General features: G+C 68.4%; 61 protein-coding genes and 1 tRNA gene (2 of these 62 only partly in view). 39 read left to right on the forward strand and 23 right to left on the reverse strand.

The genetic code is table 11. The features are described from left to right. Positions 1–142: the 5' portion of a MarR family winged helix-turn-helix transcriptional regulator gene (locus IG04_RS47055; RefSeq protein WP_030474493.1), read on the reverse strand. 287 nt of this gene lie to the left of the window's left edge; the window shows 142 of its 429 coding nt (coding positions 1–142); its start codon is at positions 140–142; its stop codon lies beyond the left edge, outside the window. Between the two features lie 136 nt (positions 143–278). On the opposite strand from IG04_RS47055, the gene IG04_RS0100630 reads away from it, so the two are divergent. The 3 genes from IG04_RS0100630 (at position 279) to IG04_RS0100640 (ending at position 1,822) form a co-directional block, all read left to right on the forward strand. After that, the gene (locus IG04_RS0100630; RefSeq protein WP_063758189.1) at positions 279–881 is read left to right on the forward strand and encodes a hypothetical protein; all 603 of its coding nucleotides are present in this window, start codon (positions 279–281) and stop codon (positions 879–881) included. A 1-nt stretch (position 882) separates the two neighbouring features. Next, positions 883–1,101 carry a DUF6343 family protein gene (locus tag IG04_RS0100635; protein ID WP_144065487.1) on the forward strand — a complete coding sequence of 73 codons (219 nt, stop codon included), beginning with the start codon at positions 883–885 and terminating at the stop codon, positions 1,099–1,101. Between the two features lie 94 nt (positions 1,102–1,195). Further along, a complete protein-coding gene (locus IG04_RS0100640) occupies positions 1,196–1,822 on the forward strand; it encodes a TetR/AcrR family transcriptional regulator (protein ID WP_036013164.1) in 627 nt (208 codons plus the stop codon). Here the strand turns inward: IG04_RS0100640 and IG04_RS0100645 are convergent. From IG04_RS0100645 to IG04_RS0100655, 3 genes are read right to left on the reverse strand one after another with little or no spacing between them, the layout of a single operon-like run. Then, complete coding sequence (locus IG04_RS0100645) at positions 1,810–3,150, reverse strand: dihydrolipoyl dehydrogenase family protein (protein WP_030474497.1); 1,341 nt, start codon at positions 3,148–3,150, stop codon at positions 1,810–1,812. The genes IG04_RS0100640 and IG04_RS0100645 overlap by 13 nt on opposite strands. 21 nt (positions 3,151–3,171) lie before the next feature. Then, positions 3,172–3,531 (reverse strand): VOC family protein, encoded by a 360-nt coding sequence (locus tag IG04_RS0100650; protein ID WP_030474498.1) that lies wholly within the window; start codon positions 3,529–3,531, stop codon positions 3,172–3,174. Positions 3,532–3,544: 13 nt separating this feature from the next. After that, positions 3,545–4,780, reverse strand: coding sequence for a hypothetical protein (locus IG04_RS0100655; protein WP_030474499.1), 1,236 nt, complete (start codon positions 4,778–4,780; stop codon positions 3,545–3,547). 144 nt (positions 4,781–4,924) lie between these two features. Between IG04_RS0100655 and IG04_RS0100660 the strand changes: the two genes are divergently transcribed. Then, entirely contained in the window at positions 4,925–6,265 is a 1,341-nt protein-coding gene (locus IG04_RS0100660; protein ID WP_030474500.1) for a S8 family serine peptidase, read from the forward strand. Positions 6,266–6,465: 200 nt separating this feature from the next. Next, positions 6,466–6,969 carry a DUF3145 domain-containing protein gene (locus IG04_RS0100665; protein WP_030474501.1) on the forward strand — a complete coding sequence of 168 codons (504 nt, stop codon included), beginning with the start codon at positions 6,466–6,468 and terminating at the stop codon, positions 6,967–6,969. A gap of 18 nt (positions 6,970–6,987) precedes the next feature. Here the strand turns inward: IG04_RS0100665 and IG04_RS0100670 are convergent, their stop codons facing one another. The 4 genes from IG04_RS0100670 to lanKC form a co-directional block, all read right to left on the reverse strand. Beyond that, positions 6,988–8,706 carry an ABC transporter ATP-binding protein gene (locus IG04_RS0100670; RefSeq protein ID WP_051768582.1) on the reverse strand — a complete coding sequence of 573 codons (1,719 nt, stop codon included), beginning with the start codon at positions 8,704–8,706 and terminating at the stop codon, positions 6,988–6,990. Beyond that, positions 8,706–10,322 carry an ABC transporter ATP-binding protein gene (locus tag IG04_RS0100675; RefSeq protein WP_030474503.1) on the reverse strand — a complete coding sequence of 539 codons (1,617 nt, stop codon included), beginning with the start codon at positions 10,320–10,322 and terminating at the stop codon, positions 8,706–8,708. The genes IG04_RS0100670 and IG04_RS0100675 overlap by 1 nt, the downstream gene beginning before the upstream one ends. Before the next feature lie 144 nt (positions 10,323–10,466). Further along, positions 10,467–10,631: a SapB/AmfS family lanthipeptide gene (locus IG04_RS46175; RefSeq protein WP_090058697.1), complete on the reverse strand. Its 165-nt coding sequence runs from the start codon at positions 10,629–10,631 to the stop codon at positions 10,467–10,469. Positions 10,632–10,660: 29 nt separating this feature from the next. Then, positions 10,661–13,225, reverse strand: coding sequence for a class III lanthionine synthetase LanKC (gene lanKC, locus IG04_RS0100685; RefSeq protein WP_030474504.1), 2,565 nt, complete (start codon positions 13,223–13,225; stop codon positions 10,661–10,663). Between the two features lie 604 nt (positions 13,226–13,829). Here lanKC and IG04_RS0100690 point away from each other — a divergent pair. Next, positions 13,830–14,402 (forward strand): hypothetical protein, encoded by a 573-nt coding sequence (locus IG04_RS0100690; RefSeq protein ID WP_063758190.1) that lies wholly within the window; start codon positions 13,830–13,832, stop codon positions 14,400–14,402. A gap of 516 nt (positions 14,403–14,918) precedes the next feature. Here the strand turns inward: IG04_RS0100690 and fabF are convergent. The 5 genes from fabF to IG04_RS0100715 form a co-directional block, all read right to left on the reverse strand. Further along, a complete protein-coding gene (fabF, locus tag IG04_RS0100695; RefSeq protein ID WP_030474506.1) occupies positions 14,919–16,154 on the reverse strand; it encodes a beta-ketoacyl-ACP synthase II in 1,236 nt (411 codons plus the stop codon). Further along, positions 16,151–16,387, reverse strand: a complete 237-nt coding sequence (locus IG04_RS0100700) for an acyl carrier protein (RefSeq protein WP_030474507.1) — start codon at positions 16,385–16,387, stop codon at positions 16,151–16,153. Before IG04_RS0100700 ends, fabF begins: the two co-directional genes overlap by 4 nt. A gap of 46 nt (positions 16,388–16,433) precedes the next feature. Then, complete coding sequence (locus tag IG04_RS0100705; RefSeq protein WP_030474508.1) at positions 16,434–17,411, reverse strand: beta-ketoacyl-ACP synthase III; 978 nt, start codon at positions 17,409–17,411, stop codon at positions 16,434–16,436. Then, positions 17,408–18,337, reverse strand: coding sequence for an ACP S-malonyltransferase (locus IG04_RS0100710; protein ID WP_084401753.1), 930 nt, complete (start codon positions 18,335–18,337; stop codon positions 17,408–17,410). The genes IG04_RS0100705 and IG04_RS0100710 overlap by 4 nt, the downstream gene beginning before the upstream one ends. Positions 18,338–18,531: 194 nt before the next feature. Continuing rightward, positions 18,532–19,731, reverse strand: coding sequence for a PucR family transcriptional regulator (locus IG04_RS0100715; protein ID WP_030474510.1), 1,200 nt, complete (start codon positions 19,729–19,731; stop codon positions 18,532–18,534). A 121-nt stretch (positions 19,732–19,852) separates the two neighbouring features. Here IG04_RS0100715 and IG04_RS0100720 point away from each other — a divergent pair, with 121 nt between their 5' ends. The 3 genes from IG04_RS0100720 to IG04_RS0100730 all read left to right on the forward strand — a co-directional run bounded on the left by IG04_RS0100720 (position 19,853) and on the right by IG04_RS0100730 (position 23,584). Beyond that, positions 19,853–21,409, forward strand: a complete 1,557-nt coding sequence (locus IG04_RS0100720) for an alpha/beta hydrolase (RefSeq protein ID WP_245816394.1) — start codon at positions 19,853–19,855, stop codon at positions 21,407–21,409. 205 nt (positions 21,410–21,614) lie between these two features. After that, complete coding sequence (locus IG04_RS0100725) at positions 21,615–22,385, forward strand: mechanosensitive ion channel family protein (RefSeq protein WP_036013169.1); 771 nt, start codon at positions 21,615–21,617, stop codon at positions 22,383–22,385. Between the two features lie 155 nt (positions 22,386–22,540). Beyond that, positions 22,541–23,584, forward strand: a complete 1,044-nt coding sequence (locus tag IG04_RS0100730; RefSeq protein WP_030474513.1) for a glucose-1-phosphate thymidylyltransferase — start codon at positions 22,541–22,543, stop codon at positions 23,582–23,584. On the opposite strand, the gene IG04_RS0100735 is transcribed toward IG04_RS0100730, so the two are convergent. Both IG04_RS0100735 and IG04_RS0100740 read right to left on the reverse strand, forming a co-directional pair. Continuing rightward, positions 23,581–24,624, reverse strand: a complete 1,044-nt coding sequence (locus IG04_RS0100735; RefSeq protein ID WP_030474514.1) for a winged helix DNA-binding domain-containing protein — start codon at positions 24,622–24,624, stop codon at positions 23,581–23,583. The two genes, IG04_RS0100730 and IG04_RS0100735, sit on opposite strands and share 4 nt — an antisense overlap. Positions 24,625–24,633: 9 nt before the next feature. Continuing rightward, positions 24,634–25,722, reverse strand: a complete 1,089-nt coding sequence (locus IG04_RS0100740) for a phytase (RefSeq protein WP_030474515.1) — start codon at positions 25,720–25,722, stop codon at positions 24,634–24,636. A 55-nt stretch (positions 25,723–25,777) separates the two neighbouring features. Between IG04_RS0100740 and pnuC the strand changes: the two genes are divergently transcribed. The 3 genes from pnuC to IG04_RS0100755 all read left to right on the forward strand — a co-directional run bounded on the left by pnuC (position 25,778) and on the right by IG04_RS0100755 (position 28,504). After that, on the forward strand, positions 25,778–26,401 hold the full coding sequence (pnuC, locus tag IG04_RS0100745; protein WP_030474516.1) for a nicotinamide riboside transporter PnuC: 624 nt from the start codon (positions 25,778–25,780) through the stop codon (positions 26,399–26,401). Further along, positions 26,398–27,570: a M14 family zinc carboxypeptidase gene (locus IG04_RS0100750; protein WP_030474517.1), complete on the forward strand. Its 1,173-nt coding sequence runs from the start codon at positions 26,398–26,400 to the stop codon at positions 27,568–27,570. The genes pnuC and IG04_RS0100750 overlap by 4 nt, the downstream gene beginning before the upstream one ends. A 163-nt stretch (positions 27,571–27,733) precedes the next feature. Beyond that, entirely contained in the window at positions 27,734–28,504 is a 771-nt protein-coding gene (locus tag IG04_RS0100755) for a GNAT family N-acetyltransferase (RefSeq protein WP_211257637.1), read from the forward strand. A gap of 133 nt (positions 28,505–28,637) precedes the next feature. On the opposite strand, the gene aceE is transcribed toward IG04_RS0100755, so the two are convergent. Next, positions 28,638–31,397: a pyruvate dehydrogenase (acetyl-transferring), homodimeric type gene (gene aceE / locus IG04_RS0100760; protein WP_030474519.1), complete on the reverse strand. Its 2,760-nt coding sequence runs from the start codon at positions 31,395–31,397 to the stop codon at positions 28,638–28,640. Positions 31,398–31,716: 319 nt separating this feature from the next. Between aceE and IG04_RS0100765 the strand changes: the two genes are divergently transcribed. The 8 genes from IG04_RS0100765 to IG04_RS0100800 all read left to right on the forward strand — a co-directional run bounded on the left by IG04_RS0100765 (position 31,717) and on the right by IG04_RS0100800 (position 36,442). Then, positions 31,717–32,148, forward strand: a complete 432-nt coding sequence (locus IG04_RS0100765; RefSeq protein WP_030474520.1) for a DUF3052 domain-containing protein — start codon at positions 31,717–31,719, stop codon at positions 32,146–32,148. Positions 32,149–32,224: 76 nt separating this feature from the next. Further along, a complete protein-coding gene (locus IG04_RS0100770) occupies positions 32,225–32,689 on the forward strand; it encodes a peroxiredoxin (RefSeq protein ID WP_030474521.1) in 465 nt (154 codons plus the stop codon). A gap of 37 nt (positions 32,690–32,726) precedes the next feature. Further along, a tRNA-Val gene (locus tag IG04_RS0100775) sits at positions 32,727–32,798 on the forward strand. A gap of 113 nt (positions 32,799–32,911) precedes the next feature. Next, positions 32,912–33,274, forward strand: a complete 363-nt coding sequence (locus tag IG04_RS0100780) for a hypothetical protein (RefSeq protein ID WP_030474522.1) — start codon at positions 32,912–32,914, stop codon at positions 33,272–33,274. A gap of 48 nt (positions 33,275–33,322) precedes the next feature. After that, positions 33,323–34,525, forward strand: a complete 1,203-nt coding sequence (locus tag IG04_RS43625) for a cytochrome P450 (RefSeq protein ID WP_051768587.1) — start codon at positions 33,323–33,325, stop codon at positions 34,523–34,525. A 13-nt stretch (positions 34,526–34,538) separates the two neighbouring features. Continuing rightward, positions 34,539–35,024 (forward strand): GNAT family N-acetyltransferase, encoded by a 486-nt coding sequence (locus tag IG04_RS43630; RefSeq protein ID WP_051768589.1) that lies wholly within the window; start codon positions 34,539–34,541, stop codon positions 35,022–35,024. Between the two features lie 86 nt (positions 35,025–35,110). Then, positions 35,111–35,404, forward strand: coding sequence for a hypothetical protein (locus tag IG04_RS0100795; RefSeq protein ID WP_030474525.1), 294 nt, complete (start codon positions 35,111–35,113; stop codon positions 35,402–35,404). Between the two features lie 9 nt (positions 35,405–35,413). After that, positions 35,414–36,442: a saccharopine dehydrogenase family protein gene (locus IG04_RS0100800; protein ID WP_030474526.1), complete on the forward strand. Its 1,029-nt coding sequence runs from the start codon at positions 35,414–35,416 to the stop codon at positions 36,440–36,442. On the opposite strand, the gene IG04_RS0100805 is transcribed toward IG04_RS0100800, so the two are convergent. Continuing rightward, complete coding sequence (locus IG04_RS0100805; RefSeq protein WP_030474527.1) at positions 36,432–36,638, reverse strand: CsbD family protein; 207 nt, start codon at positions 36,636–36,638, stop codon at positions 36,432–36,434. The two genes, IG04_RS0100800 and IG04_RS0100805, sit on opposite strands and share 11 nt — an antisense overlap. Positions 36,639–36,824: 186 nt before the next feature. Between IG04_RS0100805 and IG04_RS0100810 the strand changes: the two genes are divergently transcribed. From IG04_RS0100810 to IG04_RS0100850, 9 genes are read left to right on the forward strand one after another with little or no spacing between them, the layout of a single operon-like run. After that, positions 36,825–37,382 carry an RNA polymerase sigma factor gene (locus tag IG04_RS0100810; protein ID WP_030474528.1) on the forward strand — a complete coding sequence of 186 codons (558 nt, stop codon included), beginning with the start codon at positions 36,825–36,827 and terminating at the stop codon, positions 37,380–37,382. Further along, complete coding sequence (locus IG04_RS0100815; RefSeq protein ID WP_030474529.1) at positions 37,373–37,915, forward strand: anti-sigma factor; 543 nt, start codon at positions 37,373–37,375, stop codon at positions 37,913–37,915. The genes IG04_RS0100810 and IG04_RS0100815 overlap by 10 nt, the downstream gene beginning before the upstream one ends. Before the next feature lie 4 nt (positions 37,916–37,919). After that, the gene (locus tag IG04_RS0100820) at positions 37,920–38,267 is read left to right on the forward strand and encodes an Asp23/Gls24 family envelope stress response protein (RefSeq protein ID WP_030474530.1); all 348 of its coding nucleotides are present in this window, start codon (positions 37,920–37,922) and stop codon (positions 38,265–38,267) included. 2 nt (positions 38,268–38,269) lie between these two features. Then, positions 38,270–38,554, forward strand: a complete 285-nt coding sequence (locus IG04_RS0100825; RefSeq protein WP_245816392.1) for a hypothetical protein — start codon at positions 38,270–38,272, stop codon at positions 38,552–38,554. 57 nt (positions 38,555–38,611) lie between these two features. Continuing rightward, positions 38,612–39,052, forward strand: coding sequence for an Asp23/Gls24 family envelope stress response protein (locus tag IG04_RS0100830; RefSeq protein ID WP_051768590.1), 441 nt, complete (start codon positions 38,612–38,614; stop codon positions 39,050–39,052). Between the two features lie 11 nt (positions 39,053–39,063). Next, positions 39,064–39,240 carry a hypothetical protein gene (locus IG04_RS47060; RefSeq protein ID WP_030474533.1) on the forward strand — a complete coding sequence of 59 codons (177 nt, stop codon included), beginning with the start codon at positions 39,064–39,066 and terminating at the stop codon, positions 39,238–39,240. 2 nt (positions 39,241–39,242) lie between these two features. Then, positions 39,243–39,554, forward strand: coding sequence for an Asp23/Gls24 family envelope stress response protein (locus IG04_RS0100840; protein WP_030474534.1), 312 nt, complete (start codon positions 39,243–39,245; stop codon positions 39,552–39,554). Then, a complete protein-coding gene (locus IG04_RS0100845) occupies positions 39,551–40,069 on the forward strand; it encodes a DUF6286 domain-containing protein (protein ID WP_030474535.1) in 519 nt (172 codons plus the stop codon). The genes IG04_RS0100840 and IG04_RS0100845 overlap by 4 nt, the downstream gene beginning before the upstream one ends. Beyond that, complete coding sequence (locus tag IG04_RS0100850) at positions 40,066–40,605, forward strand: hypothetical protein (RefSeq protein ID WP_030474536.1); 540 nt, start codon at positions 40,066–40,068, stop codon at positions 40,603–40,605. Before IG04_RS0100845 ends, IG04_RS0100850 begins: the two co-directional genes overlap by 4 nt. 79 nt (positions 40,606–40,684) lie before the next feature. On the opposite strand, the gene lipA is transcribed toward IG04_RS0100850, so the two are convergent. From lipA to IG04_RS42155, 3 genes are all read right to left on the reverse strand, one after another. After that, on the reverse strand, positions 40,685–41,686 hold the full coding sequence (gene lipA / locus IG04_RS0100855) for a lipoyl synthase (protein ID WP_030474537.1): 1,002 nt from the start codon (positions 41,684–41,686) through the stop codon (positions 40,685–40,687). A 221-nt stretch (positions 41,687–41,907) separates the two neighbouring features. Then, entirely contained in the window at positions 41,908–42,798 is an 891-nt protein-coding gene (locus IG04_RS0100860) for an oxidoreductase (protein WP_030474792.1), read from the reverse strand. Continuing rightward, positions 42,795–43,103, reverse strand: coding sequence for a hypothetical protein (locus IG04_RS42155; protein WP_051768591.1), 309 nt, complete (start codon positions 43,101–43,103; stop codon positions 42,795–42,797). Before IG04_RS42155 ends, IG04_RS0100860 begins: the two co-directional genes overlap by 4 nt. 89 nt (positions 43,104–43,192) lie before the next feature. Between IG04_RS42155 and IG04_RS0100870 the strand changes: the two genes are divergently transcribed. The 3 genes from IG04_RS0100870 to IG04_RS0100880 all read left to right on the forward strand — a co-directional run bounded on the left by IG04_RS0100870 (position 43,193) and on the right by IG04_RS0100880 (position 45,413). Beyond that, a complete protein-coding gene (locus IG04_RS0100870; RefSeq protein WP_030474538.1) occupies positions 43,193–43,783 on the forward strand; it encodes a TetR/AcrR family transcriptional regulator in 591 nt (196 codons plus the stop codon). Between the two features lie 67 nt (positions 43,784–43,850). After that, positions 43,851–44,534, forward strand: a complete 684-nt coding sequence (locus IG04_RS0100875; RefSeq protein ID WP_063758196.1) for an SDR family NAD(P)-dependent oxidoreductase — start codon at positions 43,851–43,853, stop codon at positions 44,532–44,534. A 273-nt stretch (positions 44,535–44,807) separates the two neighbouring features. Beyond that, positions 44,808–45,413 carry a response regulator transcription factor gene (locus IG04_RS0100880; protein ID WP_030474540.1) on the forward strand — a complete coding sequence of 202 codons (606 nt, stop codon included), beginning with the start codon at positions 44,808–44,810 and terminating at the stop codon, positions 45,411–45,413. Between the two features lie 215 nt (positions 45,414–45,628). On the opposite strand, the gene IG04_RS0100885 is transcribed toward IG04_RS0100880, so the two are convergent. Continuing rightward, on the reverse strand, positions 45,629–46,615 hold the full coding sequence (locus tag IG04_RS0100885; protein WP_051768595.1) for a sensor histidine kinase: 987 nt from the start codon (positions 46,613–46,615) through the stop codon (positions 45,629–45,631). A 544-nt stretch (positions 46,616–47,159) separates the two neighbouring features. Here IG04_RS0100885 and IG04_RS0100890 point away from each other — a divergent pair. The 3 genes from IG04_RS0100890 to ilvN are packed head-to-tail and all read left to right on the forward strand — an operon-like array spanning position 47,160 to position 49,967. Then, on the forward strand, positions 47,160–47,975 hold the full coding sequence (locus tag IG04_RS0100890) for an AfsR/SARP family transcriptional regulator (RefSeq protein ID WP_030474542.1): 816 nt from the start codon (positions 47,160–47,162) through the stop codon (positions 47,973–47,975). A gap of 19 nt (positions 47,976–47,994) precedes the next feature. Then, positions 47,995–49,701 carry an acetolactate synthase large subunit gene (locus IG04_RS0100895; RefSeq protein WP_036013174.1) on the forward strand — a complete coding sequence of 569 codons (1,707 nt, stop codon included), beginning with the start codon at positions 47,995–47,997 and terminating at the stop codon, positions 49,699–49,701. After that, a complete protein-coding gene (gene ilvN / locus IG04_RS0100900) occupies positions 49,701–49,967 on the forward strand; it encodes an acetolactate synthase small subunit (RefSeq protein ID WP_051768597.1) in 267 nt (88 codons plus the stop codon). Before IG04_RS0100895 ends, ilvN begins: the two co-directional genes overlap by 1 nt. A gap of 76 nt (positions 49,968–50,043) precedes the next feature. On the opposite strand, the gene IG04_RS0100905 is transcribed toward ilvN, so the two are convergent. Next, a complete protein-coding gene (locus IG04_RS0100905) occupies positions 50,044–50,526 on the reverse strand; it encodes an SRPBCC domain-containing protein (protein ID WP_051768599.1) in 483 nt (160 codons plus the stop codon). Positions 50,527–50,687: 161 nt separating this feature from the next. Between IG04_RS0100905 and IG04_RS0100910 the strand changes: the two genes are divergently transcribed. From IG04_RS0100910 to IG04_RS0100920, 3 genes are all read left to right on the forward strand, one after another. Then, complete coding sequence (locus IG04_RS0100910; protein ID WP_036013177.1) at positions 50,688–51,113, forward strand: nuclear transport factor 2 family protein; 426 nt, start codon at positions 50,688–50,690, stop codon at positions 51,111–51,113. 21 nt (positions 51,114–51,134) lie between these two features. Continuing rightward, the gene (locus IG04_RS0100915) at positions 51,135–52,214 is read left to right on the forward strand and encodes an acyl-CoA dehydrogenase family protein (RefSeq protein ID WP_036013180.1); all 1,080 of its coding nucleotides are present in this window, start codon (positions 51,135–51,137) and stop codon (positions 52,212–52,214) included. Between the two features lie 246 nt (positions 52,215–52,460). Next, the gene (locus IG04_RS0100920; protein WP_051768602.1) at positions 52,461–54,209 is read left to right on the forward strand and encodes an MFS transporter; all 1,749 of its coding nucleotides are present in this window, start codon (positions 52,461–52,463) and stop codon (positions 54,207–54,209) included. Positions 54,210–54,326: 117 nt separating this feature from the next. Here IG04_RS0100920 and IG04_RS0100925 read toward each other — a convergent pair whose 3' ends face one another. Further along, on the reverse strand, positions 54,327–54,800 hold the full coding sequence (locus IG04_RS0100925) for a hypothetical protein (RefSeq protein ID WP_084401747.1): 474 nt from the start codon (positions 54,798–54,800) through the stop codon (positions 54,327–54,329). Positions 54,801–54,943: 143 nt separating this feature from the next. Here IG04_RS0100925 and IG04_RS0100930 point away from each other — a divergent pair, with 143 nt between their 5' ends. Further along, positions 54,944–55,275: the beginning of an amino acid adenylation domain-containing protein gene (locus IG04_RS0100930; RefSeq protein WP_084401745.1), read on the forward strand. It continues 1,147 nt past the right edge of the window; the window shows 332 of its 1,479 coding nt (coding positions 1–332); the start codon lies at positions 54,944–54,946; the stop codon falls past the right edge of the window.

The following is a 55,275-nucleotide window of genomic DNA, read 5'->3' on the forward strand; positions in this document are numbered from 1 at the left end:
GCGCCACCGCCTCCTGCTCGGACAGGTAGGCGAGCACGGTCAGGTGAGGCCCACGCAGGTCCGAGCGTCCGATCCGGCGAGCTTCGCGCACCAGCCCGAGCATCAGGTAGCTGGGAAGACGCAGAAGCTGATCAATGCTCATGTCCCTCAGTCTAGGAAAGATCTGTCCCCCGATCGTGGATTGCGCTGCGTGATGAACGTGCCCGGACGAGGTCCGACAGGGTGAGCGTTGGGGTGACGTTTCTCCGCAAACCACCTGGGGGCGGCAAGGTGGGGGTATGACGCGTGCGGAGATCGTCCGGCTCGCCCAGTGCGTGGTGCGCCGGCCCCGGTGGCAACTCGTCCTGGCCGTGCCTCTGTCCGCGTGGACCCTGGCCTGGGTGCTCGGCCAGCTCGCCGACGATCCCCCCAGTCCGCTCGGCCTGCTGGCCTGGACCGGCATCCCCCTCGATTCGGCATCCCTATGGGCTCAGCAACGTGCCGGCGTCCTCGTCTGGCTCGCCACGCTGGGCGGCCTGAGCTGGGCGGCCACCACCGAACGAGGTCAGCTGGCCGCTCTTGCCGGATGGTTCGCGGTGCTGGTCGCGGGAGAAGCCGCAGGGTACGAGCAGGCGGTGCAGCGGGCGATCCTCAGCATGGTCGTGTTTTTGCTCGTCCTGGCGGCCGTGTCGATCACCGGGCGGCGCGCGTTCGTCGTCGACCGCGTGGCCGTCATGCCCGCGGACGTCGTGCGGGCCGGCATCACCGCCGCCGTGCTGACCGCCGTGGTCCCGCTGATCGCTCCTGGCCTGGCCCTGACGCGTCTCGTTCGCCCCTACGTGACGAAACCGCCGCGGCGGCTCAGGCCGGTTGAGACGCGGCTGCTGCGGGAAACCGGATGAGGTGAGCGACTACCTGCCTCCCCCCGCGCCTCCGCGCAGTGCGCTGACCCTGCGGTTGTGGCTGGCCGGATTCGGCCTCGTCTTCAACTCGGTGGCCGGGTGGCTGGCGCTGCGAGCCGACATCGTCTGGCTCGGCGTCCTGCTTTTACTACTCGCCGTCGTCTGCCTTGTGGACTTCGGCTGGGTGGTTCACCGCAAACGCCGTGGAGACCCAGGCTGAAACCTGTCGGAACCTGTGCTTGGGCTCAAGCGCTCTTATGGATAAAGATGTCGGCGTGCATGAAGATCCGGCAAAAGGCAGGTTAGCCAGGGTGATGCGTCGGCAGCCTGTGCAACAGCGTGGCGCGGCAACCGTTTCCGCGATCCTGGACGCTTGCGCGGGCCTGCTGAACGAATACGACTACGACGACATCACCACGGCTCGCATCGTCGATGTGGCCGGAGTGCCCATTGGTTCCTTCTATCAGTACTTTCCCGACAAAAGATCCGTTGTGCACACGCTGGCACTTCGCGGTATGGAGACCTATCTCCGCGAGGTGGAGGAGTTGTTCACCGCGGATCTGATCGCGGACACGTGGCGCGAGGCCATGACGCAGGTCGTCGCGGTGTACCTGCGGATGCTGCACGAGGTGCCCGGCTTCGGGCGGGTGCGGTTCAGCGACATGCTGGACAGCCACCGCCTCGACTCCAGCGTCGACCAGTACGAACTGATGGCCGAACGGCTGGCCGAGATGTTCGTCAACCGGTTCGGCGCCCACGGCGACGCCCCGGTGATGCTGACGTTCCGGATCGCCGTGCAGACCGCGGACGCGCTGTTCAAGCTCGCCGAACGAGTCGGCGAGGACGACCGCGCGTTCGTGGTCGGCACGGCGAACGAGCTGCTCGCCGGCATGCTCGGATCCGTGCTGGAACGACCTCAGGATCCGGTTCAAAGCCCGTAGGACTCGAGCAGCCGCAGCCAGACCTCGCTGATCGTCGGGTACGAGGGCACCGCGTGCCACAACCGGTCCACGGTGACCTCTCCGACGATCGCGACGGTTGCCGAGTGCAGCAGTTCGGCGACGTCCTGACCGACGAACGTGACGCCGACCAGCGTCCGCGTGCGCTCGTCCACGACCATCCGCGTCTTGCCCTTGTATCCGTCCGCGTGCAGCGACGACCCGGCGACGGCGATGTCCAGGTCGACGACCCTGACGTCACGCCCTGCCGCCCGTGCCTGCGCCGCGGTGTGCCCGACGAACGCCACCTCGGGGTCGGTGAACACGACCTGCGGCACCGCCACGTGGTCCGCCCAGGCCTGCCCGGCCGACCACTGCTTCGGCTCGAACCCGCGGGAACGCTCCAGGATCGCCGTGCCGGCCGCCCTCGCCTGGTACTTGCCCTGGTGCGTCAGCAACGCCCGGCCGGTGACGTCACCGGCCGCGTACAGCCAGCGTCCGTCCACGCCGGACACCAGGCCGGAGTCGTCGGTGCTCAGCGGCTTGCCGTCCTTGGTCGCGGGCACCCGCCCGGTGGCGACGAGGATCTCCGAGCCCCGCACGACCCGGCCGTCCTGCAACGTCAGCTCACCCGGTTTGATCGACGAGGCACGCCCGTTGAGCAGCACCTCGACGCCGTCCTCCCGCAGGCCCTCCACGACCAGCGGGCCGACGAACTCCTCGAACTTCGGCAGCGGCCGGTCGCCGGACACCACCAGCTTCACCTGCGAACCCAGTCGTGCCCACGCCTGCGCCATCTCGACACCGACGACGCCGCCGCCGAGCACGACGAGCGACTCCGGCACCTCCCGCGCCGACGTGGCTTCGCGCGAAGTCCACACCGGAGTGCCGGCGAGGCCTTCCAGCGGCGGCATCTTCGGCACGCTGCCGGCGCACACCACGACGGCCTGACGGGCGCGGTGGACCTCTCCGCCCACGGTGACCTCGCGCTCGCCGGTGACCTCACCGTCGCCGCGGATGACGTGGATGTTCTCCGACTCGGCCCACTTGACCTGGCCCGCGTCGTCCCAGTCGGAGGTGAAGCTCGTGCGCCGCGCGAGCACTTCCTTGGCGTCCAGCGAACCCGCGTTCACGCCCTGCACACGCCGGGCGGCCGCAAGCGCGTGACCGGGTCGCAGCAACGCCTTGGAAGGCATGCACGCCCAGTACGAGCACTCGCCGCCGACCAGTTCCTTCTCGATCATGGCGGTGGACAGGCCTCCGGCGGCCGTCCGCCAGGCCACGTTCTCACCTACGGGGCCACCACCGATGACGATGACGTCGAAGTCCATGGCGCCCACATTAGGCCTCGATCAAGAAAGCCACACGAGGCAGAAGGTGTGCCCCACCGGGTCCGAGTAGACCCTGAACGTGTCGTCGTTGTCCTTTTGCACCAGCTTCGCGCCGAGGGCCAGCGCCTTCGGCTCGGCCTCCTCGACGTCCTCGACCAGCACGTCGAGGTGGAACTGCTGCGAGCCGTGCGGATCGGGGAACGTCGGCGGCTGGTACTCGGGCGCGAGCTGGAACGCGAGCCGCGTGCCGTTCGCGACGATCACGACCCAGGTCTCGTCGTCGCCGGGAAGGCGTTCGGCGCCGAGCAGCTTCTCGTAGAACGACGCGAGCTCGGAGGGATTCGGGCAGTCAAGTACGACAGAACGAAGTTGTCCGACCATGCCCTCCACCTTGCTACCGGGTGGTGGGCAGCCGCAACGCCTGCTTGGCGATCGGGTCGAGCGACGGGTCGCCCGCACCGCCGGACCACACCGCGAACGCCAGCGTCACGTGGCTGCCCTTGGTGCCGTTCGCGAACGCCGCGCTCTCCAGCGGCTTGCCGTCCAGCCCGTGTACGCCGCCGGACCCCGGCAGCGCGACGACCGCGTGCAACGACTTGGCGCTGGGAGCGTCGTACAGGTCCATGTCCGCGACCATCACCGTCACCGGCTTGCCCTGCAGCGTCGTCTCGTACGTGGCGCGCAGCAGCACTCCGCAGTCGTTCGCGATCAGCCACGCCTTCACGTCGCCGAACGCGTGCGCCTGGCACTCCTGGTCCTTCTTCATCTCCTTCGGCACGAACGTCGTGCCGTCCACGACGATCGTCGTCGGCTGCGCCGAGGTCGGCGCGGGCGTCGCGTCGGCCGGCTTGTCGTCGCCGGGCAACGCCACCACGAGCCACACCACGAGGAGCAGCGCGAGCAGCGCGGCTCCCGTGAGGTAGGGCCAGGTCAGCTTGCCTGGCAAGCGTTTGCGGCCGATCGCCTGCCGCAGCTGGGCCTTGGGGATCAGCATCGTGCTGGCGGCCGCGAGGTCGGGGGAGACCGCGTCGCTGAAGCCCTCCGCGATGAACGCCCTCGCGTCCGGCGGCGAGCCGGTGTTCTGCAGGATCGCGAAGAGCTTCGCCGCGTGGTCCGCCGTGCAGGGCACCGTCGACGTCGCGAGTTCGCGGGCCGCACTGAGCACAGTGGACGGTTTGGGGTGCAGCACCCGCACACCGCGGTTGAGGTCGACCGTCGGCTGCACGACCTGGCCCACGAACGGGCCGACCGCCACGACCGTGCTGACCGGGAGCGGTTCCGCGCGCATCGCCTGGATCCGCTGCGCCACCGCGGTCGCCGCCGCCACAGCCTCCGTCGCCGGGTTCGCCGTGCCGTCCTTGGCGACGAGCGGCCAGCCGTCGATCTTCCACTGGCCGCCGAGCGGTGCCTCGAGTTTCACCCCGGGATCGGGCAGGTCGACGCCGACGATCACGAGAACGCCCTTGGGCAACACGACGATCGCGTCCAGTGGCATGGGGCAGTCCGGCGGTTGGACGCCGATCAGCGCGATACCACCCAGAACTCCGGTACCCGCGCCCCACGCCGTGAGGGCGGCACGGACGTCCGCCCCAATGGCCGAGGGTTCAGCGCCCAGACGGATCAGCCGCACGAGTCCCTACCTTTCCGCACGGGGGGACACCGTAGCGGTCCGGGGTCGCCCAAACGCAGTCGATCGAGTCATTCGGTGATGCCCGTCACCGATAAGTGGATCACTCGTTAGAGGGATTGCCTGCCAAATTTTCACGGAGGGTCCATGTACAAACGCGCTGCATCGCTCGCCGTACTGCTGGTGGCTGTCGCTTCCCCTGTCGCGACGGCCGCACCGGCCTCCACGGTCTACGTCCACGGAGCCGACATCGCCGCCGCGGAACAGGCGGTCGAGGCAGCCGGTCTGCAGAAGCTCACGAGCTTCCGCAAGATCGGCGTTGTAGCCGCGCGGGGCGACTCCGCGCAGATCTCCTCCGCCAGGGCCAAGGCGGGCGTGACGCGCGTCGAGGTCCAGAAACCGATCAGGTTCCTCGGCTCGACCTCGCACACCGCCACCCGCGGCCTGGACGCCCGCAACAGCCTCGGGCTCACCGGCGCGGGCGTGTCGGTCGCCGTGATCGACTCGGGTGTCGACCCGACGCACCCGTCGTTCGGCGGCCGGATCGTGCGCAACCTGAAGAGCCTGTGCCTGGACGGCTCGACGCAGACGAACTGCATCGTGCCGGTGCCGAACTTCCTCGACACCGACACCACGTCGCTGGGCGGCCACGGCACACACGTCACCGGCATCGCGATCGGCGGTGACGTGCAGACCACCGGCGGACCGGTGATCCGCGGCGCGGCGCCGGGCGCGAAGGGCGTCGTGATCTCGACCGGCGCGGCGATCCTCATCCTCGGCGCCGACGCGGCGCTGAACTGGGTGCTGGAGAACCACCGGGCTCCCTGCGGCGCCGGTGTGCCCGCCGCGACGTGCCCGCCGATCAAGGTGATCAACAACTCGTATGGTCCGTCTGGCGGCGGTGCGTTCGACCCTGGGTCGGTCACTGTCAAGCTGCAACGTCAGCTCGTGGCCGAAGGCGTCGTCGTGGTGTGGGCGAACGGCAACGACGGCGGCGATGGTTCAGCCAACCTGTCCAACCCGCCCGGTGTCGACCCGACCCCCGGCGTGATCTCGGTGGCCTCCTACAACGACCAGGAGACCGGTACCCGTGACGGAGCACTGTCCGACTTCTCGTCGCGCGGTCTCGCCGCGAACTCCGCGACGTGGCCGGACATCTCGGCGCCGGGCGAGAACATCGCCTCGTCCTGCCGGCTCTACCTGCCGATCTGCGCGACCGGCCTGAAGCCGCAGAACGGGCCGGGACTGCTCGACCTCGGCACGTTCAACACGATCAGCGGCACGTCGATGGCGGCACCGCACATCGCCGGGATCGTCGCACAGCTGTTCCAGGCCAAGCCCTCCGCGACCCCCGCCGACATCGAGCGGGCGCTGAAGTCGACGGCGTACAAGTACGGCACCGGCTACCAGCCGGCAGGCCCCTACACCTCGTCGTTCGACAAGGGCACGGGTCTAGTCGACGTGGTTGCCGCGGTAAACGCTCTGTAGATCACGATCAGGCATCACTCGGCCGGGAGATCGGGACTTAAGACCTGTATCTGACCCGGTCGGGTGATGATCGAGCTGGTTCTTATGGCGGACATGCCTCCAGTCGAGGCAGAATGCAGCGAACGGGTTTCACGGTGATCACCTCACACTCGGCAAAGGCGTAGGGGAAGACGTCCCTCGTCGAGTAGCGGAGGTCAGCAGTGAGCACCCGTGGCAGCACCAGTGGCGTGGTTTACGTCCACTCGTCGCCGTCTGCGGTCTGTCCGCACGTCGAGTGGGCGATCTCGGGCACCCTCGGTGTCCGGGTAGACCTCAGGTGGGCAGCGCAACCAGCGGCACCAGGCCAGTTGCGCGCCGAATGCGCATGGACCGGAGACGCCGGCACCGGCGCCAAACTCGTGGCTGCGCTGCGCGCGTGGCCCATGCTCCGGTTCGAGGTGACCGAAGAACCGTCCTCAGGTCAGGACGGCGAGCGTTTCTGCTTCGCGCCCGTTCTGGGGCTCTGGCACGCCAGAACCTCGGCCAACGGCGACATCGTCGTCAACGAGGACCAGCTGCGTTCACTCGCGGTGCGTGCTCGTGGCGGTGAATCCTTCGCGCACGGCGTCGACGAACTGCTCGGTGCCGCGTGGGACGACGCGCTGGAACCGTTCCGTCGCGCGGGCGACGGCGCTCCGGTGACGTGGCTGCACCGCGTCGGATGAGTCCTGAGTGGACCCCGCTCACCGTTTGGGCAGCGGGGTTTCTTCTCGGTGCGTGGGGTCCCAGGCCAGCATGAGCTGCCCGTAGAGCGCGGACGTCTTGAGCAGGTGCTCGTGGGTGCCGAGCAACGGCCTGCCGCCGTCCATGACCAGCACCCGGTTCGCTCGCAGCGCCGAGCTCAGCCGGTGCGCGATCACCACGAGAATTCCGTTCCGGCGCGCGAAAGCCCGTTCGACGCGGGCCTCGGCGGCGGGGTCCAGATGTGAGGTCGCCTCGTCGAGGATGACGACGCTCGCGGGCGTGACGTAGACCCGCGCGAGCGCCAGGAGTTGCGCCTCACCGGCGGAAAGTCCTTCCCCGCCGTGGCCGAGAGCCGCGTCCAGCCCGCCGATCCTGTCCAGAAGTGGTTTGGCGCCAACCTTTTTCACCGCCTCGACGAGGTCCTCGTCGGTCGCCCACGGCGCGAGAAGCGTGAGGTTCTCCCGCACAGTGCCGGTGAACAGGTAAGTCTCTTGCGGAATCAGCGCGATCGCGTGGTGCCGGACCGCCGGCGTCACCCGGTCGACGGGCGCGCCACCGAAGAGGACGGAGCCGTTGTCCGGTGCCATCAGGCCGGTGAGCAGACTGGCCATTGTGGACTTGCCGATGCCGGACGGGCCGACCACGGCCAGGTGGTCGCCGGGACGCAGGTCGAGCGACAGGCCGCGCACCACCGGTTCCGCGTCCGGGCTCCAGCCGAACGTGACGTCCCTCAGCACGAACTCGCCGTTGGACGGGATCTCGGTGCCCACGTCCCGGTCGGTGCGCGGTGCCGCTTCCTGAAGTCGTTTGAGCGCGACCATCAGTCGCATCACGACCGTGCTGGTGGTGCGGGCCAGGCCGTGCAGCGCGGGATTCACGCTGTTGGTCAGGTAGACGACGGCCGCCAGGACCGCACCCGTCGTGAGCTGACCGGACGCGACGAGCGGGGGAGCGAACGCGACCAGCAGGGCGATGGGCGCGAAGCCGCCCAGCGCGATCACCGTGGCGCGCAACGAGTTCGCCCACGCGACGGTGATCGTGGCCCTGGCCTGCAGGTCGATCTGCTTCGCGACGTCCCCGTAAGCCTCGGCGGACGCGTCGCAGGCGGCGACGTCACGCAGGCCGGTCAGCACCGCACCGGACGCTTCCGCCGTGTGTTCGTCCGCCATCACGGCGTCGCGTTGCCGTTTGGCCAGCGAGGGGAGCATCAGGCCGAAGAGGACCAACGCGGCCACGATCGGAAGTACGACCAGCCAGATCAGCGCGGCGGCCGTGGTCGCGACGCCGATGAGCGCGGCGAGCGTCGTGACCAGAAGGGCACGGGCCTGCACCAGAACGCCCGCGGTGGCGTCGCGGACCACCTCGACGTGCCGGGTGATCATGGCGACGGCGCTGGCGTCCGGTGTGCGGCGGTGCGTCGGGTCGTTCAGCACGCCGTTCACGACCCGTGTGACCAGGGCGTCGCGCATCGGTTCGACGACGGAGCCGAGCCGGGCGAACACCTGCCGTTGCCCCAGTGCGCCCACCACGGCGAGAGCGGCGAACGCGAGCAGCCACAGCACGCCGGCCAGCGGGTCCCCCGCCGCGAAGCCCTGGTCGACGGCGGTGCCGACGAACCTGCCGCCGAAGAACGCGGGAATGCCTTCGAGCAGGGACCAGCCGAGCAGGATCAGCACGCCTCTGCGATGTCCCGCCAGCGTCGAGAGGTAGAAACGCATCACTCGCCTCCGGTGAACACGGCTCGGTAGTCCTCGTCGTTCCACAGCTCATGGTGGGTACCGGTGCCCCTGATGCGGCCGCCTTCCAGCCACACCACGAGGTCTGCTCTCGCGGCCGTCGCCGGGCGGTGCGTCACGACGACCCGGGTCCGGCCGGGCAGCGCCGTGGTGAGCGCTTTGTCCACTTTGGCCTCGGTCACGGTGTCCAGACTCGCGGTGGCGTCGTCGAGCACGAGCACGTCGGGATCCCTGATGATCGCGCGGGCGAGGCCGATCCGTTGCGCCTCACCGCCGGACAGCGGGGCGTCGGCGACCGGCGTCTCGTAGCCCTGCGGGAGACGGATCAGCACGTCGTGCACCTGGGCGGCGACGGCCGCGTCCCTGACCTGGATCTCGTCCGCGTCCGTTCCATAGCCGATCGAACGGCCGATCGTGGCGCCCAGCAACGCGGGGCGTTCGAACGCGTACCCGACCGAGTCGTGGCCGGCCACCACCCCCGCGTCCACAGCGGACAGTCCGCCGAGCACCGCCGCCAGCGTCGACTTGCCCGCGCCGGAGCTGCCGACGATCGCGGCGAACGTGCCGGCCGGGATCATCAGGTCCACGTCGCGCAGGGCTTCACCGACGCTGACGCCCCGCAGTTCGATGACGCCGTTGGAGCGCTGGGGAACAGGGCGTCTCGGTGCTTTGGTGTCGAGGACCTCGGCGATCCTGGAGGCGGACGCGCGGGTCCGTTCGAGGACGGTCAGCTGGGTCATCTGGCCGACGATGCCCATGCCGAGCGCCGAGTAGCCGAGGGCGGCGAGCACGTCACCGGTGCTCAGCCTGCCTTCCATGACACCGAAACCGGCGGCGGTGAGCACCGCGACCTCGACGGCGGGCAGCAACAGCCCGGCCCGCCACATCATCTTCGCCTGGGTGCGCCACATGCCGGCGCCGGCCGCGGCGAGCCGGGGGAGTGGCTCCAGCACGCGGTCCGTCTCGCGGTCGGCGATGCCGGCGGACGCGATCGTGCGCAGACCGGACACCGAGTCGAGCAGCCGCGCGGACACCTCACCGGACACTTCCTGGTAGGTCATCACGTCGTCGGCGGTCATGCGCATGTGGGTACGGATCAGCAGGCCCGCCAGCGGGACGCTCACCACGAACACCGCCGCGAGCCGCCAGTCCAGCAACGCCAGCGCGACGACGGCGCCCGCCGAGGACACGGCGGTGACGACCAGCATGATCAGCGTGACCGCGACGCCGCCCGCGTTGCCGCAGTCACCCGTCACCCGGCTCACCGCGTCACCGGCGGCGAACGGGGAGGGGTGACCGAGGTCGAGGAGCTTTCCGGAGAGCTTGCGGCGCAGCCACGCCGTGGCACGGCTCGTGGTGCTCGCGGCGAGCACGATGCCGATCGCGTCACCGATGATCTCGGTCGCCGCCAGCAAAAGCAGCCACCCCACGGTGAACAGTACGAACGTGCCGCTCAGCGCCATGTCGACGGCGTCGGCGAGTGCGGCAGGGAGCAGCAGGCCACCGGTCGTGGCGACCGCGGCGTTGAGCATCAGCAACCACGGGCGGTGGTCGCGGCGGACGACGGAGAACAGCAGGGCGTCACCGGGTTTGGCCATCGGCTGTTCCTCCGGAGGGTCACGAGGGCGCATCATGAGGCAGGGCCCGACAGCTGGCCGGCTGCCGGGCCCTGCAGTCGGCGGGTGAGCGGCATACTTCGCCTATGCCGCTCACTCACCGCGGTGTTTCAGTTGAGGCGCAGATCAGCAGGCGAGCAGGCTGACGGTGCTGTGCGAGCACGGGAGCAGCAGCGACGCGTTGGACGCGGTCGTGGAGCCGCCGCCGCCACCGCCGCCGTGGCCCGACGCCATCGCGTTGCTCGGTGCCTCGGGGGTCTCGAGGTCCTGCATGTCGAGGATGAAGCCCATGACTGTCTCCTAGTTTCGAGGATCTCTTGCTACCGGTCCACGAGGACCGGGGCCTGGGCCCTTCCGAGGAAGGGGAGTGGTGGACGTTCGTCCACTGTGGAGGCGATGGCGAGCAGAACGCCCGCGCCGCCGGTGTTGAGGTCCATGGAGAGCCGGCGCAGCTGCACACCGGGGAAGGCGAGCCCTCCGCCGTAGCGCACCGCGTGCCAGCCGAGTGCCTTGAGGTGCTGCTGCACGGACCGTTCGAGGCGCTCGTCCGGCCGGTGCCGGGTCGCGTGCGCCAGCGTGGCCATCAGTCCCGCCCTGCCCAGCGTGAACGCGGGCTGGATGACGAACTCGCCGGTGCAGCCGCCGAGCAGCTCGGGAAGCTTGGCCACGCAGGGACGTTCCGGTGCGACCTTCGCGAACTCCGTGAGCACCAACGCGATTCCCGCACCGCCGATGCCGACGTACGGCAGGCTGCGGAACGTGCCGTCGCGCACCTGCAGCGATCCGTCCAGCGCGACCATCGTCTCGGCCAGGTCGCGTTCGAGCGCCTGTTCGGACAGGTCGAGCCAGCGCGGCTGCGCGGTGTGCTCGAACAGGCGCAGGAAGAACAACGCGGGACCCGACCAGCCGTGCAGCAGACCGGCCTTCGCCTTGTCACCGGGCGGTGGCGCCTGCTTCAGCTGCTTCGCGAGCCGTCCGGCCAGTTCCTCGGCCTGTGCGGCGAAGTTCTGGTCGTCACGCGACTCCGCGAAGTGCAGCAGGTTGAGGCCGATGCCGGACAGACCGGCGCTGAGCCCGTGGTCCTTTGTGGTGCGGACGAGCGGGACGTAGCTCTCGACGAGCTCGGTGGCGACGTCGTGGTGGCCGAAGTTCTCGAGCACGTGCGCGATGCCGTGCGCGCCGACGAAGAAGCCGGGTTGCTTCGGCGGGTCGGTGCGCACCGACCTGATCAGCCAGTCCTCGTGTTCGGGGTAACGGCCCTCGCCGCTCTGCGCGAGTGCGTGCAGCACGCCCGCGGCGCCGTGGCCGAAGCCCGCGCCCCCGGTCTCGAACTGCTCGATGTCGCCGGGGAACAGGCGGTCTTTCCGGTGCGGGGTCGCGCTGTGCAGGATCGCCGTGGCGATCTCCTTGCGCACGACCGTCCAGTCCGGGTGCTCGTCGTCGAACGCGGTGAACGCGGGATCGGCCGGCGGGTCGACGCGCGGCGTGAGCACGTCGAGGATCTGCCGCTGGTAGTCCTCGCTCAGGCCGAACCGCTCCGCGACGACGTGCACGTGCTGGCGCAGCTTGGCCGGCGCGAGCTCCAGCACCGCGTTGAGCGGCATGAAGATCCACAGCTTGAGCGCGGCCAGCGGGTAGGCGTCGATGTCGAAGCCCTCGCGGTCCTTCGGTGCCTGGAACCCCGGCGCGCCGAGCGTCGGCCGGTGCACGTCCTCGATGGTCGACGACAGCTCGAAGTCGATGAGCGAGACCTCGTCGTCCTCGCCGACCAGGATGTTCATCGTGTGCAGGTCGCCGAACACGACACCGCGTTCGTGCACCCGCGCCACCAGGTCCTCGACCTTGGCGATGAGCGCTTCGGCCCTGACGCGGTAGTTCCGGAGGAGCTCGCCGGTGGTGTCCCGGTGCGTCAACGGGTAGTTGTGGCCGAGCCACTGCCCGAGCGAACGCCCCGGCATGAACTCCATGGCCACGAACAGGTGCTCCCACTCCGTGAAGCGGTCGTACACCTCGGGAACTCCGTCGACACCGTGCAGCTTCGTGAGGATCTCGTGCTCGAGCTCCAGCCTCGCGACGGCGTCACGACCCTCGCGGTCGAGCCCGGCGTGCGGCCGCGCCTCCTTGAGCACGACCTCCCTGCCGTCGCTCTTGCGCGTCGCGAGGTAGACGCCACCGCCGTTGGAGAAGTGCAGTGAGCTCTTGATCTGGTACGGGAACTTGCCGGGGTCGCCGGCGTTGCGCTCGGCCAGGTGCGGCTTCAGGAAGGCGGGCAGCTCGATCCACTCGGGGAGGCTGAACACCGGCTTGCGCCTGTCCGCGACGAGCTCGCCGTCCGGCCCCGCGATCGCGAGCACCTGCTGCCCGTCGACCTCGAGCCACTGCTCGGCGAACCCGCCGTAGCGCACGTACAGCGGCCCCTTGCCGAAGCGCAGGTCGCTCAGGATGTAGGCCCCGTGCTCACCGTCGAGCACCCGCGCCAGCTCGGTGCAGATCGTCTCGAGCTGCTCGGTGTCCTTCGGGTAGATCGTGATCAGCTTGCCGCTGCCGTCCCGGGGCGCGTACTTCGAGTTCCGGGCCAGCACGATCGAGATCGTCTGCAGGTACTTGAAGGGAATTCGCCGGTCGACGCAGTAGTCGAAAGTGGCCTTCAGTACCTGGCCGGCGTTGTCGAGACCGGCGGAAACGTGGATCTTCCACCCTTGGTTGGGAAGCTGCACCCCGGACGGGTGGTGGTGTCGCCACACGTTGCGCTCAACCGTCGTCCAGTCAGGTGGGAGCGCGGGGAGTTCGGTCGAAAAGTCGTCCTTGGGAGTGCTTTCGGTGCTGCTCTGCAGATCGTAGAACAGCCGATCGGCGAAGCAGTACGCCTCGTATCTGAGGTCCACCGAATTCCCCTCCCTGACTCGTTTTCGTTTTCTTTGACGCCGCATATTCCCGCACAATCTCGCGCCTATGGGGAATCCGCCGTTCGAGTCATATGGGTAACCCGTTCGTGTCCGAAAGACCGGTGGTTACCGGCGCGTATGTGACTTGCCGTGATGAGGTTTGGGCCCATCTCACCCGGTTGAGATGTTTGCTCAAATGTGCCTGGGCGAGGCTGTGTCGTAGTCTCGCTAAACGGCACTGTGGCGTTCCTGATCTTGTGTGCCTCTGAGCTGCGGTATTCCAGGCGGAGCTCGATGTATAGTCAGGTGGTTGCGAACGTCGTGTACGCGCTGTGTCGACTGCTCTTTCCGGGTGAAGCCATAATTGGCTGCTATTGCGTGTTTGATACGGCCGAATGGCGGTGCGGAGTCCCCCATTGGCACTCATTCGTAGGATTAGATTGGTACTCGCCTCTTGTGTAGCAAACATTGTCTTGCTACATCCAACTCGCTAAATCCTGGTGTGATGTAATCGTTCGAGTGAAATTTTGTGTTTCGATGTAACGGGCCACGTTTTGTGAGCGGCCCTCCACTGCTCGCGTGTCGTGCGGCTAGGCTTGCGCGCGTGGGGAGCGTGGCAAGCCGCTGGCTGGTGCCGGCCGTGGTCGTGATCACCGGCGCCGCGGTGGCGGCCGGGATGGTGGGCAGGACCGTGTACTCGCGCCCGGCGGAGGCCCAGGGAGCGCCGGCCGTTCCGTCCTCGTCGGTCGTGGGGCCGTTGCCTGGGTCCTCGGAGGTCCGGCTGAGCCCGGACTCGTTCACACATCCCGATCGGACCGCCGTGCAGCGTGTTCTGCAGGCCTACTTCGACTCGCTGAACTCGCTGGACTTCGCCGGGTGGCGTGAGGTGGTGTCGGCCCGGCGGGTTTCGTCCACGCCTGAGGCCGGATGGATCGCTGCCTACGAGACCACCCGGGATGGCGGGATGGTGGTGCAGCGGGTCGAGTCGGATGTGGTGGGGCGGCGGTTGCGGGTGTTGATCTCGTTCGTGTCCACTCAGGACGTTGCCAAGGCTCCGCCTGCCTTGCCTGAGGGGTGTATTCGGTGGCGGGTGGTTTATGTGCTGGTTTGGGAGGGTGGGGAGTTGAAGGTGGATGAGGCGCCGGAGAACCGGAACCCTCAGATGGAGAAGTGCTGATCCGCCTTCGCCTTCGGCGGTTCGCATCGGCTGGGTGGGTTGTCTCCCTGGTGCGTTGGCGTCCGGCGGTTTGGTGTTCGTAGGTGGTTGCGTGGCGTGCTTGTGTGGCGGCTGCTTCCTGGGGGACTCCGCCCCCCAGACCCCCCACAATCTGATCAAAGACCGGCCCGCGCCATGCGCAGGTTGATGGCACGCCTGTTGCTTTGGGCGGAGTTGCGTTGCTTAGAAGGGTGCGGTGGTGGGGTGGTCCCGTCACGAGCCGCACCAGAGCGGGCCACATCTGGAGGGATGGGTCAAGCCGACGAAGAGCGTGTCGGCTTGACCCATCCCTCCAGATGCAGCAAGAGCTGAGGTGCGACTCGTGACGGGACCACCCCACCCATGCCGCGCGGTAAGGACGGCTCGCCTGCGGCATCGCGGTTGAGCCCCCTGCGAGAGCGTGCTCGAATCCTTGGCGGGCACGCACAAGGCCCTGGTCCGCGTGCGGGCCAGGGCCTTGTGGTGGTGCTGTGGTGCTTAGGCCGGGGTGAAGGCCAGGGCCACGTTGTGGCCGCCGAACCCGAACGAGTCGTTCACCGCCGCTTCCAGCTTGATCTTGCGTGGTTCGCCTGCCACCACGTCCAGCGTGACGGCCGGGTCGAGGTTCTCCAGGTTGAGCGTCTGGGGAACGATGCCGTCGCGGATGGACAGGACGGTCACGATTGCCTCGACCGCTCCTGCTGCTCCCAGCAGGTGGCCCAGTGCGCCCTTCGGGGCGGTCAGGACCGGGTGGTCGCCGATCGCCTTGCGGATTGCCACGGTTTCCGCGACGTCGCCCACCGGGGTGGAGGTGGCGTGGCAGTTCACGTGGCCCACGTCGGACGGGTCGATGCCGCCGGAGCGCAGGGCCGCGGCGATGGCGCGTGACTGGCCCACGCCCTCGGGGTCCGGGGCCGTGATGTGGTAGCCGTCGGCCGAGGTGCCGATGCCTGCGAGGCGGCCGTAGATCTTCGCGCCGCGGGCTTCCGCGAACTCGCGGCGTTCCAGGACCATGATGCCCGCGCCCTCGCCGAGGACGAAGCCGTCGCGGCCCGTGTCGAACGGGCGCGAGGCCTTCTCCGGCTCGTCGTTGCGGGTGCTCATGGTGCGGGCCTGCGAGAAGCCCGCCACCGGGATGGCCGTGATGCACGCTTCCGCGCCGCCTGCGACGACCACGTCGGCTTCGCCGGACATGATCATGCGGTAGGCCCACGCGATGGCCTCCGCGCCTGACGCGCAGGCGGAGACCGGGGCGTGCACGCCCGCCTGTGCCTTCAGTTCCAGGCCCACGTGCGCGGCCGGGCCGTTCGGCATCAGCATCGGGACGGTCAGCGGCGACACCTTGCGCAGGCCGTGCTGTTCCAGGATGTCGTCCTGGGTCAGCAGGGTGATCGCGCCGCCGATGCCCGTGCCGATGATCACGGCGAGGCGCTGGCGGTCGACGGTGTCGTCGTCGTGGCCCGCGTCGGACCACGCCTGGCGGGACGCGACGATGGCGACCTGCTCGGAGCGGTCCAGGCGGCGTGCCTCTACTCGGGGGAGCACCTCGGTCGGGTCCACCACGAGCTGCGACGCGATCTTGACCGGCAGGTCGTACTTCTCGACCCAGTCGTGGGTCATGGGGCGAACCCCGCTCTTGCCGGCCAGAAGGGCGTCCCAGGTGGACGTGACATCACCACCGAGCGGGGTGGTGGCACCCAGCCCGGTGATGACGACCTCGATGCCCGAAGTCACTTGTTGCTGGTGATGTAGTTCACCGCGTCACCAACGGTCTTGAGGTTGGCCAGCTCGTCGTCCGGGATCTTCACGCCGAACTTGTCCTCCGCCTGGACGGCGATCTCGACCATCGACAGCGAGTCGATGTCGAGGTCGTCCACGAAGGACTTGTCAGCGGTGACGTCGTCGGCGGCAACGCCGGCGACCTCTTCGACGATCTCGGCAAGGCCGGACAGGACGTTCTCGCTCACTGAAGTTCCCTTTCGATTGAAACGATGGAAAAACTTGGGGTGGTACTCATGGGCACCGGACCACCTGCCCCGCATAGGACAGGCCCGCGCCGAAACCGACCATCAGCACCACGTCTCCGGAGGAGATCTCGCCCGCCGACCGCATGTGGTCCAGCGCCATGGGGATCGAGGCCGAGGAGGTGTTGCCGGATTCGACGATGTCTCGAGCGACCTTCAGGTCCTCGCGCGCACCATTCTTGCGCAGGCGCTTGGCGATCGCCTCGATGATCCTGAGGTTCGCCTGGTGCGGGGCGAAAACGTCCACATCGGACAGTTCGACCCCTGCGAGTTCGGCTGCGCGGATCGCTACCGGTGCGACCTGCGTGGTCGCCCACCGGAAGACCGCCTGGCCTTCCTGGTGGATGAACGAGTCGCGGTCGTCGATCCTGATGACCTCGGACATCGAGCCGTCCGAGCCCCAGGCGACGGGGCCGATCTCGTTCGTGTCGCCGGCGCCGACTACGACGGCGCCCGCGCCGTCCGCGAAGATGATCGCGGTCGAGCGGTCGTCCTGATGGGTCCAGTCGGTGAGCTTCTCCGCGCCGATGACGAGGAAGTTGCGCACCGAGCCGCCGCGGACGATGTCCGCCGCGGTCGCGACGGCGTAGCAGAAGCCCGCGCACGCGGCGTTCAGGTCGAACGCGGCCGCGGCCTGGATGCCGATCCTGGTGGCGACCTGGGCTGCGGCGTTCGGGATGGTCGACGGCATGGTGCACGTCGCCACGATCACGCCGCCGATGTCGGCGGGCGTGAGGCCCGCGTCCTCGATCGCCTTGGTGCCCGCGATGACGGACATGTCGACGACGCCCTCGTCCTTCGCCGCCACCCGCCGGTTGACGATGCCGACCCGCTCGCGGATCCACTCGTCCGAGGTGTCCATGCGCTGGGCGAGGTCGTGATTGCTCACCACGGTCTCGGGCTGATAGCTGCCGAGACCGAGGATGCGGCTACCCGCGACTGCCTGTGGGGCCCGGAAGGTCGTCACTGAGTGGCTCCAGCGGTATCGAAGAGCTCCGTGACCTTCTCCAGCTGGTCGGGCGTCTTCAGGGCGAGGGTCGCGGTGCCCTTCATCGCACGCTTGGCGAGACCCGTCAGCACGCCGGCGGGCGGCAGCTCGATCGAACCGGCGATGCCCTTCTCGACGAAGGTGGCCTGGCAGAGGTCCCAGCGAACGGGGCTCGTGACCTGGGAGACCAGGCGCCGCAGCACCTCGGCGCCCTCGGTGACGACCTGACCGTCCTTGTTGGACACCAGCGGCAGCGACGGGTCGTGCGTGGTGACTTCGGCGGCACGCGCGCGCACCGCGTCTTCCGCAGGCGCCATGTACTTGGTGTGGAACGCGCCCGCGACCGCCAGCTTGCGGATCTTCGCCGGGCCCGGCGGGTTCGCCGCGAGCTCGTCGAGCGCGGGGTGCGGACCGGCCGCGACGATCTGGCCCGCGCCGTTGCGGTTGGCGGGCACGAGGCCGAGTTCCTCCAGGCGGGCGAGCACCTCCGGCTCGTCGCCGCCGAGCACCGCGGCCATGCCGGTCGGCTCCAGGGCACACGCCTGAGCCATCGCGGCACCGCGCACGGCGGCCAGCGCGACGGCGTCGTCGGCGCTGATGACGCCCGCGACCGCGGCGGCGGCGAGTTCGCCGACCGAGTGACCGCCGACGATCACGGCGGAGGGCAGTTCGACGCGGCGGCGCAGCTCACTGAACGCGAGCACGGCGAGAGCCACGACGAGTGGCTGGGTGATCGCGGTGTCGACGATCTCGTCGGCCTCCGCGGTGGTGCCGAGACGCACCAGGTCCAGGCCCGTGATCTCGGACCACGTGCGCACCTGCTTCTCGGCCCCCTCCAGTTCGAGCCAGGGGGCGAGCATGCCGGGCGTCTGGGACCCTTGTCCGGGCGCGAGGAGTGCGATCACGTCGATTACTAAAGCTGGTGAACCCACCGCTACCCCATGCTGTGAAGAACGAAGTACTGCGATCGTATTTGTAGAGACCCTACAAAAGTGTCGGTCAGGTGAACGCTCCGCGACGTAAGCCCAGCTCAGGGCGATGGAGGGTCGTTTGGCCCTCACCCTAACGGATGTGTGCGAAGTCCGTCACAGGCTGCTCGCTACCACAGGCCACGGGAGCGCGCTAGGCGTCCTACAGACAATGCGACGCGAAGCACAAGTGCGTCTCGAGCGTCATGTGCATTTCTTCCCGTCATTTCCTGAACGCGCCGAAGGCGATATCTGACCGTGTTCGGGTGCACGAAAAGCCTTTTCGCGCACGTCTCCAGCACGCCACCGACCTCCAGGAAGGCGTCCACGGTCTCCAGCAGCGCGCCGCCCGCGTCCTCCAGCGGCCGGGCGACCCTGTCGACGAGCTGCCACTCGGCCTCCGGATCGCCGGCCAGCGCCCGTTCCGGCAGCAGGTCGAGCGAGCGGACGGGACGGGGGGCGGCGGGCCAGCCCACCACGGCACGCAGTCCGCTCAGCGCGTCGCTCGCACTGCGATGGGCCTCGGCGAGGCTGGCCACGGTCGGCCCTGCCACGACCGGGCCCTCGCCGAACCCCTCGGAGATGCGGCCCAGGACGTCCTCGCCGGTCTCCGTCGGGCCGCCGAGCACGACCACCAGCCGTGAGCCCTGCACGGACAGCAGCACCGGACGGCCCGCACGGGCCGCCTTGCTGCGCACCGAGTAGACGATCGCGGGCGGGTCCTCGCCGCCGGGTTTGCCGACCAGCACCGTCGCCTCCAGCGCCGGGTCCCACCCGAGCGCGGCGGCACGGGACAGCAACGACTCCTCCGGGTCGCCACGCACGACACCGTCCACGACCAGCGCTTCCAGCCGCGCGTCCCACGCACCGCGCGCCTCGGCAGCCGCCGCGTAGGAGGTGGCGGCCGAGAAGGCGATCTCCCGCCCGTACCGCAGCACGCCCTCCATCAGCAGCGCGCGCTCCGCCTCGTTCGCCGCCATCAGCGGCATCTGCTCCTCGAACAGCTCCAGCGCTATCCGGACCAGCTCGACGGTCTGGCGCAGGCTGACCCAGCGGGAGATGTCCTTGGGGGCGCTGCGGAACGCGTCCGCGGTCAGCCGGATCGCCTGCTGCCGGTCGTGCAGCCACTCGACGAACCCGGCCACACCGTTCTGGATCAGCAGCAGGACGCTCGCACGCTGGTCGGCGGGCATCCGCGCGAACCACGGCAGGCGCCGCTCCATCTCGGCCACGCTGGCGGTCGCGAGCGAGCCCGATGCGCGTTCGATCTTGCGCATGGTGCGGGCGGAGAGCGTCGGCGGGTGCTCCTCCTTCGCCTTGCTGCTGGTCATACCCGCAGCTTAGGCGTTCGGACGGACATCACCGGGATGGGTGACAGAACCCATGTACCTGATTGAACCGCCATACCTTCGGGCAGCAGAGGTCATGTTCGTCCGGCGCGGAGGTTTCGTCTTGCGTAGGTTCCCGGCACTCGCCCTAGGGGTCGTCGCTCTGCTGACCACGAGCACGACCGCCTCCGCTGATCCGCCCGATCCACTCGCCGAGTTCCACTCCCAGCCGGTCAAATGGGCGCCGTGCGAGGGAAAGCTCGCCGAGCTGGAATGCGCGACGCTCATCGCGCCGCTCGACTACGCCAAACCGGCCGGCGACAGGATCAACCTGACGATCAGCCGCAAGAAGGCCGCGGCGGCCGATCGCCGGCGTGGCGTGCTGTTCACCAATCCGGGTGGACCCGGTGGGTCAGGTCTCGGACTGCCGCTGTTCCTCGGGAAGTCCGAACTCGCCCAGGTCCACGACGTGATCGGCATCGACCCGCGTGGCGTCGGCGGTTCGACGGCGCTGAACTGCCGCACCGCGCCCGCGATCGCCGCGCCGGAGTCGCGGCCAGCGGACAGCGAGTTCGGCAAGTGGGCGGCCGAGGCGCGCGAGGCCGAGGAGGCCTGCCAGAAGTCCGGTGGCGGGATCCGGCCGTTCATCAGCACCGCGAACACCGCGCGGGACATGGACGTCGTGCGCGCCGTGCTGGGCGAGCAGAAGATCAACTACCTGGGTTACTCGTACGGCACGTACCTGGGCGCGGTGTACGGGACGTTGTTCCCGAGCCGGCTCGACCGCAGCGTGCTCGACTCGGCCGTGCACCCGGAGTGGATCTGGCACGAGCAGTTCCGCCAGCAGGCCGTCGCCTACCGCAAGGACGTCGAGATGTGGGCGTCGTGGGTGGGGGAACGCAACGAGAAGTTCGGGCTGGGCAAGTCGCGTGACGAGGTGCTGGCCGAGGTCGAGAAGGTCGCCGCGAAGCTGCACGCGACGCCGGTAGGTGAGCACAACCGCTCCTCCTTCGACGGCGCGATGGGCGTCGGTGCCCGCTACCGTCCACTGTGGTCGGACCTGGCGTCGATCGTGACCAAGCTGCGGTCGGGGGAGAAGCCGGCGAACGCCGAAGGCGCCAAGGCCGGGCAGGTGCTCGCGAGGACCGGTCTGGACGAACTGCGGTCGGGCGTCTTCGACACCGTCACCTGCGAGTCGGACTGGCCGACCGACCTGCACAACTACTACGAGGACATGCGGATGTTCCGCGAGCGCTACCCGTACGGCTTCGGCATCGTGCGGGCCGCGCCCATGACGTGTACGTTCCGCTCGTTCACGCCGCCGGAGCCGCCGGTCAGGATCGGGCGCAACGGCTACCCGATCGGCGTCGTCGTGCAGTCCGAGGGTGACACGCAGACCCAGTACGCGAGCGGGCCGGCGATGGCGCAGCGGCTCGGGCACAACCTCATCACCGTCACCGACGAGGGCAAGCACGGCCTCTACAACGGTGGCAACAAGTGCGTCGACGACAGGGTCAACCGGTACCTGGTCGACGGGGCGCTGCCCGGCAGCAGTTCCGAGTGCACCGGCGACCCCCGGCCCGAGGTGCCGAAGGACGGCCAGGGAGGCGCCGCGCCGACGTTGTCACCGGAGGGCATCCAGGCCTATCTGGACGGCCGCGGCTTCTCCGCAAGGCCCTAGAAATGTGGAAGCGCCCACCACAGAGCGTGGCGGGCGCTTCCCTCTCCCCGGTCCCCACCGGTAGTTCCACTCTGGACTGTATTGCGACGAATATCCACGTCAGCCACCCTTTCGTGTAGCAGTGTCGAAGTTGTGAAGCGGTGTGATCCACGAAACGATCAGCGCGTCTGATCTTCACTCACCGCAACTTGTTCAAGGAGGGCCTGTGGGCTCGCAAATCACCGAGGGCCTGGGCCAGGCGTGGGCGATGGTCGCCACGTTCGTGCCGAAGCTGCTCGGCTTCCTGGTCGTTCTGGTCATCGGCTGGTTCATCGCCAAGGCGCTCGCCAAGGGTGTTCAGTTCCTCCTCAAGCGCGTCGGCTTCGAGAAGCTCGTCGACAAGTCGGGCCTCAACGGCGCGATGCGGCAGTCGTCGATGGACGCGTCCGGTCTGATCTCCAAGATCGTGTACTACTTCGTGCTGCTCATCGCGCTGCAGCTGGCGTTCGGCGTCTTCGGCGCCTCGAATCCGGTCAGCACGCTGCTCAACGAGGTCATCGCGTACCTGCCGCGCATCGTCGTGGCGATCATTCTCGTGATCGTCGCGTCGGCCATCGGCACCGCGCTCAAGGGTCTCGTCAGCGGTGCGCTGGGCCAGCGCTCGTACACGAAGCTCATGGGCAACATCACCTACGGCTTCGTGATGGCGCTCGGCATCATCGCGGCGCTCAACCAGCTGGGCATCGCGATCTCGGTGACCATGCCGGTCCTGATCGCCGTGCTCGCCACCATCGCCGGCGTGATCGTCATCGGTGTGGGTGGCGGCCTGGTCCGCCCGATGCAGGCGCGCTGGGAGGGCTGGCTGACCCGCGCGCAGGAGGAGGCGCAGACCCAGTCGCCGATGCCTCGTGCGTCGCAGGAGATGCCGCAGAGCGTGGGCGGCCGGATGGGTGACATGGCGACCCCTCCGTCGGGCACCCCGATGTCTGACAAGTAGATTTTGGGAAAGTAGTCCTACCTCGTAAGAAGGGGCCCTGCGCGAACATCTCGTGCAGGGCCCCTTCTTCGTGTTCTGACAGTTCTCCAGCTCCGGTCCAGTGCCCGCACGCAGCCTCGTGTCCACCCGAACTGTTCCGTCGCGGTGGAGGACCTATGAAAGCCCTTGTGCTGTCCGCGGGCGTACGCCCGGCCGGATACTCGCTGCCTCGGCAGATCGTCCCCATCGCGAACAAGCCGGTGCTCGAGTACGTCGTGGAGAACCTGCGGGACGTCGGCATCACCGACATCGGCATCGTCGTCGGCGATGGTGCGCAGGAGATCTCCGAGCTGTTCGGCGACGGCTCGTACCTCGGGGTTTCCATCACCTACATCCAGCAGGACGTGGCTCTGGGCGTGGCGCACTGCGTGCGGATCGCCCGGCCGTTCCTGGGTGACGACGACTTCGTGATGTACATGGGCGACAACGTGCTCGTCGAGGGCATCGGCCAGATCGCCGACGAGTTCGCGCGGCTGCGGCCGTCCGCCCAGGTGCTCGTGGACAAGGTGGAGGACCCGCGGCTGTACGGCGTCGCGGAGGTGGACGAGAACTCGCGCGTGACGCGGTTGGTCGAGCACCCGCAGGAGCCGCGCAGCGATCTCGCGATGATCGGCGTCTACTTCTTCACGTCCGCGATCCACGCCGCCGTCGACGCGATCGAACCGTCGTGGCGCGGCGAGTTCGAGATCACCGACGCGCTGCAGTGGCTGGTGACGCACGAACGTGACGTGCGGGCGCGGATGTACTCGGGGTTCTGGAAGGACACCGGGAAGGTCGAGGACGTGCTGGAGTGCAACCGCGAGCTGCTGATGGGGCTGCGGACGGACATCCAGGGCATCGTCGACGACGAGTCGCGGCTGATCGGTGACGTCGTGGTCGAGGAGGGTGCGCGCGTGGTGCGGTCGTGCATCGTCGGGCCCGCGATCATCGGTGCCGGGACGCTGGTCCAGGAGTCGATCATCGGGCCGTACACGTCGATCGGCGCGGACTGCCGGATCGTCGATTCCGGGCTGGCCGACTCGATCGTGCTGAACGAGGCCACCGTGCACAACGTGTCCGGGATCGAGACGTCGCTGATCGGGCGCCGGGCCCGCGTCGGCTCCGCGCGCCAGCACCGGCTGGTCGTCGGTGACGGCGCGCACGTCGAAGTCGCCGCTTAGCTCTTCCTGATCCAGTCCTGAAGGCGGTCGCACTCCTCGGCGACCGCCTTCTGCCTGCTCCTCGGTTGCGCGTCGATGTAGTCGACGGAGATGGTGCGCTCCTTGGAGATGGACCAGGTGGCGACGACGTAGCCGTCGACGAGGACCGTGGGCTTGCCGCCGATGACGACGCCGAGCCGGTCGTCCGCGATGACCCTCCTGCGGTCGGCGTGGGCGAGCAGGATGTTGTCGAACTCGGGCAGAAGCCGCACCGGGACAGGGGTTTCCGGGTCGGGGCGCGGGGCGTCGGGGAGGTCGAGGAGCTCCTTACCCGCCTCGTTGCGGAACGTCACGAGCCGCGGGCGCAGTGCCGCGAACGTCTCGGCGAGCCTGGTGAGGCCGGACCACTGCTGGGCGTCCATCACGGTGGCCGGTCCGAAGGCCCCGAGGTAGCGCAGGACGAGCTCTTCCTTGTCCATGGCGTTCTGGGGTTGGCCCAGCCAGTTCTCGACGGTCGTGCAGACGGCCCTGCCGCTGCTGTGCCACAGGCCGCGCGGCGGGAGCTGGACGAGGGCGAGCTTGTTGCGCAGGGCGTTGCCGAGGACGGTGTGCTCGCGGTCCGGCCAGCGGTCCTTGAGCTGCCTGCCGGCGTCGGCGGTGCCCTGCGGAATCTCGTCGAGGATCTTGCGGCCCGCCTCGGCGATCTCGTCGAAGTCGAGGCCCTTCAGGCGGGCGGCGAACGGCCCGCTCTGCAGTTCGCGGTCGAGCTTGAGCTGGGTGTGGGGCCGCAGGCCGAGCGCGTCCCGTGCGCTGACCAGGTGGATCGTGCCGCGCATCAGGAGCATGCGGACGGCTTCGCGGTTGGTCAGGAGGTCTTCGAGCTCTTTCGGCTGGAAGTTCCGGAGGCGCGTCCAGAGGCCGACGTAGGGCGATTTCGGTTCCTGCGCCTGGATGCCGAAGAGGTGCTCGATGGTGGCGAGCGCGCTCATGTCGGCGCGCTCGCGCAGCATCTGGCGTTCGATCAGTGCTCTGTTGAGCTGGTCCTGGCTGAGCGTCCCCATCGGGACAGACTAGAACCTGATGAACGCGAATCCGGTGCCGTTCGGGCGTTCTCCGTCGTGGACGACGAGCAGATTGAGCTTGCCCAGCACGATGTCGGCGCCGTCGGAGTGCTCGACATCGGCGATCTTGAAGTCCTGCAGCGGCTTCATGTCCGACGTGCGGTAGGCGACGAACCGCGAGTCACCCTGGCTGGACGCGAGCAACACGTCGTCCGCGATCGCGAGGCCCTCGGCGTCCGCTTCGAGCCACTTGCCGCCGAAGCCGGGGTTCGGGCCGTCCGCCTCGCACTCCTCGGTCTCCGGGTTGTACTTCTGCGGCGCGCCCCACGTGCGGACCTTGTCGACGAGCTGCGGCTTGCCGAAGCCGTTGGAACGCAACGGGATGCGCCAGATGCCGACGTCCTCCTGGGCGGCGTAGAGGGTGCTCGTGCGTTCGTCGATCACCATGCCCTCGACCTGCGGGCCCTCGCCGGGCTCGCCGCACACGGTCCAGTTCCTGCCGTCCGGCAGGGTGAAGGTGCTCGGAAGGTCCAGAGTGGACACCTTCCTGGTGTCGTACCGGTCGCCCTTCACGACCTGGAGGAGCGCGATGCTGGTCTCGTTGCGGCGGCTGGTGACGACGACGTCCTTGCCGTCGACGCGCCCGGCGGCCAGGCCGTAGACGGTGTGCTGGTCGTCGACCTCGGGCTCGGTCTTGGAGAACACCGGCTTGGTGGCGGGGTTCGTGACGTCCCGCGCGCCGCGTTCGTCCACTTGGAACACCCGGATGCGGTCACGGCCGCGGTCGCTGACGAACGCCAGGTCGCCGAGGACATCGACGTTGTTGAAGCGGCCGGGCTTCGCGTCGGGCGTCGGCGGCAGCGGTGCCGGATAGACGCCGATCGTGCGGCCGTTCAGGTCGAACGCCGCCAGGCCGCCTTCCTTCAGCGTGCCCAGGACCACACTGCGTTCGGTGTTGCGCGGGTTCACCCAGATGGCAGGGTCGTCCGCGTCGGCGGGCTCCTCGAACGTCTGCGTGATGACCGTCGGTGTGATGACGGGCGTCGCGGGAGCGGTGAGGAACAAAGGCACGAGCGCCAGTGCTAAAGAAGATGACATGGTGGGACCGTAGGAAACACCGGTGTACTGCGACTGAACCGCGGGGGAACAAGCCGTGTGGTACGAGTGGGGACTGACGATCTTCGGTCAGAAGATCGCGTACACAGAGCTGGCCGGGCAGGTGCTGGCGCTCGCGGTCGTGTTCCTGGCGCAGCGCCGTTCACTCTTGACCTGGCCCGTTCAGCTGGTCTCGGTCGCACTGCTCTTCACCGTCTACCTGTCGGCGCACCTGGGCGGCCTGGCCACCAGGCAGGTCGCCGTCGGTGCGATCGCCGTCTACGGCTGGTACGCGTGGGTGCGCCGCCGTGACCCGGTCTTCGGCGTGGTGGTGCGCAAGGGTTCCCGGCGCGAACGGCTCGCGATCGCCGGTGCGTTCGTCGTCGGCACCGTCGCGTTCGCGCTGGTGCTGGACGCGCTGGACGCCTCGTGGGCGCCGTGGCCGGACGCCGCGATCTTCATCGGCACGATCCTGGCCTTCGCGTTGCAGGGCCTGGGCCTGGTGGAGTTCTGGCTGGTGTGGCTGGTGGTCGACGCCGTCGGCGTGCCACTGCAGATCCAGTCGGGCCTGTACTTCAGCGCGTTCGTCTACGTGATCTTCGCGGGCCTGGTCATCCACGGTTTCGTCGACTGGAACCGCACCGCCCGCCGGTTGACACAGGAGGCAAAGTCTCCTCTATGAGGGGACTGTTGATCGCTCTGCTGACCGCTGTCTCGTCGCTGGCAGCCGTTCCGGCCGTCGCCGCGCCTGCGCCGCGAACCGGATTCGAGCTCACCGGCAAGTGGACCACCGAGTCCGAGGAACAGGCCTACCTGCGCGCCACGGGCCTGCCTGTTTCCGAGATCGGGACGACCGCCCAAGGCCGTCCCATCCAGCTCGTGCGCGTGGGCTCCCGCTCCGCGCGCACGGTGGTTCTTTACATCTGCTCCCAGCACGGCGACGAACCCGCCGGCCGCGAGGCGTGCCTGATCCGCATGCGCTCCCTGCCGCGCTCGTCCGGCGTGACCTACCTCTTCGTCCCGAACGCCAACCCGGACGGCCGCGTCGCGAACACCCGCGGCAACTCCGCCGGCGTCGACATCAACCGCGACCACCTGCTGCTCCGCACCGCCGAGGCACGCGCGATGGCCTCCGTGATCCGCGACTGGCAGCCCGATGTCATCCACGACCTGCACGAGTTCGGTCCTTCGGAGCCCTACTACGTGAAGGACGTCCTCTGGCTGTGGCCGCGCAACCTCAACGTCGCTGACGGCGTGCACGACCTGTCCGAGACGCTCTCCCGCTCCTATGTGCGTCCGTCCGTCGAGGCCGCTGGGCGCACCTCCGGCGTGTACGGCATCTACGTCGACCCGGTGACCGGCGAGCCCATCCGCCAGGTCGCGGGCGACGGTCAGGAACGCATCCTGCGCAACACGGGCGGGTTGAAGCACGGCATGGGCCTGCTGCTCGAGACCAACGTCGACAACACACCGCTCTTCCGCGTCGACTCGCATCTGAAGGCGCTGGACGGCACGCAGTCGTTCGTCGGCTCGAACCGCTCGGCGATCGAAGCCGCCAACGCTGCCTCCCGCGCGGTCCGGTCCGGCCCGGTGTACTTCGGCGGCGCCGACAACCAGGCCCCGGATCCCTCGGACGTGGTGACCACCCCGCCGTGCGGTTACGTGCTGACCGGGGCCCAGTACCGCGAGGTGCAGGACGAACTGGCCCTGCACGGCGTCAGGTCCCAGTACCTCCGGGGCGGCGACCGCATCGTGCCGCTGAAGCAGGAGGCCCGCGCCCTGGTCCCCTTGCTGCTGGACGCCCGAGCCGACGGCCCCCTCCTGCACGCCCGACCGGTCGCCCAGTGCTGACCCAACTGATATATCGGTTGCTCTGACCAGCGCCTTAGCAATGAGACTTTGGACTTCGTCCGCAAAAGACTCATTGCTAAGGCCGTCGGGGCGACGGCAACTGGTATATCGGTGGACTGATATATCGGTCGCGGCCGCCCTCCGCACCTGATCCGATGGCGGCATGAACGACGACCTGCCGGCCCGGATGGAGATCAACCTCGCCGAGCACGCCTGCCATCTCCACCGTCACCTGCCGGGCGCGACCGTCACCGAGACGAGTGATCTGCTGATCGCGGACAGTGGCCTGCCGGACGACACGTTCAACGTCGTCGCCAGGGCCCGCTTCGTCACCGACGCCGCCGAACGCGTCGCGCGGACCGTGAGCGAGATCGCGGCGACCGGACGGCCGTTCTCGTGGCGGGTCGGCCCCGGCTCGACGGGCCTGGACGAGGTGCTGACGGCCGCCGGCCTGACCCCGTCCGAGACCGAGACGGGCATGTGGCTCGACCTCGGCGGCAAGGTGCCCGAGGCGTACGCCGAAGGTCTCGACATCCAGCCGGTCCGCACACCGGACCAGCTGGCTGACTACGCCGCGGTGCTGTCCGCGAACTGGGACCCGCCCGCCGCCACGGTCCGCGAGTTCTACGCCGCCGCGGCGGTACCCGCGATGACCAGCCGAGCCTGCTACCTCGTCGGGTACGTGGCGGGCCGGCCGGTCTGCACCGCCGAGGTGTTCCCGCATGCCGGAGTCGCCGGCATCTACAACGTCACGACGCTCGCCACCGACCGTCGCCGCGGCTACGGCAGCGCTGTCACGGTCGCCGCGCTGCATGTCGCGCGTGCCGAGGGCTTCCGGACCGCTGTCCTGCAGGCGTCCGCGGACGGCGAACCCGTCTACCGGCGCCTCGGGTTCGCCGCCTGCGGTCAGTTCACGGAGTACGCCCTGGGCTGAAAGGTGCTACGGGCGCCAGAACTCGCGCTCCGGGATCACTCGGATGCAGGAACGAACGGACTGAGGGGCCGTCCCGCGCGGTGGCGGAACGGCCCCTCAGATCGCCTTACAGCGTCTCGAGCGGCTGCGGTGACTACGCCAGACCAGCGTCCGACGTCGACGGCCCAGCGGCCTGCACGTCGTTGATGCGGTACTTGCGAGCCGCCTCGACGACCTTGGACTGCTCGACCTCGCCGCGCCGGGCCAGGGCGGCCAGCGTGGCGACGACGACGGACTCCGCGTCCACCAGGAAGTGGCGGCGGGCGGCCGGGCGGGTGTCGGAGAAGCCGAAGCCGTCCGTGCCCAGGGTCGTCATGTCGGTCGGGACGTACGGGCGGATCAGGTCCGGGATCGCCGACGCCCAGTCGGACACCGCGATCACCGGGCCCTGCACGTCCTTCAGCACCTGCGTCACGTACGGCACGCGCGGCTCGGCGTCCACGTGCAGCAGGTTGTGGCGGTCGGTGTCGACGGCGTCGCGGCGCAGCTCCGAGTACGACGTCGCGGACCACACGTCCGCCGATACGCCCCACTCTTCGGCCAGCAGCTTCTGCGCCTTGAGAGCCCACGGGATGCCCACACCGGAGCCGAAGATCTGCGCACGCGGACCACCGGTCTGCGGGCCGTCCTGGTACTTGTAGAGGCCCCGCAGGAGGCCTTCCACGTCCAGGCCCTCCGGCTCGGCCGGCTGCACGTACGGCTCGTTGTAGACCGTCATGTAGTAGAAGATGTTCTCGGCGTTCTCGCCGTACATCCTGCGCAGACCGTCCTTGACGATGTGCGCCACCTCGAAGGACCACGCCGGGTCGTACGAGATCACGGCCGGGTTCGTGTGCGCGAGCAGCAGCGAGTGACCGTCGGCGTGCTGAAGGCCCTCACCGGTCAGCGTCGTGCGGCCCGCGGTGGCACCCAGCACGAAGCCGCGCGCCATCTGGTCCGCCGCCGCCCACAGGCCGTCGCCCGTGCGCTGGAAGCCGAACATCGAGTAGAAGATGTAGATCGGGATCATCGGCTCGCCCTGCGTGGCGTAGGACGTGCCGACCGCCGTGAACGACGCCGTGGAACCCGCCTCGTTGATGCCCTCGTGCAGGATCTGGCCCTGCTCGGACTCCTTGTAGGCGAGCATCAGGTTGGCGTCCACCGAGGTGTACGCCTGGCCGTTCGGGTTGTAGATCTTCTGCGTCGGGAACATGGAGTCCATGCCGAACGTCCGTGCCTCGTCCGGGATGATCGGCACGATGCGCGGGCCGATCTCCGGGTCCTTCGCGAGGTCGCGGACGAGCCGGACGAACGCCATCGTCGTGGCGACCTCCTGCTTGCCGGAGCCGCGCTTGATGCCGTCGTAGACCTTGTCGCCCGGCAGCACCAGCGCCTTGGACTTCGTGCGGCGCTCCGGCAGGAAACCACCCAGCTGACGGCGGCGCTCCAGCATGTACTGGATCTCCTGGTTGTCCTGCCCGGGGTGGTAGTACGGCGGCAGGTACGGGTCCTTCTCGAGCACCTCGTCGGAGATCGGGATGCGCAGGCTGTCCCGGAAGCCCTTGAGGTCGTCCAGGGTCATCTTCTTCATCTGGTGCGTCGCGTTGCGCGCCGCGAAGTGCTTGCCGAGCGAGTAGCCCTTGATCGTCTTGGCGAGGATCACGGTCGGCTGGCCGACGGTCTCGGTCGCCGCCTTGTAGGCCGCGTAGACCTTGCGGTAGTCGTGGCCACCGCGCTTGAGGTTCCACACCTCGTCGTCGGTCATCGGGTCGACGAGCGCCTTCGTCCGCGGGTCGCGGCCGAAGAAGTGCTCCTTGATGTACGCGCCGTCGTTCGCCTTGTACGTCTGGTAATCGCCGTCGGGCGTGTTGTTCATCAGGTTGACGAGAGCACCGTCACGGTCGGCGTGCAGCAGCGCGTCCCACTCGCGGCCCCAGACGACCTTGATGACGTTCCAGCCGGCGCCCCGGAAGAACGACTCCAGCTCCTGAATGATCTTACCGTTGCCGCGCACCGGGCCGTCGAGGCGCTGCAGGTTGCAGTTGACCACGAACGTCAGGTTGTCGAGCTGCTCGTTCGCCGCGAGCTGCAGCAGGCCGCGCGACTCGGGCTCGTCCATCTCGCCGTCGCCGAGGAACGCCCACACGTGCTGGTCGGACGTGTCCTTGATGCCGCGGTCACGCAGGTAGCGGTTGAACCTCGCCTGGTAGATCGCGTTCATCGGGCCGATGCCCATGGAGACCGTGGGGAACTCCCAGAAGTCCGGCATGAGGCGCGGATGCGGGTACGACGGCAGGCCGCCACCCGGACCGGCGTGCGAGTACTCCTGGCGGAAGCCGTCGAGCTGGTGCTCGCTCAGGCGGCCCTCGAGGAACGCGCGGGCGTACACGCCGGGCGAGGCGTGCCCCTGGATGAAGATCTGGTCGCCGCCACCGGGGTGGTTCTTGCCGCGGAAGAAGTGGTTGAAGCCGACCTCGTAGAGCGACGCGCTGGACGCGTACGTCGAAATGTGTCCACCGACACCCACGCCGGGCCGCTGCGCGCGGTGCACCGTCATCGCGGCGTTCCAGCGGATCCACGCACGGTAACGACGCTCCACCTCCTCGTCACCGGGGAACCACGGCTCCCGCTCGGTGGGGATGGTGTTGACGTAGTCGGTGCTGATCAGCGACGGCATGCCGACGTGGTTCTCACCAGCGCGTTCGAGCAGACGCAGCATCAGATAACGAGCCCGCTGCTGACCGCCGCCCTTGAGCACCTCGTCGAACGACTCGAGCCATTCCGAGGTCTCTTCGGGGTCGATGTCCGGCAGGTGCGCTGCCAGACCGTCACGAATGACACGCACCCGCTCGGGGCCGGTGTTCTGCGGGCTCAAGGTGTCTCCTCGGCTTCGTTGGCGGTACTCGCGCTGGCCCGGAAACCGTGCCACGCACCCCTATCGTTGTCCTTGCGCGACGACTTCGTCATGGCTACCGGTCGGTAGTTCTGGATCGTGTCGCTCACGCGCGCGCGATAAGAGGTATGTAGAGCGTGCCTCATGCCAGTGCGGAGATCTTCACAGGGGTGCCTGTTACGGCGTGTCACGTGGTCAACAGTTGCGCCGGAGGTAGCTGACAGTGTTCGCTAGCCGGAGTAACGGACTCTGGCGGCAGTCTTAGGGCTGTCGCTCTTGCGTAGTTGGAGGAGTGAAAACCGTGGTCGCCGCGGAAGACGCCGGCAAGATCGGCGTCGCCGAGAAGCTCGGGATCGAATCGGGCATGGTCGTCCAAGAACTCGGCTGGGACGAGGACGTTGACGACGCCTTGCGTGCCGCTGTCGAGGAACAGAGCGGGGGCGACCTCCTCGACGAGGATGCCGACGAGACGGTGAGCGTCGTGCTGCTCTGGTGGCGGGAGGACGACGGCGACCTGGTCGACGCCCTGCTCGAAGCCACCGGTGTGCTCGCCGAGGACGGCGTGATCTGGGTTCTCACCCCGAAGACCGGCCGCCCCGGCCACGTGGAGCCGAGCGACGTCGCCGAAGCGGTCCCGACCGCCGGCCTGTCGCAGACCTCCAACATCAGCGTGGGCGAGGACTGGGCGGGCATCCGCCTGGTGTGGCCGAAGTCGGCCAAGGCCAAGCGCTGATCTCTCGTTGACATAGGGTTGAACCACGGGCGCTCACCCGCTCGTGGTCCTGTGTCGCACCGGAGGGGTTCGTCTCATGGCGGTCGAGGTCGGTTCGGAGGCCCCGGGCTTCACGCTCAATGACTACAACAAGCAGCCCGTGGCGTTGTCGTCGTTCCGTGGCGCAAAGGCCGTGCTGCTGGTGTTCTACCCGTTCGCGTTCAGCGGCACCTGCCAGGGCGAGCTCTGCCGGTTGCGTGACGAACTGGCGACCTACGAGGACGAGAACGTCCAGGTGCTGGGCGTCTCCGTGGACTCGCCGTTCGCGCTGAAGGCGTGGGCGAACCAGGAGGGCTACCAGTTCCCGCTGCTGTCCGACTTCTGGCCGCACGGAGCCGTCGCGCAGTCCTACGGCGTGTTCAACGAGGCCGTGGGCATGGCGCTGCGGGGCACGTTTTTGGTCGACGTCTCCGGCGTCGTGCGCTTCGCCGAGGTGAACGCGCCCGGTGAGGCCCGCGATCAGGACGGCTGGAAGAAGGCCGTAGCCTCTCTCAAGGCATGATGTAGCTGTACCCCTGCGCTTCGCGGCGCCGGGATTGGGGCGTGTAGCTCAGCGGAAGAGCACTCGGTTTACACCCGAGCGGTCGCAGGTTCGAACCCTGTCGCGCCCACGGCCTCAGGCCGACCCTGCTCAGTGGCTGCGCCACTTTCGCCGGGTCGTGCCGTACCTTGTTCGAGTTCGTCGGGGACGTTTGGACCCGCCAGCTCCAAAGGACGCCAACCTGTGAGACGCAAGGCCAAGGCCGCGAAGCCCGACACCACCACCGTCACGCAGGAGCAGGTCAAGCTGCTCGCACTGGTGGAACAGGGAGGCGTGCACCGCGGCGCCACCAGCTGGTACCTGGAGCACCGGCCCGCCAAGCAGTGGGACGCGGACGACCTGGAGATCATGCGGCTCCGGGACTGGATCACCTGGGAACAGCGCGTGGGCCACGGTATGGCCGCGCCCGTCGACATCACGGCGCAAGGGCGGGCCGCGCTCCGGCACCACCTGCCCGAGTGGGTGCTCGGGCGGAAGGCCATCGCCGCGGAGCCGCCTCGGTTGCCCTCCGTCGAGACGGTCAGGGCGTTGGACGCGCTGCAGTAGCCCGGTAGAACGGTCTTAGTCGAATCCAAACGGAGGCGGAGACCGGCCATGTCGAAACTGTTGACCGGCGGCGACTTACGCGCACGTGACCACCACCGGATCGAGGACGACGCACGCGAAGAAGGTCCGCTGCATCCCGTGACGTTGCCCAACGGCGTGAGGATGCAGGTGGTCACGGTGGGGCTGGAGCTGACCCGTCAGTTGCTCACCGACCAGCGGCTCTCCAAGGACAGCGCGAAGCTGCAACGCGAGATCAAGCGGCAGCTCGCCGAACGCGGGAGCACGCAGGAGAACCTTGCCGGGTTGTTCGGACCGAGCATGCTCAACAGCGACAACCCGCAGCACGCTCGACTCAGAGCGCTCGCGGTGAAGGCGTTCAACGGCAAGGCGGTGCAGCAGCTCGCGCCTCGCATCGAGGAGATCAGCGCGGAGCTGATCGCCGGGCTTCCCGAGAACGAGGAGATCGACCTCGTCGCGGAGCTGGCCGTGCCGATGCCCATGCACATCATCGGTGAGGTCCTCGGGCTGCCGGCAGAAGATCGCGCGCACGTCCGCGTGTTGATCGAGACGATGATGTCGATGGAACCCGAGGTGTCGCAGCCGGCGAGCGACGAGCTTGGTGGCTACTTCCACGCGCTGCTCACCGGCAACGGTCTGGATCCGCGGTCGCTGTTCGGTGTGCTGGCCACGGCTGCCGACGACGATGGTGACCATCTAAGTCACGACGAACTGATGGCGATGGCGTTCTTGCTGGTGGTCGCCGGTCATGAGACGTCGGCGGGCCTCATCGCGAACGTTGTGCACGACGCGTTGGACAACGGGCTGTGGCACAAGGTCGCTGAAGATCCCGAACTGGTGCCACGGCTTGTGGAAGAGACATTGCGGCACAACTCGCCTGTCCGCAGCGCCACGCACCGCATCGCCACCGAACCGGTCGAGATCGGTGGCACGACCATCCCCGAGAACACGCTGTTGCTGATCAACCTCGGCGCCGCCGGACGCTGCCCGCAGGCACACGAGAAGGCCGGCGAGTACCGGCTGGACCGCGAGACGACCGGCCACGCGACGTTCGGGCACGGCCCGCACTTCTGCCTCGGCTCGGCGCTCGCCCGCCTGGAGACCGAAACCGTGCTGTGGCAACTGACGAGCCGGTTCCCGCGCACCACCTACGCGGGCGGCGAGCGGCCCGAGGTGACGCACAACGACATCATGGCCAGCCTCAAATCGCTACCGGTCGTGCTCAGGCGCTGACAGGCTGGCCGGCATGGAGATCATTCAAGGGGGACCTGAGCACGTCGACACGGCCGCGTTGCTCTGGGCCCACGCGGTCGCCGAGAGGGACGGCTACGACGAGGTTCCGTCGCTCGAACTGGCGCGGCCGGGGGTGGGGAGCGCTCTCGTGAAGGAGCCCTCGCTGTTGCTGCTCGCCCAGGAAGGTGGCCGGGCAGTGGGTTTCCTCGCCGGAGGTCCACAAGAGACGAACACCGCCTTCGTCAACTACGTCGGCGTGCACCCCGACGCGTGGGGCAAGGGCGTCGGTGAGGCGTTGTTGCGGGCGCTGCCCGAAATGTTGATCAGGAATGGATACGAGAAGGCGGAGTTGATGGTCTACGTCGACAACGTCCGGGGCGTGCGGCTCTACGAACGCCTCGGGTGGATCAAGGTCGGCGACCCTGTGCCGCATCCGCGTTCCGGCCGGGTGGAGCAGCGTTACGCGTTCTCGCCCGCATCGTGGGAACCAGGGGTGTGAGAGCGTTTAGTGGGGGATTAGGGGATCAACCCCAATGCGTCTGACCAGGGCTATCCCAAAGTCCATTTGAGACGTAACTTTTGCTCATGTCAGTGCGCACCTTCGCCGTGGTGGTCGGTCTCGCGTTCTTGCTCGGTGGGGGTGCGATTCTGTTCGTGATGCTGGCCGTCGAGGCGCCGAGCGGGGCACTGATCCCGTGCGGCAACAGCCTGGGCATCGGGTTCGAGGAACCCGCGGCGTCCGCGGCCGGTCCGGCTTATGTGGACATCTGCGCCGACCTGCGGCACCGCCGGCTGCTGTGGGGGTTGCCGGTGATCGGGCTCGGCGCGTTGCTGCTGATCGGCTCTTTGGTCGGTTTCCGACGGGCTACTCGCCGGTAAGGTCGCGGCATGACGTGGATGGTCTACGGCGCCAACGGCTACACCGGACGTCTCATCGCCGAGCTCGCGGTCCAGCGCGGGGAGCGGCCGATCCTCGCCGGCCGCTCGCTCGAGAAGGTCGAGCCGATCGCCGCCGCGCTCGGGCTGGAGCACCGGGCGTTCGGCCTGGACCAGGCGCGGACGAACCTCGAGGACGTCGACGCTGTCGTGCACTGCGCGGGACCGTTCTCGCGCACGTCCGGCGCGATGGTCGACGCCTGCCTGAAGACCCGCACCCACTACCTCGACATCACCGGTGAGATCGACGTCTTCGAGTCCATCGGGCTGAGGGACGACGACGCGCGCAAGGCGGGCATCGTGCTGTTGCCCGGTGCGGGGTTCGACGTCGTGCCGACGGACTGCCTCGCCGCGATCCTGAAGAACGCCCTGCCGTCCGCCACGCACCTCGACCTCGCGTTCGTCGTCGGGGGAGGGGCGAGCGCGGGCACGACCAAGACGTCCGTCGAGGGCGCCGCGGTGGGCGGGCGGATCCGGGTGAACGGCGAACTGAGGAGCGTCCGCATCAGCCACCGCAGGCGCACCGCGTACTTCCGGTCGGGGCCGCGCGAGGTCGGCAGCATCCCGTGGGGCGATGTGAGCACCGCCTACCGCTCGACCGGCATCCCGAACATCACCACGTTCACCACCGTGCCGGGCCTGCTCGGTCAGTTGCAGCAGGTGTTCGCGCCCGTGCTGCGGACATCGCTCGTGCAGAACGTGGCGAAGACCGTCGCCGGCAAGGTCAAGGGCCCTGACGAACGCAAGCGCGCGAACACCAGGGCCGAGGTGTTCGGCGAGGCGTGGGACGCGCAGACGAAGGTCGAATGCGCGATCACCACACCGAACGCCTACAGCCTCACCGCGGACTCCGTGCTCCGCGCCATCGCGAAGATCGACGGCGTGGTGCCCGGCTCGCACACGCCGTCCAGCGCGTTCGGCGCCGACTTCGTGCGCGAGCTCGACGGCGTCGTCGCGAGTGAGGTCCGCTTCACTTCTTGAGGTGCTTCGCGACGCTGTCGACGACTCCGCCGACAGCGTCCTTCACCTTCTCCACGCCGTCCTTCACGGCCGCCTTCGCCTGATCCGCGCGGCCCTCGCCGGCGAGCTGCTCGTCGCCGGTGACCTCACCCGCGGTCTCCTTGGCCTTGCCGCCGAGATCTTCCGCCTTGTTGCCGATCTTGTCCGACAGCGACATCGCGTCCTCCTGAGCTCGAGTTCGTCCTGACGCCTGTTCGATACCCGCCGCCCCACCTTCGTCACGCCACTGTCGGGTGAAAACCGGGTGAGTGTGATCACGGGCGGGAAATCAGGGAACCGCGTGACGTTCCGCGATCGAACGTGTCCATCAGGCGACGGAAGAGATTCGGGCGGGGGTGTGCGCATGGGCGTGGCTGAGGCGGCCGCACTCGACGATGCCACGCTGGTGGCAAGGTCTCGTGACGGTGACATGCGTGCCTATGAGCAGCTTGTCCGTCGTTACCAGGGGCCGATGTACCGGCTGGCGTTGCGCATCGTGGGCAGCAGGGGTGACGCCGAGGACGCGGTGCAGGACGTGTTCCTGACCGCGTGGAGGCGGCTCGGGCAGCTCAACGACGACGGGGCGTTCCTCGGCTGGCTCTACCGCACGACCACCAACCAGTGCCTGAACGTGCTGCGCAAGCGCAAGCCGCACGCCGACACCGAGCTCGACGAGCAGGAGTCGGCGGCACCGCGCACCCGGCCCGAACGTGCGGTTGAGGTGAACGCGCAGCTCGACGCGCTGCAAGCCGCACTGCGCGGTCTCACACCGGAACAGCGGGCGTGCTGGGTGTTGCGTGAGGTCCACGGCCGGTCCTACGACGAGATCGCCGAGGCGATCGGCACGACCCAGCAGTCGGTGCGCGGCAGGCTCGCGCGGGCACGGGCACAACTCGCGGAGGTGATGGCGCCGTGGCGGTGACGTCCGACTACGTCCTGCCGTGCGGGCGGGACGTCGAAGAAGTCTGGGAGGCGATCGACCTCTCGGACGAGCACACGCGCTCGTGTCCGCACTGTGCGGCCGTGAGAGAGAGTCTTCTGGTGTTGCGCGCGGCCACCGACGAACTGGTCCGCGAAGAGGTCGAGCCACCATTCGACCTGGTCAGCCGTGTGATGTCGGCAGTACGCGCCGATGTACGGCGGTCCGATGTCGTGCCGTTGCCCGGTGACGGCCTGGCCCGGATCAGCACGCGCGCCGTCGCGGCGGTGCTGCGGTACGCGGCGGACGGCGTGGACGGCGTGCGAGCGCGCGCATGCCGTGTCGAGGAAGCGCCGGAGTCGACCGTGTCGGATCCGGTGATCGAGGTCGAACTGAGCATCGCGATCACCGCGGGGCTTGTCACGCACCAGGCGTACGACGAGGTGCGGCGCCGGGTGCTGGCGGCGGCCTCCGCGCGGATCGGTGTGCGGCTCGCCCGCCTGGACCTCGTCGTGGCCGACGTTCTCGAAGGATGAGCGAGTGATCGAAACAGTCGTGTCCGCTCCGGCGGTGGCGGCGGTCGCGGTGCACGCGGCCGAGAGGGTCGCGGGCGTGCGGGTGCAGCCTGGCGTGGCGGGCCTGGTCAGTTCGGTGGTGCGTTCGGCGCGGCAGCAGATCAAGGGGTTGCAGCCGGCGCCGGTGGAAGGCGTGCGGGTGCGGTGGTCCGGTGCCGTCGCGCTGCTGGAGGTGGACGTGGTGATCTCGGGCCAGGACCAGGCCGCGGCCGTGGCCCGCGCCGTGCAACGGTCGGTGCGCGCGCTCGTGCCGGAACTGACCGGTGTCGCGGTGGAGTCCGTCGTGGTCACGGTGGTGGACGTCGCATGGTGATCGTGACGGAGTTGTTGAAGGCACTGGAGAAGGTCGACGGACTGCGGCCGTCGGTGCCCGAGCCCGCGCGTTCCTGGATCTCCTGGGACGTCGACACGCTGGCCGTCGACGTCGAGGACGACCTGGTGTGCGTCCGGGTCGTCGCCACCCGGCTTCCGCTGGCACTGGCGGAGGCGGGTGCGGCACTGCGGTCCGTTCTCCTTGGCACGCAATGGGAAAGCGCTGTCGTGCGCATCGTCGTGACCGATGTGGACAAACGTGCTCTCGATCACCTGATCGGGTCGTGACGTTTCGGCCGCGGCCGATGTCCATCTGGTGTGAACGCCTCGAAGGAAGGAATTGCGATGAGCACGCAGACTGTGGAGAAGATCGGTGTCGCGGGCGGGAAGCTGGCGACCGACAAGGGATCCACCACCATCGCGGACGTCGTGGTGCAGAAGGTCGCGGGCCTCGCGGCGCGGGAGATCCGTGGCGTGCACGCGCTGGGCGGCGGCGCGACCCGTGCGCTGAGCGCGTTGCGCGATCGCATCCCCGGTGCCACCGCGAGCGCGGGCCAGGGCGTGTCGGTCGAGGTCGGCGAGAAGCAGGCCGCCGTCGACCTGGAGCTTGTGGTCGAGTACGGCGTGCCGATCGCGGACCTCGCGAAGTCCGTGCGCACCAACGTGATCACCGCGATCGAGCAGATCACCGGTCTTGAGGTCGTCGAGGTCAACATCAACGTCAACGACGTGCACATCCCGAGCGACGCCGAGGGCGAAGAGCCCGAGACCGCTCGCGTGCAGTGAGAGGAAACGCCATGAGCACCACCGCACTGGGCCTGCTGACCGGGCTCACGCTCGGCCTGGCCGCCGCGTTCGGGGGCTTCACCGCGTTCCTGCTCGTGCTCGTCTTCGGCGCGCTCGGCCTGATCGCGGGCCGGGTCGCCGAGGGCAAGCTCGACCTCGCACAGTTGCTGGGCAGGGATCGGGACTGACGATGACGCTCACCGCACAGCCAGGATTGACCACCGTCGCGGACCGCGCGGTGGGCCGCATCGCCGGGCGTGCCGCCATGGAGGTGCCGGACGTGCTCGACTGCGCCGTCACCGCGAGGGTGATCGGGGGAGTGGTGACGCTCGACGCGCGCCTCGACCTGCGTTACCCGGCGCCGGTCGCGTCGACCGCCGCTCGTGTGCGTGCACACCTGGTCGCACGGGTGGCCGCGCTCACCGGCCTGCAGGTCTCCGTGGTGGACGTGTCGGTCGGCGTGCTGCGTGCGGACGCGGTTCCGGTGCGGAGGGTCCGGTGACCCGCCGCTCCCGCCGGGCCCTGCCCGCCACGCTCACGGCGCTCGTCCTGCTGGCCGCGTCGGCGCTGGTCGCGGTGTGCGCGATCCAGCTCACGCTCGGCGAACGACCGTTGCTGCCCTACGACTCCCTCGTCGGCTCGTTGCACGACACGACGTGGTCCGCGCGGGAGGTGGCCGTGGCGGGTGGGGTCATCGTGGCCATCGGACTGCTGCTGCTCCTCGTCGCGGTGGTGCCCGGAAAGGCACGGACCGCGGCACTGGACGAGCACACCGCCGTGTCGGTGCGCGGCCTGCGCAACGCTCTGCGGTCCGCCGCCCAGGTGGACGGCGTCGAGTCCGCAGCGGTGAAGGTGCGCCGCCGCCGGGTCCGCGCGGTCGTGCGCACCCGGCGCGCCGTGGTCGAGGGTCTCGGTGACACCGTCCGCACCGCGCTGGAAAACCGTGTCGGCGAGTTCGCCCTCGCCCGGCCGCCGCAGGTCGTGGTGCGGGTCAAGGCCCCCAGGAGCACGTCATGAACCGGATCTTGCTGGGCCTGCTGGGCTTCGTCCTGCTGGTCGCGGGTGGTTCCGCGATCGCCGTCCACCTGGGTCGCGTGCCCCAGATGGACCGGAACGCCGAGTTGCTACCCGGCACGGCTTTGCCACCGGCGTGGGTGCTGTGGGTGGTCGCGGCCGCCGCGGTCGTCGTCGCGCTCGTGTGCCTGCGCTGGCTCGTCGCCCAGATCCCGCGCCGCAAGGTCGCGACCTGGCGCTGGGCCGACGAGGCCGGCGCCACCCGCATCACCACGTCGACGGCCGCCGCGCCGTTCGCCGAAGAGATCACCGCCTACCCCGGTGTGCGCAAGGTCGAGGCCGTGCTGACCGGTCCGCACACCGCCCCGCGCCTGGCCCTCGTCGTCCGCGCCCACGGCGACGCCGATCTGCGGGGGATCCGCCGCCGCATCGACGACGAGGGCCTGCCCAGGCTTCGGGAGGCGCTCGGCACAGCCGATCTCCAAGCCACCGTGGAGTTCCGGATGACGGCCTCCAAGGCCGACGCCCGAGCGCACTGATATATCGGTTATGCAAAACAGCTGGTCACCCTGGGTGGGTGACCAGCTGATATATCGGTTGCTCCGCCGTTCACTCCGCCTAGCGCGGGGCGAGCAGGCTGGTGATCTCCTGCGACGCCGACACGGTCAGCAGGTGCTGGAGGCTCTCCGGAAGGTCCTCGCCGCGCTTCTGCTTCGCCTGCGCGAACAGGCGGCCGGCGCGGTAGGAGGAGCGGACGAGCGGGCCCGCCATCACGCCGAGGAAGCCGATCTCCTCGGCCGTCTCCTTGTGCTGGACGAACTCCTCGGGCTTCACCCAGCGCTCGACCGGGTGGTGCCGCGGCGACGGGCGCAGGTACTGGGTGATGGTGATGAGTTCGCAGCCCGCGTCGTGCAGGTCGCTGAGCGCCTCCGTGACCTCCTCGGGGGTTTCACCCATGCCGAGGATCAGGTTCGACTTGGTGACCAGGCCGAACTCGCGGGCCTTGGTGATCACCTCGAGCGAGCGCTCGTAGCGGAACGCCGGGCGGATGCGCTTGAAGATCCGCGGGACCGTCTCCAGGTTGTGCGCGAGCACCTCGGGACGTGACTCGAAGACCTCGGCCAACTGCTCGGGGACCGCGTTGAAGTCCGGGATCAGCAACTCGACGCCCGTGCCGGGGTTCATCTCGTGGATCTGGCGCACGGTCTCGGCGTACAGCCACGCGCCCCCGTCCTCCAGGTCGTCACGGGCGACGCCGGTGACCGTGGAGTAGCGCAGGCCCATGGCCTGGACCGACTCGGCGACGCGGCGGGGTTCGTCGCGGTCGAGGTCGGCCGGCTTGCCCGTGTCGATCTGGCAGAAGTCGCAGCGCCTGGTGCACTGCTCGCCGCCGATCAGGAACGTGGCCTCGCGGTCTTCCCAGCACTCGTAGATGTTGGGACAGCCGGCCTCTTCGCAGACCGTGTGCAGGCCTTCGCGTTTGACCAGACCCTTGAGCTCCCGATATTCGGGGCCCATCTTTGCCCGCGTCTTGATCCACGGGGGCTTCTTCTCGATCGGCGTCTCGCTGTTGCGGACCTCGAGCCGCAGCAGCTTCCGACCCTCAGGTACCACAGTCACGTCCTCACCCTACGCTGCGCGCTCAAGTGTCCGGGGTCACGCACTCCCAGGTCAGGCTAAATGCCGGAACCGGGCTCCCGGTGGAGCGCTCGTTGTTCACGATCTGTTGTCGACGCAGGTCACGTCGACCATGAACAACGCGGATGGGCCGAAGATGTTCCCGGCCCGGAGGTGACGACCGGGCTCCGTCGGCGCCTTCCGGCGTGAGGGCGCCGACACCCCTACGGAAGATCTGGAGCGATTCCGGTCAGCTTGATCGTGAGCTCCCAGAGGCGGTTCGCGGCGAGATCGTCGCGAGCGGCGGCCGTCATCCGCGCGATGGTGGGATGGCCGCGGAAACCGTTGAAGCCGTCCGGACCGTAGTACTGGCCGCCACGCGCCTCGGCTGACGTCGCCGCGTAGAGCTGCGGCAGCGCGCCCATCTCGACGGACTGCGAGAACAGGTGGCTGATCTTGCCGCCGACCCGCAGGACCAGCGACTTGTGCGAGTCCGCCATGTTGTTGGTCAGCTCGGTGACCGTCAGGCCGGGGTGAGCCGCGATCGACGTCACGTCCGGCGAACGACGTTCCAGCTCACGCGCGAACAGGATGTTTGCGAGCTTCGACTGCCCGTACGAACCGCGCAGGGTGTAGGGGCGGCGGTCGAAGTTCGGGTCCTCGAAGTCGATGTAGCCGTACTGGTGGGCAAGCGATGCCACGGTCACGACGCGTGCGCCAGGACGTTGCCTCAGCGCGGGCAGCAGCAGCCACGTCAGCGCGGCGTGGCCCAGGTGGTTGGTGCCGAACTGGCGCTCGAAGCCGTCGACTGTCCGGCCGTTCGGAACGGCCATGATGCCCGCGTTGTTGACGAGGACGTCGAGCGCCTCGACTTTCTCCGCCGCGGCGCGCACGGAGCTGAGGTCGGCGAGGTCGAGTTCGAGGACCTCGGCTGACCCGCGGACCGTCTGCCGTGCCGTTTCACCGCGTTGGACCGAGCGACAGCCCATGATCACGTGGGCCCCCCTGGCCGCGAGCACCTGGGCGGTGCGTAGGCCCAGACCGGAGTTCGCACCGGTCACCAGGACTGTGCGGCCGGTCTGGTCGGGGATGTCAGCTTCGGTCCAACGACTCATGGAGTCATTCCTACCGTCCGGTAACTGCCGAGCGATAGGTGTGCGTCGAGTACTGCTCGCAACACCGGCTCCTCGGCGGCGAGTTCGGCGGTGACGCGATCCTCGTCCATGTGGCCGTCCAGCCTGGCGCTTTCCATGCGGGCGGTCAGCTTGTTCTGCCAGCGGTGGTCGAGCGCCAGCAGCAGTTCGTGCAGCGAGCCGAAGACGTCCGGATCCACGATCAGCGGTGCGGACGGGTCGCGGCGGGCGTCGCTCAGGACGGCGTCGAGCGCGTCACGGCGGCGGTAGTGGTCTGCCCAGCCCATGTCTCGTACCCCCGGTCTCTCGCATACTGTCGGTATGACACGACCATACCACCGGTACGTACCGGTGGTATGTGAGATACGTTTCGTGTGTGCGAACACGACGCGCCGAGTACTCGGAGTCGACCAGGCAGGCGCTCGTCGACAGCGCCGTGCACCTGTTCACCAAGCGCGGCTACGCCGGCACCTCGCTCGACGAGGTCGTCAAACGCGCCCGCGTGACAAAAGGCGCGCTCTACCACCACTTCAGCGGCAAGCAGGCCTTGTTCGAGGCGGCCTTCACCCAGGTCGAGACCCAGTCGATCTCCTCGCTGACCGCGCTGATCACGGCGGACGGCGACGCGTGGGAGACCGCGGTGAGCGGCCTGCGCGCGTACGTCCGCAAGTGCCTGGAGCCGGAGTACCAGCGGATCATCGTCCACGAGGCGCCGGTGGTGATGGGCTGGGAACGCTGGCGTGAGGCAGAAGAGCAGTTCAGCTTCGGTCTGCTCCGCACGGCCGTGCAGTTGCTGGTGGACGCCGGCGAGATCGAGGAGGCTCCGGTCGAGATCATGGCCCGCCTGCTGTTCGGAGCACTGTCCGCGGGCGCCAGCACCATCGCGAGCTCGTCCGATCCGAAGCGCACCGGGCGCGAGGTCGAACGAGCGATCCTGCGGGTTCTGGAAGGTTTGCGCAAGAAGTAGTCGAGTTCGGCCCTAGCGGCCCGGCGCAACGTCGATCACCACGCGGACAACAGAGGTGGTCGGCATCATGATCGAACCTGTCAGCACGCGCCTGGGACTCGACGGCAAGATCGCAGTTGTCACGTCGGGAACGCACGGGCTCGGTCTCGCCATCGCGAGCAAGCTCTGCGACAACGGCGCCCACGTCATCCTCACGACCTCCGACGAGGACAACATCGACCTGGAGCGCGCGAAGACCGTGCTCGCGGGCAAGCCCGGCTCGGTGACGGTAACCAAGCTCAACATCCACGACGAGCACTCGGTCCGGCTCCTGCTCGATCGGGTCAAGGAAGAGCGCGGCCAGTTGGACGTGTTCGTCCACCACGCCGTGTCGCCGGACCTCACGCCGTTGCTCAACATCGTGGAGCCACTCGCCAAGGCGCTCGTCGACGGCGGCCGCGTGGTCATCGCCGGCTACACGGTGACACCGGTCCACGGCGTCATCCGGACACTGGCGCTGGAAATGGCTTGGTACAAGGTCGCGGTGAACGCCGTCGTCACCACTGTCGTCGACAACGGCCCCATGAACATCGACCCGGACCTGGTGGACCGGCTCGCGATCAAGAGCCCGTCTGGTCGCGTCACCGTGCCTCAGGACATCGCGAACGCCGTTGCGTTGCTCTGCACCGACGAAGCCGCGTGGATCCAGGGTCAGGTGATCACCGTCGACGGCGGTCTGGAACTGCTGGAGCGGTGGGGCGAGACGCGCTGAGTTGCGCACGCGCATGCTTCGGAACTCGCTCCAGGGGCCGAATCGCTTGTACCGCTTTGTGCTCGGGCACTGCTCGAGGCACTCTGGTTCCCGATTCGGTCCCTGAGCTATCTGTAAGCGCGTGGTGACCCCAAGTCATCCGCCGATAACCCTTATTAATTGCTCCTAGCGCATTTGGAGTAACGCTCGGCGCAGCCGGACTCAATGCTTGTCCTGCATGGTCACCGAGTGTAAGACTCAAAATGGTGACCTGGGGGCAAGCAAGGGGGTCGGATGATCAGAGTCCTACTAGCCGAGGACGTGCAAATGGTCCGCGGTGCTTTGGTCGCCTTGTTGAATCTTGAACCGGACATTGAGGTCGTCGCGTCCGTGGCGACGGGTGACGAAATCATCTCCGCTGTGGAGAAGAACAAACCGGACGTAGCAGTGCTCGACATCGATCTGCCCGGTATGGACGGCCTTTCCGCCGCCACCGTGATCCACGACACCGCACCGGAGACGCGCACTCTCATTCTCACGAGCCTCGGCCGGCCGGGGACTCTGCGCCGCGCGCTCAACGCACGCGTCAACGGGTTCATTCTCAAGGATGCTCCGGTTGGAGAACTCGCTGACGCCATTCGCGGCGTGTCAATCGGTCGGCGCGTGATCGACTCACAGCTCGCGCTTTCCGCGTGGGACACCGACGAGTGCCCTCTGACGCCCCGCGAATTGGAAGTGCTGAGGCTCGCCTCGGACGGCGCGGACGCCATGGAGATCGCCACGACGCTGTTCCTGTCGGTCGGCACGGTCCGCAACTACCTGACGGCGGCGACGGCCAAGCTCGACGCCCGCAACCGGGTCGACGCGGTCCGCATCGCCCGCAAGTCCGGCTGGTTCTGACCTTCTCCCGCCGCCTCGTCCTGATCTTCATCTGACCCTTGCAATGACTCTTTTGACGACGAAGTCCAAAGAGTCATTGCTAAGGGCCAGGTCAGGCGGCGCGCGTGAAGATCATCTTTGGGGTGAACGGCGGGAGTGAGGGCGCGCCGAAAGGTTCGCGAGAGGGCGAACCGAAAGCAATATATTGGTTGGGCGACGGCTTCGAGGCCTGGGAACTAGGGCTTCGGGGTGGCGGCCGGGATGGCGGCGTGGACGTGGAACGAGCCGTTGCCGACGTGGCGGGCCGTGAAGGTGCCGCCGGCCGCCTTGACGCGTTCGGCCTGGTTGCGGACGCCGTTGCAGTCAGCTGAGACCGGGCGGCCTGCGGCTCCGTCATTGATGACGTCGAGCAGGATCGTGGCGCCTCGCTGGTGCACCCCGATGGTGCAGGTGCTGGCGTCGCTGTGGCGCAGGACGTTCGTGACGGCCTCGCACAGGACGGCGGCCAGGACGGTTTCGACCGGCTCCGGGAGTGGGTCGTGCGCCAGTTCGACGCGGACGTCGATATTCGACGCCGCCAGCATCGCCTTGGCCGAGTCCGAGGTGTCCGCCAGGGACAGCGGGCGGTAGGCGCGGGCCAGGGAGCGCACGTCGGCCAGGGCGTGGTGGGTGATATCCAATATATCGGTGATGTGTTCCTGCATGAACTCCCAGCCGTGGTCTGGGCGGTCGGCGACGATCCGGTGGGCCAGTTCGCTCTTGAGCTTGATGGCGCTGAGGCTGTAGCCGAGCAGGTCGTGCAGGTCGCGGGCCACGCGGACGCGTTCGGCGGTCACGGCGGCGGTCGTGGTGACCGCGGTGTCCGGGGCGGCGGCGGTCTCTGGAGTGGCAGGAACGGTGGCCGGCTGGGGCTCGGGGGCGGTGGGCCAGTCGCGGTGGGTCGCGAAGCCCGTGGCCAGGCCCGCGAGGAGCAGGGCGGTGGCCGCGGTGGCCGTCATCGCCTCGCCGTGAACGGCTTGGGCGAGGCCGGTGGCGACCACGGTCAGGACGAAGACCGACCAGCCGAAAACCGGGCGCAGGGCCAGCAGAGCGTTGCCGGCCACCAGGCCCGCGACGCCCGCCCAGGAATGGCCGAAGAGGACGTACGGCAGGACCAGCAGTGCCGCCTGGGCTGCCAGTGCGAGGTGCCGGCGCAGTGCGGTCAGAGGCCGGAAATACGACACTTGCAGTAGGACAAGTACCGCTAAATCAATGACCGACACCGCCAATTCGGTGACTTCGCCGGCGAGAAGTAGCGCGCGGGTCAGGTCGGTCAGGCAGACCGCGGCGAAGACCACGACGATGATCGCGCGGAATCTCGGTATCGCAGGCGAAGCATTCACGTGCCCCCCAAAGAGCAACGGCTCCAGAGCAAGTCTGAGAGTCAACGCCGGTCAAAGACCTCGCACGGCGCGCGCCCAGGCCGAATACTAGACATGCGAGGGCAGTTCGGGACGGCAACTGAATCGGTTCAGAATGCGAAGTCGCATTGACTCGCCGCTCAATGTCACGCCAATGGACGAGTATTTATGGGTGGCGGTCACGGCTTGTGCTCGTGCGATTACCGGGCGGGACGGTTTGGGTTCGTCCGAGTATATGAATATCTCACGCCGGGCGCAGTAGTTCGCCATCCGAGAGTCATGGCCGCATACGTGGCGTTCGATAGCCCGACTCAGGTGAACTTGGTGGCACGACCAAGTCGTCCGCCGCTGAGCAGGGGAGGCTCCAATGGAGATCAAGGTTCTTGGACCGCTGGAGGCACGGGAGAACGGCGTCTCGATCGCGCCGAGCGCGGTGAAGCCCAGGCAGGTGCTCTCGCTGCTCGGACTGCAGGCGGGACATGTCGTCACGGTTCCCACGTTGATCGAAGAGCTTTGGGGAATGACACCGCCACGCAGCGCACTTACGACTTTGCAGACGTACGTGCTGCAGGTCCGCCGGCGCATCGAGGCGGCCATGCCGGGGGAGGGTCCCGGTGTCGCGAAGAACGTTCTGGTGACCCGCTACGGCGGCTACATGCTGGACGTTCCGCCGGAGAGCGTCGACGTGCGCAGCTACGAGCGGCTCGCGAGTGCGGGTCAGCGTGCGTTCGAGATCGGCGACCTGGAGTCCGCCAGCAGGTTGCTGCGCAGCGCCGCCGAGGTGTGGCGTGGACCGGTGCTCGTGGACGTGCAGATCGGCGTCCGGCTCGGCATGGAGGTCACCCGGTTGCAGGAAAGCCGCCTCGGCGTGCTGGAGACCCGCATCGAGGCCGACCTTCAGCTGGGCAAGCACCAGTCGCTGCTGTCCGAACTGTCGGTGCTCACCGCGCAGCACCCGATGCACGAGAACCTCTGTGCGCAGTACATGCTCGCGCTCTACCGGGCGGGACGGCAGTGGAAGTCGCTGGAGGCGTACCAGTCGCTGCGCGACACGCTGATCGAGGAGCTGGGGCTTGAGCCGTCCGAAAGGCTGCGTCAGTTGCAGCGGGCGATCCTGAGCTCCGAGCCGTCGCTCGACAAGCCGTTGTCGCCTCGCCAGCTGGAGCGCCAGCTCGCGGGCTGAGATCCGTTCAGGAGCAACCGTGGATACCACCGGTGCAGGTGCGTTGATCAAGGCGCTCGAGGACGTCGGCTGCGAGGTGATCTTCGGGATGCCGGGAGGGGCGATCCTGCCCGCGTACGACCCGCTGTACGACTCGAAGATCCGGCACGTGCTGGTGCGGCACGAACAGGGCGCCGGGCACGCCGCCCAGGGGTACGCGCAGGCGACCGGGCGAGTGGGCGTCTGCATGGCGACGTCGGGGCCGGGGGCGACGAACCTGGTGACGCCGCTCGCGGACGCCTACATGGACTCGGTGCCGATCGTGGCGATCACCGGCCAGGTCGCCAGGTCGATGATCGGGACGGACGCCTTCCAGGAGGCGGACATCCGCAGCATCACGCTGCCGATCACCAAGCACAGCTTCCAGGTGCACGACCCGGCCGACATCCCGCGGGTGATCGCCGAGGCGTTCACGCTCGCGTCCACGGGGCGGCCGGGCCCGGTGCTGGTGGACCTGCCCAAGGACGTGCTGGCCACCGCCACGACCTACACACCACCGAAGCTCGCCGTGCCGTCGCGCCCGGTGCTCTCGCCGGTGCAGATCCGCAACGCCGCCCAGCTCATCGGTTCGTCGAAGCGGCCGGTGTTCTACGTCGGCGGCGGCGTGATCCGCAGCGGTGCGGCGCAGGAGCTCCGGAAACTCGCGGAGAAGACCGGGATCCCGGTCGTCACCACGCTCATGGCCCGCGGCGCGTTCCCCGACTCGCACCCGCTGCATCTGGGGATGCCCGGCATGCACGGCACGGTGCCCGCCGTCGCCGCACTGCAACGGGCCGACCTGCTGATCGCGCTCGGGACGCGGTTCGACGACCGGGTCACCGGTCTGCTGCCGGAGTTCGCCCCGCACGCCGCGGTGATCCACGCCGACATCGACCCCGCCGAGATCTCCAAGAACCGCAAGGCGGACGTCGGCATCGTCGGCGACTGCCGCGACGTCATGGCAGCGCTCTCAGCGGTCATAACGCGGAAATCCGATCTCACGGACTGGTGGAACTACCTCGGCGGCCTGCGCACGACCTACCCGCTCGGCTACGACTGGCCGGCGGACGGCATGCTCGCGCCGCAGTACGTGATCGAACGCATCAGCAAGCTCACCGGTCCCGAGGCCATCTACACCGCGGGTGTCGGCCAGCACCAGATGTGGGCGGCGCAGTACGTGAAGTACGAACGGCCCGGCTCGTTCATCAACTCCGGCGGCGCGGGCACGATGGGCTTCGCGGTGCCGGCGGCGATGGGCGCGCAGGCGGGCGCACCGGACCGCACGGTGTGGGCCATCGACGGCGACGGCTGCTTCCAGATGACGAACCAGGAACTCGCGACCTGCGCCGCCGAGGGCATCCCGATCAAGGTCGCGATCATCAACAACGGCAACCTGGGCATGGTCCGCCAGTGGCAGACCCTGTTCTACGAGGGCCGGTACTCCAACACCCGGCTCGGCACGCACCAGCGCCACCCCGACTTCGTGAAGCTGGCCGACGCGCTCGGCTGCGTCGGGCTGCGGTGCGAGAGCCAGTCCGAAGTGGACGGGACCATCCTGGAGGCGATGGAGGTCCGCGACCGGCCCGTCGTCGTCGACTTCGTGGTGGGGCAGGACGCCCAGGTCTGGCCGATGGTCGCCGCGGGCACGGGCAACGACGAGATCATGGCCGCACGGGGCATCCGGCCCCTGTTCGACGAGGAAGAGTGATGACCAGACATTCGCTTTCCCTGTTGCTGCGCAACGAACCCGGCGCGCTGGCGCGGATCGTCGTGCTGTTCTCCAGCCGGGGCGTCGACGTCGAGTCGCTGAGCCTCGCGCCGGTCGAACGGGGTGACCTGTCCCGCCTCGACGTCGTCGTCGACCTGCAGGCGGGCCGCACCGTCGTCCAGCTGATCAAGCAGCTCGGCCGCGTCGTGGACGTCAAGAACGTCGTCGACCGCACGCACGACGAGGCGCTCGAACTCGGAGCATAGGAAACAAAGAAGAATCGGCCGCCCCGGAGGCTTGGGGCGGCCGATTCTCTTTTGCCTGAGGAACTTCCGGGGTTGCTCAGGCAGCCTTCGGGATGTGCTTCTCGATGACGCGCGCGTACGTCTCCAGCGTCTCGCCCGGTGACGGGCCGTCGAGCGCCTTGTGGATGCCCTCGGCGATGTCGCCGTGGCGGTGCAGGTCGGCGTGGGTCAGCGTGACCTTCGTCGTCGTCGGGCCGACGACCTCGAAGTCCACCTTGATGAACGAGGCCTTCTCGTCGTCGAAGATCGGCTGCCAGTAGGGGCCGACCCGCCACGTCATCACGAGGCGCTTCGGCGGGTCCCACTCGGTGATGGTGCCCCAGGCGATCTCCTCGCCGTCCGCACCGCGCTCGAAGTAGCGCCCGCCGACGAACGGTTCGATCGTGATGGCCTGCCGGTCCTTGACGAACACGTGCGACTCCGGCCACCACTCGATCGGCTTCGACGCGAAGATCGCGAACGCCTGCTCGATCGTCGCCTCGACCGTCACCGACTTGGCGACATCGGGAGTTGAGGCCATGTGGCCCTCCTCGCGAATAGAAAGGGAGATGTCTCGCAAGACCGTGCCCGGTTTGTCTCAACGCCACCTGGAACCGCGGTCGAACCAGGACGGCTCGACCGGATGTCCAGCGGCCGCACCCATATTCGCGGGTAGCGAAACCGGCAGACCGAGGAGTTGTCGTGTCCCCTGTCAATGTTGCGGTCCACATCGAGGTCCAGACGTTCTACGCCCAGCAGATGCGGCTGCTCGACGCGCTGGACGTGGAGGGCTACGCCCAGACGTTCACCGAGGACGGGGTCACCGACCACGCCCACCGGAGCGAGAAGGTCGAGGGCCGGGCGGCCCTGATCGCCGGCGCCAGCGCCGCGCTGCCCCGTTACAAGGGCGTCGCCGTGCGGCACTGGAACGACCACTACCTGATCGAAGAGGTCGATGAGAACACCCTGAACGTCAGCTACGCGTCGCTCGTCACCCGCACGACCGCCGAGGGCGTGGTCAGCTTCGAGCCGACCTTCTCCATCGAGGACGTGCTCGTGCGCATCGACGGGAAGCTCTACACCAAGTCCCGCACGATTCACCGCGACCTGCCTGTTCAGGCTGCGTGACGTTCATCAGGAGGTGACGAGGTGACTGCTCAATACACCGGGCTGGCCGCAGCCGCGGAGAAGGTGAAGCTGATCGCCGCGGAACACGCGGCCGAGGCCGACGCCACCCGCAGGCTGGCTCCCGAGGTCGTGGAGGCACTGCGCGAAGCCGGGTTCGCGCGGCACTTCGTCGCAGCCGGACGCGGTGGCTCGGAAGGCACCTTCGCGGAACTGACCGAGGCCGTCCTCACCGTGGGTCAGGGCTGTTCGGCCGCGGCGTGGTGCGCGTCGCTGTCGGCGTTCTCGTCGCGGTTCGCGGGGCTGCTGCCCGAACAGGGCCACGACGAGATCTGGGCGTCCGGACCCGACACGTTCGTCGTGACCGGCCTGCCGCCCATGGGCAAGGGCGCGAAGGTGGACGGCGGGCACCGGCTCGGCGGTCGGTGGACCTACGTCAGCGGCGTGGACTTCGCCGACTGGGCGCTGCTGTGCGGCATGGTCGGCGAGGAAGGTCGCTTCTTCGCGGTGCCCCGTAAGGACTTCACCGTCCTCGAGACGTGGGACAGCGTCGGCATGAAGGCCACCAGCAGCCATTCGGTCGTGATGGACGACGTCTTCGTGCCGTCCCACCTCTCGTTCGACCGGGCGGCTCTCATCACCGGCACCAGCTGGTCTCCGGTGCCGAGCCACAACGTCCCGTTCCAGGCGGTCGGCGGCCTCACGTTCGCCGCTCCGGCCGTCGGTGCGGCGATGGGGGCACTTGACGCGTGCGTTGCGGTGCTGTCGGGGAAGAAGCAGTCCGTGACGTCCGCGGTCGACCTGGTCCGCGCGTCGGGTCAGGTCGAGTCGGCGAGACTGCTCGTGCAGCAGAACGCCAAGGTGCTCGACGACCGCGAGTTCACCCCGGCCGCGATGGCGCGCAACGAGCGCAACGGCGCCTACGCGGCCGAGGTCCTGGTCGACGCGGTCGGCGGCCTGGTGCGGGCCGCCGGCACCAGCGGACTCGCGGAAGGTGCTGCGCTGCAACGGTTCTGGCGTGACGTGGTGAGCTGCTCCAGCCACGTCGCGCTGCGGTACGAGACCGCGTCCGTGCGCACCTATCCGGCGTCGCTGTACGGCTGACCCGGAATCGACAGGCCCTGGTGCCCACCTCCCCGGCACCAGGGCCTTCGGCATGCGCCCGAAACGCTCCGCCGCGACCTGACCGGGACTCAAGCGGAGGGGATCACCCTGAAGGTCATCGACCGGCAGTCGTTTTTCAGGCAGGAGGTGGGACCTCGTTCAACTCGACCGGCATTCCGCCACACCGAGTAGTCCTGAGCCATCGCCTGTCGTGCGCAGCGAAATCAAGTCCTCTGAGGAGAAATCGTGACCTCCACCAACACCAACCACGACCTGGAGTCGTCGTCGGCGACTGCCGGCGCGCAGGCGGCTCCGGTCGTTGACGCGCCGGCGGCCGATCCGCGTCGCTGGATAGCGTTCATCATCATGACCGTCGCGACGTTCATGGACATGCTGGACGGCAGCATCGTCAACGTCGCACTGCCCGCGATCCAGCACGGCATGGGCGCGAGCTTCGTGCAGCTGCAGTGGATCACCGCCGGTTACGTGTTCGCGTTCGCGCTCACACTGATCACCGGTGGCCGTCTCGGCGACATCTACGGGCGTCGCAAGATGTTCCAGCTCGGCGTGCTCGGCTTCATCGTCACGTCGTTCCTGTGCGGCATCGCCACCAACCCCGAGATGCTCGTGGCCTCCCGCCTCGCGCAGGGTCTTGCGGCCGGCCTGATGGTCCCGCAGGTCATGTCGATCATCCACGTCACCTTCCCCGACAAGGAGAAGGGCGCGGTCTTCGCCATCCAGGGCACCATCGGTGGTCTCGCGGCCACGATCGCACCGCTCGTCGGTGGCGTGCTCGTCGCCGCGAACATCTTCGACTGGGGCTGGCGGACGATCTTCCTGGTCAACGTCCCGATCGGCATCATCGGCTACGTCCTCGGCTGGAAGTACATCAACGAGTCGAAGGCGCCGAGCCGCATCAGGCTCGACCTGATCGGTGTCGTCATCGCGACCTTCAGCCTCACGGCCCTGCTGTTCCCGCTGACCTTCGGCCGTGAGATGGACTGGCCGGCATGGGGCTTCGTGCTGATGGCCGCGTCCGTCGTGGGCTTCGTCGGCTTCGTCGCCTACGAGCGTGCCAAGCAGCGCAAGGACGGCATGCCGCTCGTGCCGCTGAGCCTGTTCAAGTCCCGCAGCTTCTCCGCGGCCCTCGCGCTGATGCTGGGCATGTTCAGCTTCACCGGCATGTTCATGCTGGCGCTCTACCTGTACCTGCAGGAGGGTCTGGGCTTCTCGCCGCTGCGGACCGGTGTCACGCTGCTGGCGTTCTGCATCGGTGCCTTCATCACCGCGTCGGCCTCGGTCATCGCGCTGGTGCCGAAGTTCGGCCGCGCCGTCCTACAGGTCGGTGCCGTCGTGATCGCCGTCGGTGTCGCGGTGATGCTGCTGACGGTCAGCCCCGGCATCACCAGCTGGGGCCTGGTGCCCGGGCTGCTGCTGATCGGCCTCGGCTTCGGTATGACCGCCACCCCGATCGCGCTGTTCGCCCTGCAGGAGGTGCCGCACAAGGACGCGGGTGCGGCATCCGGCCTGATCAACACCAAGCAGCAGCTCGGTTTCGCGGTCGGCATCTCGATCGTGACCCTGGCGTTCTTCGCTCCGCTGGCCTCCAACGGCGCGGCCAACGCGGAGTCGCTGGCCCCGCAGGTCCGCCAGGAACTCGTGGCCGCCGGTGTCGCCGACGCCAAGGCCACCGAGCTCGCGGGCGCCTTCCAGTCCTGTGCCGCCACCACGTTCGCCGGCAAGCCCGAGGCCGCGGCGTGCGCGGCGGTGCAGAACGACCCGCAGGCCAAGGCGATCGCCGGCAAGTACTCGCACCAGGCCGCGGGCCAGTCCTTCACGGACGCGTTCCGCACCACGCTGTACGTCGGCTTCGGCTTCGCCGCACTGGCGCTGCTGCTCGCCTCCTTCCTGCCTCGCTGGCTGAAGCAGGAGGAGTGGGGCGCGCCGGCCGAGGAAGCCTCTGAGGAGGGTTCCGAGGAGACCGCGAAGGCGTAGTTCCTCCCAGCTGGAAGCCCCGGGGCCCCAGGCGATCCGCCTGGGGCCCCGGGGCTTGTTCCCGGTACGTCAGAAGGCCCCTCGCGGACTGCGAGGGGCCTTCTGGCAGGAGGAGCTTCAGATGCGCTTGGCGTCGCCGTCGACGTTGACGGGACCCTGCCACGGGGAGCCGTCGTTCATGTTGATGTAGGTGTGCGCCTTGGTGGTGAACTTCTTCTTGTTCGCGCTGATCTTGCCCAGGTGGCTCGCGTTGATCGAGCCGACGGGGTTGCCGTTCCCGTCGCGGTGGGCGTGGTGCGTGATCCAGAAGCTGAACTGGCCGTCCTTCTGGGCGGTCCAGACGCCCCGGCCCTCGAGCTCGTCGGGGTAGCCGGGCTTGGTCACGCAGTGCAGCTGGTAGTCGGCGGTGAAGTCGCAGAACAGCGGCGTGAGCAGCGGCGGTTCCTCGATGTGGATGGTGACCGTGAGGTCCCAGCGGCCGACGAGCGCGTTCTCGTAGTCGGGCTTCGCGGTGGCACCAGCGGCGGCGACGACGGGGACTGCCAGCGCAACGGCGGCCACGGCGGCCAGTGCCTTCTTGCGGACGTTCATGGGGGATGCGCCTCCGATGAGGTGGGGCAGCGGACGCGCTGAGTGTTGTTCGAGCAGCTCAAACACCCCTGTAGCGCCAGTTGTGGCCCGAGCTGGCTTCGAGGCGCGTTGCGGAGGATGAGCGAAATGAGAGGAGCTGGCGCATGTCTGCAACGGTGACCGACGCGTTCCGCTGCCGGGCGGCCAGAACGCCTGACGCGGTGGCGCTGTCCGCGGAACAGGGGTCCCTGAGCTATGCCGAGCTGGACAGGTGGTCGGACGCCCTGGCCGGTGAGCTCGTCGAGTCCGGAGTGCGGCCCGGCGACCGGGTCGCGGTGTGCCTGGAACGGTCGCCGCAGCTCGTCGTCGCGCTGCTGGGAGTGCTCAAGGCGGGCGCGGCGTACGTGCCGATCGACCCGGAGGACCCCGAGTCACGGGTCTCCATGATGCTCGCGGACGCCCAGGTGTCGCTCGTCGTGGGCCGGTTCTTCGCCGG

Origin of the sequence: Lentzea albidocapillata (assembly GCF_000719115.1) — a bacterium.
Taxonomy (GTDB): domain Bacteria; phylum Actinomycetota; class Actinomycetes; order Mycobacteriales; family Pseudonocardiaceae; genus Lentzea; species Lentzea albidocapillata.

Coding starts and splice junctions, on each gene's coding strand:
- IG04_RS0100630 (WP_063758189.1), top strand. CDS start 279: ATGACGCGTGCGGAGATCGTCCGGCTCGCCCAGTGCGTGGTGCGCCGG.
- IG04_RS0100640 (WP_036013164.1), top strand. CDS start 1,196: ATGCGTCGGCAGCCTGTGCAACAGCGTGGCGCGGCAACCGTTTCCGCG.
- IG04_RS0100645 (WP_030474497.1), bottom strand. CDS start 3,150: ATGGACTTCGACGTCATCGTCATCGGTGGTGGCCCCGTAGGTGAGAAC.
- IG04_RS0100650 (WP_030474498.1), bottom strand. CDS start 3,531: ATGGTCGGACAACTTCGTTCTGTCGTACTTGACTGCCCGAATCCCTCC.
- IG04_RS0100660 (WP_030474500.1), top strand. CDS start 4,925: ATGTACAAACGCGCTGCATCGCTCGCCGTACTGCTGGTGGCTGTCGCT.
- IG04_RS0100670 (WP_051768582.1), bottom strand. CDS start 8,706: ATGCGTTTCTACCTCTCGACGCTGGCGGGACATCGCAGAGGCGTGCTG.
- IG04_RS0100675 (WP_030474503.1), bottom strand. CDS start 10,322: ATGGCCAAACCCGGTGACGCCCTGCTGTTCTCCGTCGTCCGCCGCGAC.
- IG04_RS46175 (WP_090058697.1), bottom strand. CDS start 10,631: ATGGGCTTCATCCTCGACATGCAGGACCTCGAGACCCCCGAGGCACCG.
- IG04_RS0100715 (WP_030474510.1), bottom strand. CDS start 19,731: ATGACCAGCAGCAAGGCGAAGGAGGAGCACCCGCCGACGCTCTCCGCC.
- IG04_RS0100730 (WP_030474513.1), top strand. CDS start 22,541: ATGAAAGCCCTTGTGCTGTCCGCGGGCGTACGCCCGGCCGGATACTCG.
- IG04_RS0100735 (WP_030474514.1), bottom strand. CDS start 24,624: ATGGGGACGCTCAGCCAGGACCAGCTCAACAGAGCACTGATCGAACGC.
- IG04_RS0100740 (WP_030474515.1), bottom strand. CDS start 25,722: ATGTCATCTTCTTTAGCACTGGCGCTCGTGCCTTTGTTCCTCACCGCT.
- IG04_RS0100750 (WP_030474517.1), top strand. CDS start 26,398: ATGAGGGGACTGTTGATCGCTCTGCTGACCGCTGTCTCGTCGCTGGCA.
- IG04_RS0100755 (WP_211257637.1), top strand. CDS start 27,734: ATGAACGACGACCTGCCGGCCCGGATGGAGATCAACCTCGCCGAGCAC.
- IG04_RS0100770 (WP_030474521.1), top strand. CDS start 32,225: ATGGCGGTCGAGGTCGGTTCGGAGGCCCCGGGCTTCACGCTCAATGAC.
- IG04_RS43625 (WP_051768587.1), top strand. CDS start 33,323: ATGTCGAAACTGTTGACCGGCGGCGACTTACGCGCACGTGACCACCAC.
- IG04_RS43630 (WP_051768589.1), top strand. CDS start 34,539: ATGGAGATCATTCAAGGGGGACCTGAGCACGTCGACACGGCCGCGTTG.
- IG04_RS0100795 (WP_030474525.1), top strand. CDS start 35,111: ATGTCAGTGCGCACCTTCGCCGTGGTGGTCGGTCTCGCGTTCTTGCTC.
- IG04_RS0100800 (WP_030474526.1), top strand. CDS start 35,414: ATGACGTGGATGGTCTACGGCGCCAACGGCTACACCGGACGTCTCATC.
- IG04_RS0100805 (WP_030474527.1), bottom strand. CDS start 36,638: ATGTCGCTGTCGGACAAGATCGGCAACAAGGCGGAAGATCTCGGCGGC.
- IG04_RS0100810 (WP_030474528.1), top strand. CDS start 36,825: ATGGGCGTGGCTGAGGCGGCCGCACTCGACGATGCCACGCTGGTGGCA.
- IG04_RS0100830 (WP_051768590.1), top strand. CDS start 38,612: ATGAGCACGCAGACTGTGGAGAAGATCGGTGTCGCGGGCGGGAAGCTG.
- IG04_RS47060 (WP_030474533.1), top strand. CDS start 39,064: ATGAGCACCACCGCACTGGGCCTGCTGACCGGGCTCACGCTCGGCCTG.
- IG04_RS0100840 (WP_030474534.1), top strand. CDS start 39,243: ATGACGCTCACCGCACAGCCAGGATTGACCACCGTCGCGGACCGCGCG.
- IG04_RS0100850 (WP_030474536.1), top strand. CDS start 40,066: ATGAACCGGATCTTGCTGGGCCTGCTGGGCTTCGTCCTGCTGGTCGCG.
- IG04_RS0100860 (WP_030474792.1), bottom strand. CDS start 42,798: ATGAGTCGTTGGACCGAAGCTGACATCCCCGACCAGACCGGCCGCACA.
- IG04_RS42155 (WP_051768591.1), bottom strand. CDS start 43,103: ATGGGCTGGGCAGACCACTACCGCCGCCGTGACGCGCTCGACGCCGTC.
- IG04_RS0100875 (WP_063758196.1), top strand. CDS start 43,851: ATGATCGAACCTGTCAGCACGCGCCTGGGACTCGACGGCAAGATCGCA.
- IG04_RS0100880 (WP_030474540.1), top strand. CDS start 44,808: ATGATCAGAGTCCTACTAGCCGAGGACGTGCAAATGGTCCGCGGTGCT.
- IG04_RS0100890 (WP_030474542.1), top strand. CDS start 47,160: ATGGAGATCAAGGTTCTTGGACCGCTGGAGGCACGGGAGAACGGCGTC.
- ilvN (WP_051768597.1), top strand. CDS start 49,701: ATGACCAGACATTCGCTTTCCCTGTTGCTGCGCAACGAACCCGGCGCG.
- IG04_RS0100905 (WP_051768599.1), bottom strand. CDS start 50,526: ATGGCCTCAACTCCCGATGTCGCCAAGTCGGTGACGGTCGAGGCGACG.
- IG04_RS0100925 (WP_084401747.1), bottom strand. CDS start 54,800: ATGAACGTCCGCAAGAAGGCACTGGCCGCCGTGGCCGCCGTTGCGCTG.